This is a genomic window from Escherichia sp. 20412-1, from assembly GCF_003027595.1.
GTDB lineage: Bacteria > Pseudomonadota > Gammaproteobacteria > Enterobacterales > Enterobacteriaceae > Escherichia > Escherichia marmotae.
The window spans coordinates 1-57,671 of sequence record NZ_PYQM01000020.1 but is presented as its reverse complement, the minus strand read 5'-3'; the positions used below and the strand labels follow the sequence as shown (position 1 = coordinate 57,671).

General features: G+C 50.2%; 55 protein-coding genes, 1 pseudogene and 1 CRISPR repeat array (1 of these 57 running past the window's edge). Of the genes and pseudogenes, 29 read left to right on the top strand and 27 right to left on the bottom strand.

The annotated features are described in order from the left end of the window. Window positions 1-647 carry the final stretch of an EAL domain-containing protein gene (locus tag C7B16_RS14685; RefSeq protein ID WP_016248521.1) on the top strand. It extends 1,702 nt beyond the left edge of the window, so only the last 647 of its 2,349 coding nucleotides appear in the window; its start codon lies off the left edge, out of view; its stop codon occupies window positions 645-647. Window positions 648-654: 7 nt separating this feature from the next. Beyond that, window positions 655-1,983 (top strand): GGDEF domain-containing protein, encoded by a 1,329-nt coding sequence (locus C7B16_RS14680; protein ID WP_001516061.1) that lies wholly within the window; start codon window positions 655-657, stop codon window positions 1,981-1,983. 46 nt (window positions 1,984-2,029) lie between these two features. Here C7B16_RS14680 and rimO read toward each other — a convergent pair whose 3' ends face one another. The 3 genes from rimO to C7B16_RS14665 all read right to left on the bottom strand — a co-directional run bounded on the left by rimO (window position 2,030) and on the right by C7B16_RS14665 (window position 6,055). Beyond that, complete coding sequence (gene rimO, locus C7B16_RS14675) at window positions 2,030-3,355, bottom strand: 30S ribosomal protein S12 methylthiotransferase RimO (RefSeq protein WP_107179856.1); 1,326 nt, start codon at window positions 3,353-3,355, stop codon at window positions 2,030-2,032. 127 nt (window positions 3,356-3,482) lie between these two features. Beyond that, window positions 3,483-4,718: an oligosaccharide MFS transporter gene (locus C7B16_RS14670; RefSeq protein ID WP_001516062.1), complete on the bottom strand. Its 1,236-nt coding sequence runs from the start codon at window positions 4,716-4,718 to the stop codon at window positions 3,483-3,485. 254 nt (window positions 4,719-4,972) lie between these two features. Continuing rightward, window positions 4,973-6,055 (bottom strand): LacI family DNA-binding transcriptional regulator, encoded by a 1,083-nt coding sequence (locus C7B16_RS14665; RefSeq protein WP_000849774.1) that lies wholly within the window; start codon window positions 6,053-6,055, stop codon window positions 4,973-4,975. 233 nt (window positions 6,056-6,288) lie between these two features. Between C7B16_RS14665 and C7B16_RS14660 the strand changes: the two genes are divergently transcribed. From C7B16_RS14660 to C7B16_RS14650, 3 genes are all read left to right on the top strand, one after another. Next, window positions 6,289-8,343 (top strand): beta-galactosidase, encoded by a 2,055-nt coding sequence (locus C7B16_RS14660; RefSeq protein ID WP_085448917.1) that lies wholly within the window; start codon window positions 6,289-6,291, stop codon window positions 8,341-8,343. A 104-nt stretch (window positions 8,344-8,447) separates the two neighbouring features. Next, a complete protein-coding gene (bssR, locus tag C7B16_RS14655; protein WP_000497146.1) occupies window positions 8,448-8,831 on the top strand; it encodes a biofilm formation regulator BssR in 384 nt (127 codons plus the stop codon). A 110-nt stretch (window positions 8,832-8,941) separates the two neighbouring features. After that, window positions 8,942-10,060: a PQQ-dependent sugar dehydrogenase gene (locus C7B16_RS14650; protein WP_107179855.1), complete on the top strand. Its 1,119-nt coding sequence runs from the start codon at window positions 8,942-8,944 to the stop codon at window positions 10,058-10,060. On the opposite strand, the gene gstB is transcribed toward C7B16_RS14650, so the two are convergent. Next, window positions 10,057-10,683, bottom strand: a complete 627-nt coding sequence (gene gstB / locus C7B16_RS14645) for a glutathione S-transferase GstB (protein WP_010379678.1) — start codon at window positions 10,681-10,683, stop codon at window positions 10,057-10,059. The two genes, C7B16_RS14650 and gstB, sit on opposite strands and share 4 nt — an antisense overlap. 245 nt (window positions 10,684-10,928) lie before the next feature. Between gstB and dacC the strand changes: the two genes are divergently transcribed. Continuing rightward, on the top strand, window positions 10,929-12,131 hold the full coding sequence (gene dacC / locus C7B16_RS14640; protein ID WP_001516066.1) for a serine-type D-Ala-D-Ala carboxypeptidase: 1,203 nt from the start codon (window positions 10,929-10,931) through the stop codon (window positions 12,129-12,131). 47 nt (window positions 12,132-12,178) lie between these two features. Here dacC and deoR read toward each other — a convergent pair whose 3' ends face one another. Together deoR and ybjG are read right to left on the bottom strand one after the other, a co-directional pair. Beyond that, window positions 12,179-12,937, bottom strand: a complete 759-nt coding sequence (gene deoR / locus C7B16_RS14635; protein WP_000450142.1) for a DNA-binding transcriptional repressor DeoR — start codon at window positions 12,935-12,937, stop codon at window positions 12,179-12,181. A 57-nt stretch (window positions 12,938-12,994) separates the two neighbouring features. Next, the gene (ybjG, locus tag C7B16_RS14630) at window positions 12,995-13,591 is read right to left on the bottom strand and encodes an undecaprenyl-diphosphate phosphatase (protein WP_000892326.1); all 597 of its coding nucleotides are present in this window, start codon (window positions 13,589-13,591) and stop codon (window positions 12,995-12,997) included. Window positions 13,592-13,876: 285 nt separating this feature from the next. Between ybjG and mdfA the strand changes: the two genes are divergently transcribed. After that, entirely contained in the window at window positions 13,877-15,109 is a 1,233-nt protein-coding gene (gene mdfA, locus C7B16_RS14625) for a multidrug efflux MFS transporter MdfA (protein ID WP_107179854.1), read from the top strand. Between the two features lie 40 nt (window positions 15,110-15,149). Here the strand turns inward: mdfA and ybjH are convergent, their stop codons facing one another. The 3 genes from ybjH to C7B16_RS14610 form a co-directional block, all read right to left on the bottom strand. Then, window positions 15,150-15,434 carry a protein YbjH gene (gene ybjH, locus C7B16_RS14620; protein WP_107179860.1) on the bottom strand — a complete coding sequence of 95 codons (285 nt, stop codon included), beginning with the start codon at window positions 15,432-15,434 and terminating at the stop codon, window positions 15,150-15,152. A gap of 84 nt (window positions 15,435-15,518) precedes the next feature. Then, window positions 15,519-16,334: a Cof-type HAD-IIB family hydrolase gene (locus tag C7B16_RS14615; RefSeq protein WP_001516070.1), complete on the bottom strand. Its 816-nt coding sequence runs from the start codon at window positions 16,332-16,334 to the stop codon at window positions 15,519-15,521. After that, on the bottom strand, window positions 16,334-17,542 hold the full coding sequence (locus C7B16_RS14610; RefSeq protein WP_010379705.1) for an MFS transporter: 1,209 nt from the start codon (window positions 17,540-17,542) through the stop codon (window positions 16,334-16,336). Before C7B16_RS14610 ends, C7B16_RS14615 begins: the two co-directional genes overlap by 1 nt. 84 nt (window positions 17,543-17,626) lie before the next feature. Here C7B16_RS14610 and rcdA point away from each other — a divergent pair, with 84 nt between their 5' ends. Beyond that, window positions 17,627-18,202, top strand: a complete 576-nt coding sequence (gene rcdA, locus C7B16_RS14605; RefSeq protein WP_016261844.1) for a DNA-binding transcriptional regulator RcdA — start codon at window positions 17,627-17,629, stop codon at window positions 18,200-18,202. Between the two features lie 135 nt (window positions 18,203-18,337). On the opposite strand, the gene C7B16_RS14600 is transcribed toward rcdA, so the two are convergent. Further along, window positions 18,338-20,023: an aspartate:alanine antiporter gene (locus C7B16_RS14600; protein WP_001024862.1), complete on the bottom strand. Its 1,686-nt coding sequence runs from the start codon at window positions 20,021-20,023 to the stop codon at window positions 18,338-18,340. 268 nt (window positions 20,024-20,291) lie between these two features. On the opposite strand from C7B16_RS14600, the gene C7B16_RS14595 reads away from it, so the two are divergent. Next, on the top strand, window positions 20,292-20,669 hold the full coding sequence (locus C7B16_RS14595; protein ID WP_000681115.1) for an inner membrane protein YbjM: 378 nt from the start codon (window positions 20,292-20,294) through the stop codon (window positions 20,667-20,669). A gap of 32 nt (window positions 20,670-20,701) precedes the next feature. Here the strand turns inward: C7B16_RS14595 and grxA are convergent, their stop codons facing one another. Further along, window positions 20,702-20,959, bottom strand: a complete 258-nt coding sequence (grxA, locus tag C7B16_RS14590; protein WP_001195226.1) for a glutaredoxin 1 — start codon at window positions 20,957-20,959, stop codon at window positions 20,702-20,704. A 159-nt stretch (window positions 20,960-21,118) separates the two neighbouring features. Between grxA and C7B16_RS14585 the strand changes: the two genes are divergently transcribed. From C7B16_RS14585 to rlmC, 10 genes are all read left to right on the top strand, one after another. Further along, window positions 21,119-21,406: a YbjC family protein gene (locus tag C7B16_RS14585; protein ID WP_001259126.1), complete on the top strand. Its 288-nt coding sequence runs from the start codon at window positions 21,119-21,121 to the stop codon at window positions 21,404-21,406. Further along, a complete protein-coding gene (gene nfsA, locus C7B16_RS14580; RefSeq protein ID WP_000189116.1) occupies window positions 21,390-22,112 on the top strand; it encodes a nitroreductase NfsA in 723 nt (240 codons plus the stop codon). The genes C7B16_RS14585 and nfsA overlap by 17 nt, the downstream gene beginning before the upstream one ends. A 60-nt stretch (window positions 22,113-22,172) precedes the next feature. Then, window positions 22,173-23,075: a 30S ribosomal protein S6--L-glutamate ligase gene (gene rimK / locus C7B16_RS14575; protein WP_000684354.1), complete on the top strand. Its 903-nt coding sequence runs from the start codon at window positions 22,173-22,175 to the stop codon at window positions 23,073-23,075. A gap of 87 nt (window positions 23,076-23,162) precedes the next feature. Next, the gene (locus tag C7B16_RS14570; protein WP_001516074.1) at window positions 23,163-23,639 is read left to right on the top strand and encodes a YbjN domain-containing protein; all 477 of its coding nucleotides are present in this window, start codon (window positions 23,163-23,165) and stop codon (window positions 23,637-23,639) included. A gap of 350 nt (window positions 23,640-23,989) precedes the next feature. Then, window positions 23,990-25,102, top strand: a complete 1,113-nt coding sequence (gene potF, locus C7B16_RS14560; RefSeq protein WP_107179853.1) for a spermidine/putrescine ABC transporter substrate-binding protein PotF — start codon at window positions 23,990-23,992, stop codon at window positions 25,100-25,102. Window positions 25,103-25,196: 94 nt separating this feature from the next. After that, window positions 25,197-26,330 (top strand): putrescine ABC transporter ATP-binding subunit PotG, encoded by a 1,134-nt coding sequence (gene potG, locus C7B16_RS14555; protein WP_000995979.1) that lies wholly within the window; start codon window positions 25,197-25,199, stop codon window positions 26,328-26,330. A gap of 9 nt (window positions 26,331-26,339) precedes the next feature. Continuing rightward, window positions 26,340-27,284: a putrescine ABC transporter permease PotH gene (potH, locus tag C7B16_RS14550; RefSeq protein ID WP_001516075.1), complete on the top strand. Its 945-nt coding sequence runs from the start codon at window positions 26,340-26,342 to the stop codon at window positions 27,282-27,284. Then, on the top strand, window positions 27,281-28,126 hold the full coding sequence (potI, locus tag C7B16_RS14545; RefSeq protein WP_107179852.1) for a putrescine ABC transporter permease PotI: 846 nt from the start codon (window positions 27,281-27,283) through the stop codon (window positions 28,124-28,126). The genes potH and potI overlap by 4 nt, the downstream gene beginning before the upstream one ends. Before the next feature lie 59 nt (window positions 28,127-28,185). After that, entirely contained in the window at window positions 28,186-28,674 is a 489-nt protein-coding gene (locus tag C7B16_RS14540) for a YbjO family protein (RefSeq protein WP_000389253.1), read from the top strand. A 40-nt stretch (window positions 28,675-28,714) separates the two neighbouring features. Next, window positions 28,715-29,842 (top strand): 23S rRNA (uracil(747)-C(5))-methyltransferase RlmC, encoded by a 1,128-nt coding sequence (gene rlmC, locus C7B16_RS14535; protein WP_001149757.1) that lies wholly within the window; start codon window positions 28,715-28,717, stop codon window positions 29,840-29,842. Window positions 29,843-30,016: 174 nt separating this feature from the next. On the opposite strand, the gene artJ is transcribed toward rlmC, so the two are convergent. The 6 genes from artJ to C7B16_RS14505 all read right to left on the bottom strand — a co-directional run bounded on the left by artJ (window position 30,017) and on the right by C7B16_RS14505 (window position 34,653). Beyond that, on the bottom strand, window positions 30,017-30,748 hold the full coding sequence (gene artJ / locus C7B16_RS14530; RefSeq protein WP_001516078.1) for an arginine ABC transporter substrate-binding protein ArtJ: 732 nt from the start codon (window positions 30,746-30,748) through the stop codon (window positions 30,017-30,019). Window positions 30,749-31,051: 303 nt separating this feature from the next. Further along, window positions 31,052-31,720, bottom strand: a complete 669-nt coding sequence (gene artM / locus C7B16_RS14525; RefSeq protein WP_000895404.1) for an arginine ABC transporter permease ArtM — start codon at window positions 31,718-31,720, stop codon at window positions 31,052-31,054. Next, window positions 31,720-32,436, bottom strand: a complete 717-nt coding sequence (gene artQ, locus C7B16_RS14520; protein ID WP_001001690.1) for an arginine ABC transporter permease ArtQ — start codon at window positions 32,434-32,436, stop codon at window positions 31,720-31,722. The genes artM and artQ overlap by 1 nt, the downstream gene beginning before the upstream one ends. A gap of 6 nt (window positions 32,437-32,442) precedes the next feature. Next, entirely contained in the window at window positions 32,443-33,174 is a 732-nt protein-coding gene (gene artI / locus C7B16_RS14515) for an arginine ABC transporter substrate-binding protein ArtI (RefSeq protein ID WP_000756581.1), read from the bottom strand. A gap of 17 nt (window positions 33,175-33,191) precedes the next feature. Then, a complete protein-coding gene (artP, locus tag C7B16_RS14510; RefSeq protein WP_000027205.1) occupies window positions 33,192-33,920 on the bottom strand; it encodes an arginine ABC transporter ATP-binding protein ArtP in 729 nt (242 codons plus the stop codon). A gap of 217 nt (window positions 33,921-34,137) precedes the next feature. After that, a complete protein-coding gene (locus C7B16_RS14505) occupies window positions 34,138-34,653 on the bottom strand; it encodes a lipoprotein (protein WP_107179851.1) in 516 nt (171 codons plus the stop codon). A 125-nt stretch (window positions 34,654-34,778) separates the two neighbouring features. On the opposite strand from C7B16_RS14505, the gene C7B16_RS14500 reads away from it, so the two are divergent. Both C7B16_RS14500 and amiD read left to right on the top strand, forming a co-directional pair. After that, on the top strand, window positions 34,779-35,102 hold the full coding sequence (locus C7B16_RS14500; protein ID WP_001160731.1) for a heavy metal-binding domain-containing protein: 324 nt from the start codon (window positions 34,779-34,781) through the stop codon (window positions 35,100-35,102). Beyond that, window positions 35,099-35,929 carry an N-acetylmuramoyl-L-alanine amidase AmiD gene (gene amiD / locus C7B16_RS14495; RefSeq protein WP_107179850.1) on the top strand — a complete coding sequence of 277 codons (831 nt, stop codon included), beginning with the start codon at window positions 35,099-35,101 and terminating at the stop codon, window positions 35,927-35,929. The genes C7B16_RS14500 and amiD overlap by 4 nt, the downstream gene beginning before the upstream one ends. Here amiD and C7B16_RS14490 read toward each other — a convergent pair. The 8 genes from C7B16_RS14490 to aqpZ all read right to left on the bottom strand — a co-directional run bounded on the left by C7B16_RS14490 (window position 35,926) and on the right by aqpZ (window position 45,880). Next, window positions 35,926-36,939: an NAD-dependent epimerase/dehydratase family protein gene (locus C7B16_RS14490; RefSeq protein ID WP_000866894.1), complete on the bottom strand. Its 1,014-nt coding sequence runs from the start codon at window positions 36,937-36,939 to the stop codon at window positions 35,926-35,928. The two genes, amiD and C7B16_RS14490, sit on opposite strands and share 4 nt — an antisense overlap. 100 nt (window positions 36,940-37,039) lie before the next feature. Continuing rightward, on the bottom strand, window positions 37,040-38,470 hold the full coding sequence (locus C7B16_RS14485; RefSeq protein WP_001136516.1) for an SDR family oxidoreductase: 1,431 nt from the start codon (window positions 38,468-38,470) through the stop codon (window positions 37,040-37,042). 10 nt (window positions 38,471-38,480) lie between these two features. After that, on the bottom strand, window positions 38,481-39,482 hold the full coding sequence (ltaE, locus tag C7B16_RS14480; protein WP_000566404.1) for a low-specificity L-threonine aldolase: 1,002 nt from the start codon (window positions 39,480-39,482) through the stop codon (window positions 38,481-38,483). A gap of 36 nt (window positions 39,483-39,518) precedes the next feature. Next, window positions 39,519-41,237 carry a ubiquinone-dependent pyruvate dehydrogenase gene (gene poxB / locus C7B16_RS14475; RefSeq protein ID WP_000815343.1) on the bottom strand — a complete coding sequence of 573 codons (1,719 nt, stop codon included), beginning with the start codon at window positions 41,235-41,237 and terminating at the stop codon, window positions 39,519-39,521. Window positions 41,238-41,369: 132 nt separating this feature from the next. After that, entirely contained in the window at window positions 41,370-42,338 is a 969-nt protein-coding gene (gene hcr, locus C7B16_RS14470; RefSeq protein ID WP_001516083.1) for an NADH oxidoreductase, read from the bottom strand. An 11-nt stretch (window positions 42,339-42,349) separates the two neighbouring features. Continuing rightward, window positions 42,350-44,002, bottom strand: coding sequence for a hydroxylamine reductase (hcp, locus tag C7B16_RS14465; RefSeq protein ID WP_000458827.1), 1,653 nt, complete (start codon window positions 44,000-44,002; stop codon window positions 42,350-42,352). A gap of 142 nt (window positions 44,003-44,144) precedes the next feature. Continuing rightward, window positions 44,145-45,044, bottom strand: a complete 900-nt coding sequence (gene lysO, locus C7B16_RS14460; RefSeq protein ID WP_000491126.1) for an L-lysine exporter LysO — start codon at window positions 45,042-45,044, stop codon at window positions 44,145-44,147. A gap of 140 nt (window positions 45,045-45,184) precedes the next feature. After that, window positions 45,185-45,880 (bottom strand): aquaporin Z, encoded by a 696-nt coding sequence (gene aqpZ / locus C7B16_RS14455; RefSeq protein ID WP_001516085.1) that lies wholly within the window; start codon window positions 45,878-45,880, stop codon window positions 45,185-45,187. A 424-nt stretch (window positions 45,881-46,304) separates the two neighbouring features. On the opposite strand from aqpZ, the gene C7B16_RS14450 reads away from it, so the two are divergent. Beyond that, window positions 46,305-47,963 (top strand): ATP-dependent endonuclease, encoded by a 1,659-nt coding sequence (locus C7B16_RS14450; RefSeq protein ID WP_000599821.1) that lies wholly within the window; start codon window positions 46,305-46,307, stop codon window positions 47,961-47,963. On the opposite strand, the gene C7B16_RS14445 is transcribed toward C7B16_RS14450, so the two are convergent. Then, window positions 47,960-48,910 (bottom strand): VirK/YbjX family protein, encoded by a 951-nt coding sequence (locus C7B16_RS14445; protein WP_143192605.1) that lies wholly within the window; start codon window positions 48,908-48,910, stop codon window positions 47,960-47,962. The genes C7B16_RS14450 and C7B16_RS14445 overlap by 4 nt on opposite strands. 158 nt (window positions 48,911-49,068) lie before the next feature. On the opposite strand from C7B16_RS14445, the gene macA reads away from it, so the two are divergent. Continuing rightward, entirely contained in the window at window positions 49,069-50,184 is a 1,116-nt protein-coding gene (gene macA / locus C7B16_RS14440; protein WP_000747340.1) for a macrolide transporter subunit MacA, read from the top strand. Further along, window positions 50,181-52,127 (top strand): macrolide ABC transporter ATP-binding protein/permease MacB, encoded by a 1,947-nt coding sequence (gene macB / locus C7B16_RS14435; RefSeq protein ID WP_107179849.1) that lies wholly within the window; start codon window positions 50,181-50,183, stop codon window positions 52,125-52,127. Before macA ends, macB begins: the two co-directional genes overlap by 4 nt. A gap of 72 nt (window positions 52,128-52,199) precedes the next feature. Here the strand turns inward: macB and cspD are convergent, their stop codons facing one another. Then, window positions 52,200-52,424: a cold shock-like protein CspD gene (cspD, locus tag C7B16_RS14430; protein ID WP_000410785.1), complete on the bottom strand. Its 225-nt coding sequence runs from the start codon at window positions 52,422-52,424 to the stop codon at window positions 52,200-52,202. Between the two features lie 149 nt (window positions 52,425-52,573). Between cspD and C7B16_RS25030 the strand changes: the two genes are divergently transcribed. The 5 genes and pseudogenes from C7B16_RS25030 to C7B16_RS14410 all read left to right on the top strand — a co-directional run. Next, on the top strand, window positions 52,574-52,648 hold the full coding sequence (locus C7B16_RS25030) for a hypothetical protein (protein ID WP_212741843.1): 75 nt from the start codon (window positions 52,574-52,576) through the stop codon (window positions 52,646-52,648). Window positions 52,649-52,746: 98 nt separating this feature from the next. Next, entirely contained in the window at window positions 52,747-53,067 is a 321-nt protein-coding gene (clpS, locus tag C7B16_RS14425) for an ATP-dependent Clp protease adapter ClpS (RefSeq protein ID WP_000520777.1), read from the top strand. A 30-nt stretch (window positions 53,068-53,097) separates the two neighbouring features. After that, window positions 53,098-55,374 (top strand): ATP-dependent Clp protease ATP-binding subunit ClpA, encoded by a 2,277-nt coding sequence (clpA, locus tag C7B16_RS14420; protein WP_000934071.1) that lies wholly within the window; start codon window positions 53,098-53,100, stop codon window positions 55,372-55,374. A gap of 213 nt (window positions 55,375-55,587) precedes the next feature. Further along, a CRISPR array of direct repeats spans window positions 55,588-56,156; the repeat unit is 28 nt; unit sequence GTTCACTGCCGTACAGGCAGCTTAGAAA. Window positions 56,157-56,327: 171 nt separating this feature from the next. After that, the gene (gene cas1f, locus C7B16_RS14415; RefSeq protein WP_107179848.1) at window positions 56,328-57,311 is read left to right on the top strand and encodes a type I-F CRISPR-associated endonuclease Cas1f; all 984 of its coding nucleotides are present in this window, start codon (window positions 56,328-56,330) and stop codon (window positions 57,309-57,311) included. Then, window positions 57,308-57,547 (top strand): annotated as a pseudogene (locus tag C7B16_RS14410) (hypothetical protein); the annotation flags it as partial. The gene cas1f and the pseudogene C7B16_RS14410, both read left to right, overlap by 4 nt. Window positions 57,548-57,671 lie beyond the last annotated feature (124 nt).

Sequence of the window (57,671 nt, the reverse complement as noted above, 5' to 3'; positions counted from 1 at the left end):
TTTCAGCAGAGCGGGGGATAATCTCGCCGCTGAAGTTTATTGCTATCGCCGAAGATATCGGTTTTATCAATGAACTGGGTTATCAAATTATTAAAACGGCGATGGGGGAATTCAGACATTTTAGCCAGCGTGCGGAACTGCAGGAAGGTTTCTTACTGCATATTAATGTTTCGCCCTGGCAGTTAAACGAGCCACACTTTCATGCGCGTTTTACAGCTATTATGGAAGAACATGAGCTGAAAGCGAATAGCATCTGTATTGAGATCACTGAAACAGTGATTGAACGTATTAATGAACATTTTTATCTCAATATTGAACAACTGCGTCAACAAGGAGTACGGATATCGATTGATGACTTTGGTACAGGTTTGTCAAACCTGAAGCGTTTTTATGAAATTAATCCTGACAGCATAAAAGTAGACTCGCAATTTACCGGCGATATTTTCGGCACTGCGGGAAAAATTGTACGCATTATCTTCGACCTGGCCCGCTATAACCGGATCCCGGTAATTGCAGAAGGTGTTGAGAGCGAAGAGGTTGCGCGTGAATTAATCAAATTAGGGTGTATTCAGGCCCAGGGGTATCTATATCAGAAGCCGTTGCCATTCTCTGCCTGGGACAAAAGTGGAAAGTTAGTAAAAGAGTAGTTTAGGTATGTCCAGAATCAATAAATTCGTACTTACAGTCAGTCTGCTGATTTTTATCATGATTTCAGCAGTTGCCTGCGGGATCTATACCCAGATGGTAAAAGAACGGGTGTATGGCCTGAAACAGTCCGTTATTGATACTGCTTTTGCGGTGGCAAATATTGCCGAATATCGGCGCAGTGTGTCAATTGATCTCATTAACACGCTTAATCCGACTGAAGAACAACTGTTGGTTGGCTTGCGCACAGCTTACGCTGACTCGGTTTCACCTTCTTATTTGTATGATGTTGGTCCTTATCTGATTTCCAGCGACGAGTGTATTCAGGTTAAGGAGTATGAAAAAAATTATTGTGCAGATATTATGCAGGTTGTTAAGTATCGGCATGTCAAAAATACGGGGTTTATCTCTTTTGACGGTAAAACCTTCGTCTATTATCTCTATCCGGTTACTCACAACCGCAGTCTGATATTTTTGCTTGGGCTGGAACGATTTTCGTTACTCTCAAAGTCGCTGGCAATGGATAGCGAGAACCTGATGTTCTCTTTATTCAAAGGTGGCAAGCCAGTTGTTGGGGATGAATATAACGCGAAAAATGCCATCTTTACTGTTTCGGAAGCGATGGAACACTTCACTTATTTACCAACGGGGTTGTATGTCTTTGCTTATAAGAAGGATGTCTATTTTCAGGTTTGTACTTTAATTATTTTCTTTGCCGCATTAGTGGCAGCGATATCGGGGATAAGTTGCATGTATCTGGTACGCAGAGTCATTAATCGTGGCATCGTTGAGAAAGAAGCTATCATTAATAACCATTTTGACCGCGTGCTGGATGGTGGGCTTTTCTTCTCGGCGGCGGATGTCAAAAAACTCTACAGCATGTATAACTCAGCGTTTCTTGACGACCTGACGAAAGCAATGGGCAGAAAATCTTTTGATGAAGATTTAAAAGCCCTGCCGGAAAAAGGTGGCTATTTGTGCCTGTTTGACGTCGATAAATTCAAAAACATTAACGATACCTTCGGGCATTTGCTGGGCGATGAAGTGTTGATGAAGGTAGTGAAAATTCTCAAATCACAGATTCCGGTAGATAAAGGCAAAGTCTACCGCTTTGGCGGCGACGAATTTGCGGTGATTTATACCGGTGGTACTCTGGAAGAGTTGCTATCAATACTAAAAGAAATCGTCCATTTCCAGGTGGGGAGCATTAACTTAAGCACCAGTATCGGCGTGGCGCATTCAAATGAATGTACTACCGTTGAACGGCTGAAAATGCTGGCAGATGAGCGGCTGTATAAAAGTAAGAAAAACGGCAGGGCGCAGATTAGCTGGCAATAATGCTTATTAGCAGGCCGGGCGGGTAATTTGCCCGGCCTGACATTAATTAAACCCGACTACCCCACAAATCGTACTCATCGGCGTGTTCGACTTTCACACGCACAATATCACCCGGCTTAACGTTGGTTTCACCATTGAGATAAACCGCGCCGTCGATTTCCGGTGCATCTGCCATGCTGCGGCCAATCGCGCCTTCTTCGTCCACTTTGTCGATGATCACCAGAATTTCACGACCCACCTTCTCCTGCAGACGCTCGGCGGAAATCTGCTGTTGCAGTTGCATGAAGCGGTTCCAGCGTTCTTCTTTCACTTCTTCCGGAACCTGGTCAGGCAGGGCATTGGCATCAGCACCTTCAACCGGGCTGTATTTAAAGCAACCAACGCGATCCAGACGAGCTTCTTTCAGGAAATCGAGCAGCATCTGGAAATCTTCTTCCGTCTCGCCAGGGAAGCCGACAATAAAGGTTGAGCGCAGTGTCAGTTCCGGGCAAATTTCGCGCCACTGTTTAATGCGCGCCAGTTGGCGATCTACAGAACCCGGACGCTTCATCAGTTTGAGAATACGCGGGCTGGCGTGCTGTAACGGAATATCCAGATATGGCAGAATTTTGCCTTCTGCCATCAACGGGATGACGTCATCCACATGCGGGTAAGGGTAAACGTAGTGCAGGCGCGTCCAGATCCCCAGTTTTGATAGCTGTTCGCACAGGCTGACCATGCTGGTTTTTACCGGTTCACCGTTGTGGAAGCCAGTGCGGTGTTTTACATCAACACCATACGCGGAAGTATCCTGGGAGATCACCAGAATCTCTTTAACACCCGCATCAACCAGACGTTTCGCTTCACTTAACACTTCGCCAATCGGGCGGCTCACCAGATCGCCGCGCATAGACGGAATAATGCAGAAGGTGCAACGATGGTTACAGCCTTCGGAAATCTTCAGATAAGCATAATGACGCGGTGTCAGCTTAACACCTTGCTCCGGCACCAGGCTCAGGAATGGGTTGTGTTTCGGTTTTGGCACGTAGTGATGAACGTGTTCCAGAACCTGCTCGTAGCTATGAGGGCCGGTGATTTCCAGCACTTTTGGATGGACTTCGCGGATTTGATCTTCTTTCGCCCCCAGACAACCGGTCACAATTACCTTGCCGTTTTCATTCAACGCTTCGCCAATGGCTTCCAGTGATTCTTGCACCGCACTGTCAATAAAGCCGCAGGTGTTGACGATCACCATATCTGCGTCGTCATAGCTCGGTACTACATCATAACCTTCAGTGCGCAGTTCGGTCAGAATGCGCTCTGAATCGACGAGGTTTTTCGGACAGCCGAGGGAAACAAAGCCGATTTTCGGCTGGGGAGTTACTTTGCTCATAGCTTAAAAAATATTCAGTTACAGGAAAGGTCAGGGCAGGGATTCTACAGAGTTCTGGATAAAATTTGTATCGCAATCTGGTCAACCGGTGAGGAAAGCGCCCCAAATAAAGGGGCGCAAATGAGGATCATGCTACAGAATTTTCAGTTAGCGTCTCCGTAGGCTGGCTGCTGGATTTGTCCCGCAGCGTAAAGACCGAAATAAGCGTGAAGCAACCGGCAATAGCCCCCAGGATTAGATAGGTTTCAGCAAAGCCAATGGTGTCATACAGATAGCCTGCAATGGGTGAATAGATTGCTGTGGCGATGGATGCCACAAAAAGCACTAGCAGGTAGACCGTTGAAGAGAGTTTATGATCAAAGTTAGCCGCGATAAATTTAAACACAGACACCAGGATCAGTGGTTTTTCGATGGCGTGCATCATTTTAACGGCTGCAATCCACACCGGTCCCAGTTGGATTGCAGAACCGGCAATGCGTAACGACATAATGGTTCCGGCAATCACTAACGCCCATTTTGCACCAGTGCGGTTAACAAACCACGGCATCAGGCAGAGAAATAAGGTTTCTCCGCAGACCTGAACAGAAGCCAGAATTCCGTACCAGCGATTGCCTTCTTCTGGTGTCGGAAATTGCAGCGAAAAATACTGTGCGAACTGTTGATCGTAGGTGTCATAAATTTGTGTTACGAACAGAGTGAACATCAATAAAAACCAGAACTGACTATTTTTTGCCAGCTCAAGGGCATGGATGGCTTTCAGCGAATTGGTTTTTTCAATTTCGGCCTCGGTAAGTTCGATTTTGGTAAACATAAAGCAGATTGCGGCGATCACAATGGCGCAGCTTGCCAGCCAGAAAGAGAGATTAGGGTTGGTATCAATATATTTACCAACAATCCACGCGGCGGCGGCCCATCCCAGAGAGCCCCACATCCTTACGCGACCATATTCAAAATGATAACGACGCGAAACTTTATCTATCCAGGAATCCAGAACGCCACAGCCAGAATTAAAAATGATCCCCAGGTAAACGCCACCCAAAACAGCGCCCAGCCAGAAGTTATGAACCAGAAGCGGGGCATACACATAAATAAAGAATGGGCCTACGGGAAGTAATAATGCGACGAGGATCCAGATGAGTTGTTTCTTAAGACCAAATTTATCGGAGATGAAACCGAAGAACGGCTGCATTAATAACGCAATGAAAGCATTAACGGAATAAAGTAATCCTGTGCGTGTGGCGGTAATTTCCAGATGCTGTGTCGTCCATATGACAAAAAATGCCATCGTTGCCGACCAGGCGAAGAGGTACAGAAAATCGAAAATACTGAGCAAAATATAATTACGTTTACCGGGCAATAACATAGCCATATCCTCAATCACTGGCGTTGGGTCATTTACCGTTGGCACAGGCATTAGCTGTGCTTACTGGTTATTGTTTTGGTATGCATCTCCGGAAATGTCATACGTTAACAATTTCATTTTTACTCTGGCCCTGACATTGATGATTAGGCAATGTGTTAAACGAATGTTTGAGATTTACATCACATTTATTGCTGATAATAAAAAAGATTTAGCGAAATGGATCACTAAATCTTCTTTATGAGAACGTATTACTTTTATGCCTTGCGTGTTAGCTCATCTGCCAGCGTGCGAAGGTGTTCGGCAATATTCATCAGATCAGCCTGTGGTGAGTGCAGAGGGCCAGCAGAATTACGCACGACCAGACGGCTGGGAAGGATGGTTGAAGAGCGGAGCATAGCTTGTGCATCGTCCGGCTGTAAAATTTGTTGAACGGCAATTTTCCCTTGCAAATCAAAGTCGATTGCGACGGTCGTCAGTGAAGGTTCAAAAAACGCACTCTCATAGGTGTCGTCATAGCCAATGACAGAAATATCCTGCGGGATTTTACGTTTTTGTTGATGTAAGGCGCTTAACGCACCCAACGCCATCTGATCGTTCGCGATCAGAAGAGCGGTCGCCTGTGGCGTTTCACGTAGCATCTGTAATGTCGCCAGATAGCCGCTTTGAGCGTCCCAGCTACCGTAATGTATGGCCAGCGGTGTCAGTTGGAGTGAGGCGAGGGTATCGCGCCAGGTATTGAGTCGTAACCGCGCCGGTACTGAATTTTCAGGGCCAGAGATCAAGCAAAATTGACGATGCCCCAAGTCGTAAAGATATTTTACGCTGGCGCGTGCACCTTCTGCGGGATTAAAGGTGACGTTAAACACCGGGCTATAAGGGTCCACGTCGAGAAACAGACACAATACATCACTGTTTTCAGCAACCAGAGTTTCAGCCAATGCCGTTTCCAGGGGGGCGTTGATAATAATCTTTGTTACCCGTTGTGCTTTTAAGTCATTAACTGCAGCCTGAATACCTTTAATATCAACATCATCAATCATCGATATCAGCACCTGATATCCCTGCTCCCCGGCATATTTTTTTACCGCCGCCGCAATTTGTGAAGGGGCATGTAGGGCGAGTGAGGTGGTGACCAGCCCCACCGTTTTGCTCTCTTTCCCTACCAACTGTTGAGCTACGCGATTTGGAACGTACTTAAGTTCGGCAATGGCTTGTTCAATTTTTTGACGTGTTTTGGCAGACACGTTCGCTGAATTGTTAAGCACCCGCGACACTGTCTGATAAGAAACATTGGCATGACGAGCAACATCGGCAAGGGTTGCAGCTTTGGTTTTCATATTCGCCCCGGCTAAAAGATTTGTCACAGTATACCGCAGTGAATGTCATACGTATCACGCTCACGTATTTCAGCGCATGTCTGCCAAACCGTGGAGCCTGTTTGAATGGAAAAACGCGTAGTTGCTCACATTTCTACCGGACACTTCTTGCATAACGAAGCAATTAATTACTAGATGACAGCATTGTGAACGAATAACATTTTTTGTCTGTTTAAAACAATTCAGGAGTCAGCATGGACAAGCATCCACCGATCATCCCCACAGCCCCGTGGTTACTTCATGGTGCCGATTACAATCCGGAACAATGGTTACATGTCCCTGGGATCCTGGAGAAAGATATTGCCATGATGCAACAGGCTGGTTGTAACACCATGTCGGTGGGCATCTTTAGCTGGTCAATGCTGGAACCCACAGAGGGGGAATATCGCTTTGACTGGCTGGATGAGGTGTTGGATAAACTTCATGCTGGCGGGATCTCTGTCTTCCTGGCAACCCCGAGCGGAGCCAAACCCGCCTGGCTTGCAGCACGTTATCCAGAGGTTCTGAGAGTTAGCGCGTCACGCGAGAAAATGCTTCACGGCGGTCGCCATAATCACTGCCTTTCTTCGCCAGTGTATAAAGAAAAAGTGACGCAAATTAACCGTAAGCTGGCGCAGCGATACGCGAATCATCCGGCGGTTCTGGGATGGCATATCAGTAATGAGTATGGCGGTGAGTGTCATTGTAACGGATGCCAACAGGCGTTTCGCCATTGGTTGCAGACTCGTTACACCACTCTTGAGGCACTTAATCAGGCATGGTGGACAGGCTTCTGGAGCCATACATACAGTGACTGGTCACAAATTGAGTCACCTTCTCCATTAGGTGAGATGTCTAACCACGGCCTGAATCTTGACTGGCGACGCTTTGTCACATCGCAGGTAAAAGAATTCTATCAAATGGAAGTCGCGCCGCTAAAAGCAGAACGGCCTGAGTTACCCGCGACGACCAATTTTATGTGGTATTTCAATGATTACAACTACTGGTCATTAGCTGAGGTTGTCGATTTTGTAAGTTGGGATAGCTATCCCATGTGGCACAAACAGGAAGATGAACGCGCCGTAGCTTGTAAAACAGCGATGTATCACGATCTGATGCGTACCTTGAAAAATAAACCGTTCATTCTGATGGAATCCACCCCCAGCCAGACAAGTTGGCAGCCAACCAGCAAATTGAAAAAGCCGGGAATGAACATTCTTTCTTCTTTACAGGCCGTCGCTCATGGCGCAGATGGCGTGCACTATTTTCAGTGGCGTAAGAGTCGCGGAGCCGTGGAGAAGTTTCATGGTGCGGTGGTTGATCACGTCGGTCATCTGGAGACGCGTACCGGGCGCGAAGTTATACAGCTAGGGCAACGACTGGCACATCTTAAGCAATTGGTCGGGACGAAAACTCAGGCTAAAGTTGCCATTATTTTCGACTGGGAAAACCGCTGGGCGGTTAATGATGCTGCCGGGCCGCGCAATTGCGGTATCCATTACGAACAAACGGTAGTGGATCATTACCGACCTTTCTGGGAGCAGGGAGTGGCGGTCGATATTATCAACGCTGATTGTGATCTTACGTGTTATCAATTAGTTATCGCTCCAATGCTCTATATGGTTCGCGATGGATTTGCTGATCGTGCCCGTGCCTATGTCGAAGCTGGTGGCAATTTTGTCACCACTTACTGGTCCGGGATTGTCAATGAAACTGATTTATGTCACCTGGGCGGTTTTCCTGGCCCGTTGCGTGACCTGATGGGCGTGTGGGCTGAAGAGATCGATAGCCTTAATGATTATCAGCATAACGAAGTTATCTGCGAGCCGAATGCCTATGGATTGCAAGGTAAATGGCAGGCAAGGGAATTATGTGCGGTTATTCACGCCGAAGGCGCACAGGTTCTGGCGCGCTATGGTGAGGATTTTTATGCAGGTACACCTGCGTTAACGGTAAATCACGTCGGACAGGGACGTGCTTTCTATGTGGCTTCGCGTAATGATGCGTCATTTCATCAAGCGTTTGCTGCGATGTTGATCAACTCACTTAATCTTCCAAAAGCCCTTGCGACTGAACTTCCTGTTGGCGTTATTGCAACGCGTCGGACAGACGGCAATCAGGAATGGGTTTTTGTACAAAATTACACTGCTCATGTACAAAATGTGGTGCTTCCTGGTGCATGGCGAGTGGCGGAAACAGGCAAGGCTTGTTCACAAGAATTAGAACTGGCACCCTGGGGATGCGAGGTACTGGAAAGAGAAATAATGTAAATTATTATTAATAAGATGTGAAGTATTGATCCTTGACAGCACTTTGTTCAAAAAGTAGCCATACTATTTAATTGCACTAAGGCTGCAAAGAGGAGGATCGAAGTATGTTCGTTGACAGACAGCGAAGCGATCTGCTTAATCGGTTGAACGATGCTCGAGTTGACCTCGCCGCATATGTGCGACTGAGGAAGGCCAAAGGATACATGTCCGTCAGCGAAAGCAATCATCTACGAGATAACTTTTTTAAACTGAATCGCGAACTGCACGATAAATCGCTGCGGTTGAATCTTCACCTGGATCAGGAAGAGTGGAATGCTCTTCATCATGCTGAAGAAGCATTAGCGACAGCCGCAGTATGTTTGATGAGTGGGTATCATGATTGCCCAACTTTTATTACCGTCAACGCCGATAAGCTTGAAAATTGTCTGATGAGCTTAACGCTGAGTATCCAGAGCCTGGAGAAGCACGCCATGCTTGAGCAGGCCTGAAAGCTAAGGGGGAGAAGGCGTCTCCCCCTTCATATTTAAGTTTATGTAAAAATAAATTTGTCACGCCCCTGACTGACTACGCTTTAAGCCAGAGTCAATCCGGAGGTGTTATGTATCGACAATCCTTTTACTTTGTGCCCCTTCTCTGTATTCCTTCCGCTCTTTGGGCGGCACCCGAAACGGTAAATGTCGAAGTACTGCAGGATAAACTCGACCATCCGTGGGCGCTGGCCTTCTTACCGGATAATCACGGCATGTTAATCACCCTGCGCGGCGGCGAGTTACGCCACTGGCAAGCAGGAAAAGGATTATCTGCGCCGCTTGCCGGTGTGCCGGAAGTCTGGGCGCACGGGCAGGGCGGTTTGCTGGATGTGGCATTAGCGCCTGATTTTGCCCAGTCGCGCCGTATCTGGTTAAGTTTTTCTGAAGTCGGTGATGATGGTAAAGCCGGAACTGCCGTAGGTTATGGCCGCTTAACTGATGACCTCGCAAAAGTGACGGACTTCCGCACCGTTTTTCGCCAGACGCCAAAACTTTCTACCGGTAATCATTTTGGCGGGCGGCTGGTATTTGATGGTAAAGGCTATCTGTATATTGGTCTGGGTGAAAACAATCAGCGCCCGACGGCGCAGGATCTGGATAAATTGCAGGGTAAATTAGTGCGCCTGACCGACCAGGGCGAGATCCCGGATGATAATCCCTTTGTGGAGGAGTCTGGTGTGCGAGCCGGGATCTGCTCTTATGGCATTCGTAACCCGCAAGGGATGGCGATGAATCCGTGGAGTAATACGCTGTGGTTGAATGAACACGGTCCGCGCGGCGGCGATGAAATTAATATCCCGGAAAAAGGTAAAAACTACGGTTGGCCGCTGGCAACCTGGGGGATGAATTACTCAGGTTTTAAAATACCGGAAGCGAAAGGGGAAATTGTCGCCGGGACTGAACAACCCATTTTTTACTGGAAGGATTCACCGGCGGTGAGCGGCATGGCCTTCTATAACAGCGACAAATTCCCCCAGTGGCGGCAAAAATTATTTATTGGCGCGCTGAAAGATAAAAATGTCATCGTGATGAGCGTTAAAGGCAACAAGGTGACAGAAGATGGTCGCATATTAACGGACAGGAGGCAGCGAATTCGTGATGTTCGCAGCGAACCCGACGGTTATTTATACGTTCTGACCGACGAGTCCAATGGAGAATTACTCAAAGTTAGCCCACGCAATAATTAGCTAACAGGGATCATCACAACTTTACGCACCGCGGGGCGTTCGGTGAGTTGCTGATACCAGCGTTGCAGATTCGGACGTGGTGTCCAGGTCAGGCCAACGTTAAACAAATTGTAGATAAACGGCGCGATGGCAATGTCGCCCACACCAAATGCATCGCCGGAGAACCATTTCACTTTCGCCAGCTCTGCATCGAGAAGGGCAAACAGGGCGTCGCATTCCTTGCAACTGGCGTCAATGGCGGCCTGATCGCGCTCTTCCGGTGGCGTTCTGACCAATCCCATCAGGATCCCTCGATGGGCATTACTGAGCGTCTGGTTTGCCCAGTCCATCCACTTTTCGGCTTCTGCGCGGCGTGCCGGTGAGTCGATCCATAAACGGTTTTGCCCGTACTGTGCTGCAAGGTAGCGGACAATGGCGTTTGATTCCCAAAGAATTAAATTACTTTCGTCGTCACGCAACAGCGGCACCAGCCCGTTAGGATTCATCGCCAGAAAATCGGCGTCATGGTTTACCCCAAACTCACGACCCGCCAAAATTTGCTCATAAGGTAGTTCCAGTTCTTCGAGCGTCAGCAACACTTTTTTAACGTTGGTTGAATTATTCCGACCCCACAGCGTAATCATAGTCACCCCTTTTATACAGGCAGCCACAGGCTGAACAGGATTCCGATGGTGAAGTAAAGTTAACTTTTAAGCAACAGTGAGTAAAAAAATGACACCAGAAGCAGCGAAGCGGCAGGATATTGCATAAACTTTAAAAACTTTACCAATTTACGGTTTCTTTAAGCTTGTGTGTGCGTTATTAATCACCGAACTTATCATACGGCGATATAACGTATTTTTTTTGAATGGATACTCGGGTGGCATTTATGACGCAATACTCCTCTTTCCTTCGTGGTCTTGCAGCGGGTTCTGCATTTTTATTCCTTTTTGCCCCAACGGCATTTGCGGCGGAACAGACCGTTGAAGCGCCGAGCGTGGATGCGCGTGCATGGATTTTAATGGATTATGCCAGCGGCAAAGTGCTGGCAGAAGGCAATGCGGATGAGAAACTGGACCCCGCAAGCCTGACTAAAATCATGACCAGCTATGTGGTTGGGCAGGCGCTTAAGGCCGATAAGATCAAACTCACCGATATGGTGACGGTCGGCAAAGATGCCTGGGCAACGGGCAATCCAGCGCTGCGCGGTTCATCGGTCATGTTTCTTAAACCGGGCGATCAGGTTTCTGTGGCGGATTTGAATAAAGGTGTGATCATTCAGTCCGGTAATGATGCCTGTATTGCACTGGCAGATTATGTTGCGGGCAGCCAGGAGTCATTTATTGGTTTGATGAATGGTTATGCGAAGAAACTGGGCCTGACCAACACCACCTTCCAGACGGTACACGGCCTGGATGCACCGGGGCAGTTTAGTACCGCGCGCGATATGGCATTGCTGGGTAAAGCGTTAATTCACGATGTACCGGAAGAGTATGCCATTCATAAAGAGAAAGAGTTTACCTTTAACAAAATTCGCCAACCTAACCGTAATCGCCTGTTGTGGAGCAGTAACGTTAATGTTGATGGTATGAAGACCGGAACCACGGCAGGTGCGGGATACAATCTGGTCGCTTCGGCTACCCAGGGTGATATGCGTTTGATCTCTGTGGTGCTGGGGGCGAAAACTGACCGTATCCGTTTTAATGAGTCTGAGAAATTACTGACCTGGGGTTTCCGCTTCTTTGAAACCGTGACACCAATTAAACCTGATGCCACCTTTGTGACTCAGCGGGTTTGGTTTGGTGATAAGAGCGAAGTGAATCTCGGTGCCGGTGAAGGGGGATCGGTGACCATCCCTCGTGGGCAACTGAAAAACCTGAAAGCCAGTTACACGTTAACGGAACCGCAGCTTACCGCACCGCTGAAAAAAGGTCAGGTCGTCGGCACTATTGATTTCCAGCTTAACGGCAAGTCGATTGAACAGCGTCCGCTGATCGTGATGGAAAATGTGGAAGAGGGCGGATTCTTTGGTCGGATGTGGGACTTCGTAATGATGAAATTCCATCAGTGGTTCGGCGGCTGGTTCTCTTAATCTTCTGATGACCGGATGACGCGTTAACGTCATCCGGTTATGCATCATCAATACATCAACTTAATATGCTGCGTCTGTGCGTACTTCACATACTCATCTTCCGGGCAACGATCGCTTACCACAATATCAAATCGTTTCAGGTCACTCATGCGTGCCGGGCGTACCTTGCCAAACTTACTGTGGTCGACAACCAGCACATGCTTTTGCGCCATCGACATGGCCCAGTGTTTTACCGGCAACTCTTCAAGATTAAAACAGGTAGCACCTTTACTGATATGCACTCCGGCTGCGGAATAAAAAGCGATATCTGGACAGAAATTATTCAACGTCAACTGAAAATCGACGGGTTTAAAAATGGCGTTACTGGCATGAAATTCACCGCCGCAAAGAAACACCCGGCAATGGGGTTTCTCTTTCAGTGCCAGAAAGGTATTTAGTGAATAACAAACGGCGGTGAAAGGGATTTCATTATCTATCGCTTCAATAATCCACGGCGTGGTAGTGCCACAGTCAAAAAAGAGGGTCTGATCGGGTTCTACCAGCGTCGCAGCCAGTTTTGCCGCCCGGCGTTTTTCTTCCACCAGACGGGATTTTTGATCGCTTAACAGGTAATGGCTGGCACTGCGCGGTTCCAGAACGATATAACCGCCGAGTAATACGACGGGGGCGCTGTTGTTATTCAAATCGCGGCGAATCGTCATCTCTGAAACCCCGAGCAGGGTGGCGGCGTCCTTCAGATGTAACTTATCGCTGCGTTTTAATTCTTGCAGTAATTGCCCGATACGCTCTTCGCGACGTGTTTCCATAATCCCTCTGAATTGTTATTGAAGCGAGCCGCCTGATATTACACTTTTTATCCGAAATCAGCCACGCACCCAGCCTTTACGTATTGGTAAGGCGAAACAGATGCGATACCACAATTGCAGCCGCTGGTAGAGCCTGGATCCCACAGCTTGCCAGATAATCTGGGCGCTAAGGCAACCAATCATTCCCGCCAACAATCCACCAAGCATGTCCAGCGGCCAGTGAACACCGAGATAAACGCGCGACCAGGCAATAACTACCGCCAGTACCATGAGGATTGCTCCTGACCACAAACGATGCCAGCATAAAAATGCCAGCGCAAAGGTAAATATCACCGTGCCATGATCGCTCGGGAAAGAGTCATCTGCTGCATGATGCAGGAAGTTATAGCCGACATTCTCGACAAATGGACGGTCATGCGGAAACAGATGGCCCATCGTCCAGGAAACAAACAGACTGACCGCTAGCGCGATGGCGATTTTTATCACCAGTTGTCGTTGCGCCGTAAATCCCCATAGCCAAAGCACCGTAGCCAACAATGGCACCACGGTAATTAAATCTTTGGCAATAAAAATTGCTAACGAAATCATCCATGCGGATGAGTCTGGCGTCGCATTAATAAGAGAGAATAATGAATAATTCAGATTTTCCAGCATAACTTTCAGACTCAAAAGGTGATTAGTGGGCAGCCATCAGGCAAGTCGATGAGAATAAATCGCTTGTTAAACAGGGTAAAGCGGCATCGTCTTATTTACCTCAACCGGATTGGCTTACAGCAGAGAATGGTAACGCGAAGAAATTAAATAAAGCTTAAAGAAAGGGGGGCTATACTCGGAATAACGTAAGAATGTGCTTAACCGTGGTTTCAGCTACAAAATTTGCTTTCTCGTTTGCCACGCTTTTATTAAAATTTGCGCGATTATTATTGGCGAAGAAATTGCATGCAAAATAAATTAGCAACAGGTGCCAGACTTGGGCGTCAGGCATTACTTTTCCCCCTCTGTCTGGTGCTCTACGAATTCTCGACCTATATCGGCAACGATATGATTCAACCCGGTATGCTCGCCGTGGTGGAGCAGTATCAGGCGGGTATTGACTGGGTTCCTACTTCGATGACCGCTTACCTGGCGGGAGGGATGTTTTTACAGTGGCTGTTAGGACCACTGTCGGATCGTATTGGTCGCCGTCCGGTAATGTTAGCTGGCGTGGTGTGGTTCATAATCACCTGCCTGGCGATATTACTGGCGCAAAACATTGAACAATTCACGCTGTTGCGCTTTCTACAGGGGATAAGCCTCTGTTTCATTGGCGCTGTGGGTTACGCCGCGATTCAGGAATCTTTTGAAGAGGCGGTTTGTATCAAGATCACCGCGCTGATGGCGAATGTGGCGCTGATTGCTCCGTTACTCGGGCCATTGGTGGGTGCCGCGTGGATTCATGTGTTGCCCTGGGAAGGGATGTTTGTGTTGTTTGCTGCATTGGCGGCGATCTCCTTCTTCGGTCTGCAACGTGCGATGCCAGAAACGGCTACGCGCATTGGCGAGAAACTGTCGCTGAAAGAGCTTGGTCGAGACTATAAGCTGGTACTGAAGAACAGCCGCTTTGTTGCAGGAGCGCTGGCGCTGGGATTTGTCAGTCTGCCGTTACTGGCGTGGATTGCCCAGTCACCGATTATCATCATCACCGGTGAACAGTTGAGTAGCTATGAATATGGTTTGCTGCAAGTGCCCATTTTCGGCGCGTTAATTGCGGGTAATTTGCTGCTGGCACGTCTGACCTCGCGCCGTACCGTACGTTCGCTGATTATTATGGGGGGCTGGCCGATTATGATTGGTCTGCTGGTCGCCGCAGCGACCACGGTCATCTCATCGCACGCGTATTTATGGATGACCGCCGGGTTAAGTATTTATGCTTTTGGTATTGGTCTGGCGAATGCAGGGCTGGTGCGTTTAACGTTGTTCGCCAGTGATATGAGTAAAGGGACGGTATCGGCGGCGATGGGGATGTTGCAAATGCTGATCTTTACCGTAGGTATTGAGATCAGTAAACATGCCTGGCTGAATGGCGGTAATGGATTGTTTAATCTGTTTAATCTTGCCAACGGAGTTTTGTGGCTGCTGCTGATGTTTATCTTTTTAAAAGATAAACAAACAGGAAATTCTAACGACGGATAAGAAAATGCCTGGTTGTTTTATACAATCAGGCATTCAGGGATTAGTGGTGATGGTCGTCGATCTGATGTTCGATTACCATCCCTTCGCCTACGCTGGCAAGGTGACGGACATATGGATGTGCACGGTAAGCCGGAGCTGGCGTAGGGGCTACGTATACGGTTTGCGGCACGCTGGCAACGCTGACGGCTTGCGGAACGCTGACTGAATCAGGGACCACCACCACTTTGTATCCACTCGGCACATCAACGGTGACACTTTGCGCCATTGCCACACCAGTAAAACCCAACAGAAACGCGCCCAGCAGTACACATTTTTTCATCATCATTTCGCCTGAAATAATCCAGAAGGGTAATTTCCGCGGATTATGCATCCTTCATTCAGGCATTGTGTTGCCGGGCGTGCTGCCGTTTTATTGATTAAATGGCGCTTCGTGTTTAAGAACTTTATCGATAATGTCCAGTACGCCTTCATGGTTATTGGAGCCTGCACGGTATTTCGCCGCCGCTACGACTGCGTTGCCAGCATTTTCCATTGCAAAGCTAAAGCCCGCCTGACGCAGCATCTCAATATCATTACCGCCATCGCCAAAAACCACCACTTCGCTGTCGTCTATGCCCCATAATTTCTGGAGTTGACGCAGGCCATTGGCTTTATGTACGCCGGGGATAATCAAATCGATACTACCGTTGCCGGTATGGACTGGCACCATAATATCGCCAATAGAATCATGTAACTCTTTTTGCACTTGCGGAATCAGTTCGTCAGAGAGATTTAACCCAAACTTGAAGAAGATATCGTCGATATTGTCAAAGTTATCGACATATTCCAGGCGATGATAGTACATCTCCGCCACGGCCTTCATTTCGGCGTCATACTTTTTCAGGGTATAGGCGCTATTTTTTCCACAGGCAATAATTTCCACCTCCGGGCGCGTCAGTAAATGCTCCACAATAGTGGAAAATGCGTCCTTCGACAGTTCGCCATTAAAAACATCTTTGCCTTCGTTCACCACCCAGCCGCCGTTTTCCGCCACAAAGGCAATTTCATTGGCAATTTCGGGAAAGAACGAAATTAACTGATAATATTGATTTCCACTGGCGACCACAAAGCGAATACCTTGTGCTTTCATCTGCTGATACTGGGCCATAAACCGCTCACGGTTATAGGTTTTTTGATCGCTTAAGAAAGTACCGTCCATATCTACCGCAATTAATTTAATGCCCATCAACTATTCTCCATCGCAGTTTGCGTTTTTGTATCGGGTTTGGCGACGGCTTTAGCGACAATAGCCGCAAGAATAACCAGCGCCAGCACAACCAGCATTGCACTACGTAATCCATAATGTTCTCCGAGATAGCCCAGCAGTGGCGGCCCGACGAGGAATGCCAGATAACCCGTCGTTGCCACTACGCTGACACGGGTCGGCGCATCGGGGCCGGTATCGCTGGCGGCAGAAATGGTTAGTGGGAAGCCCAGAGAAGCGCCCAATCCCCAAAGCACAACAGATACCCCAGCGACCCATGCGCTATCGACAAAAATAATCAGTCCGATACCCAACGCACCCATCAAGGCACTGGCACGTACTACGGCAACGCGGCTGTAACGGTCGATGAACCAGCCACCGGTGAAGCGTCCAACGGTCATCCCCAATGTGAAACCGGCATAAATCAGTGAGCCTGACGTTGGACTAAAACCGTGGCCATCAACCATTAATAAGGGTAACCAATCGTTGGCAGAGCCTTCTGCAAAAGCCATTGCCAGTACTACGACACCAATCAACAGCAACTGGATGTCACGGTAAAAAGGCACACCTTTTTCGTCATGCTGCGAGCCATCGGCAGCGTTTTTGCCCGTACCGCCAGGGATTGCCTTAATAGCAATATAAATAGGTGCGATGCCCGCCAGTGCCGCCAACAAAATATGTACAGTTGCCGGAACACCAAAGGCTGTCAACGCCATCCCGACACCAGCGCCTGCCAGCGTGCCCAGGCTATAAAAGCCGTGCATCATAGGCAAAACCGTTTTATTCATTTCTCGCTCAACGGCTGCGCCTTCAACGTTTATCGCCACTTCAGCGGAACCAAAACTGGCTCCAAAGACACCAAGACCAACGGCAAAGAGGACGGGGGATGTCAGCCAGAGCGCCAGACTTAATATCATCATCCCGATCAAAGCGCAGGACATAGTGACCAGAATGACATTACGCGTCCCAAAGCGTTTCACTAACCACGCCGAGCAGAGGATACCGCTCATCGAACCTATCGACAGGCCAAAGAGTACACCGCCCATTTCAGCGATAGAGACAGAGAGAATATCCCGAATTGCTGGCGTGCGGGTGGCCCAGGAAGCCATTAGCAGTCCTGGCAAAAAGAAGAACATAAACAACGCCCAGGTACGGCGTTTCAAGGCATTACGTGAAGAATTTACTGTCATAGATCACGTCAAAAAAAGAAGAGGGAAGACAACCTTAGCAAGGTTGTGTACATTTGTACACAATTGCAGAGAGAGGGTAAAAATATGCGCCGCGCTAATGATCCCCAACGGCGAGAAAAAATCATTCAGGCCACGCTGGAGGCAGTGAAACTTTACGGGATACATGCCGTTACGCACCGTAAAATCGCCACCCTCGCCGGAGTGCCGTTAGGATCAATGACCTACTATTTTTCAGGAATTGATGAGTTGTTGCTGGAAGCGTTTAGCCGTTTTACGCAGACGATGTCGCGGCAATATCAGGCTTTTTTTGATGATGTCAATGACGCCCCCAGCGCCTGCCAGGCCATAACAGACATGATCTACAGCTCGCAGGTCGCAACGCCGGATAACATGGAACTGATGTACCAGCTCTACGCATTGGCCAGCCGAAAACCGCTATTAAAAACGGTGATGCAAAACTGGATGCAGCGTAGTCAGCAAACGCTTGAACAATGGTTTGAAGCGGAAACTGCCCGGGCGCTGGATGCTTTTATTGAAGGGATGAGTCTGCATTTTGTCACCGACCGTAAGCCGCTATCGCATGAGGAGATTTTGAGGATGGTGGAGCGAGTGGCAGGGCTGGAGATAAATTTCAGGCAACAAAAAACCCATCAACCTTGAACCTAAATGGCGGGGTTGATGGGCTCCACAAAATGGGGACATCAAAGAAAAGCAGTGGCACTAATTAAGACTGATACCCTGAAGAAAAGTTCTGCGGTTGTACAAAAAAATTTCATTTTTAGGGCAACTTCAGTTTTATCCGAGTCCGGGCCATACCATCACAATGATTGTCCCTGCCAGTGTCAGCAGTACGTTAGCTATTGCATAAGTGCCCGCATAGCCCAGCGCCGGGATGTTACTGCGGGCTGTATCACTGATGATCTCCATTGCCGGTGCGCAGGTTCGTGCGCCCATCATTGCGCCGAATAACAGTGCGCGGTTCATACGCAATACGTAAGCACCGAACAGGAAGCAGATAACAACGGGCACCAGACTGACAATCAATCCGGCAATCAACATCTGACCGCCAATCGCGCCCAGGCCGTTATTGATGCCGCTACCGGCGCTTAAACCAACACCCGCCATAAACACCATCAAACCAAACTCTTTCACCATACTTAACGCACCCTGCGGAATATAGCCGAAGGTCGGGTGGTTAGCGCGCATAAAGCCCAGCATAATGCCAGCGAATAACAATCCGGCAGCGTTACCCATGCCAAAACTGAAAGTGCTGAACTGGAAGGTAATCATCCCGATCATCAGGCCTATAACAAAGAATGCGCAGAATGCCAGCAAGTCGGTGACCTGGCTGTGAATCGAAATAAAGCCGATACGGTCAGCGATGGTCTTCACACGGCGGGCATCGCCGCTCACCTGCAAAACGTCACCTTTGTTAAGCACTACGTTATCGTCAATTGGCATCTCGATCTGACTGCGGATCACGCGGTTAAGGAAGCAACCGTGATCGGTCAACTTCAATTGCGCCAGACGTTTACCGACGGCGTTATGGTTTTTGACGACCACCTCTTCAGTGACAATACGCATGTCGAGAAGGTCACGATCAAAAACTTCTTTACCGTTACGGAAGCTGGGATCGAGTCGGGCGTGGGCATCGGGATATCCTACCAACGCTATTTCATCGCCCATTTGCAACACGGCGTCACCATCCGGATTTGCCAGAATCCCGTTACGACGGATACGTTCAATGTAGCAACCGGTCTGTCGATAAATACCCAATTCACGCAAGTTCTTGCCGTCGGCCCAGGCGACCAGTTCCGGTCCGACTCGGTAAGCGCGAATCACCGGCAGATAGACTTTGCGGCTGGCGTCGGTGTCCAGACCTCGCTCACGAGCGATTTGCTGGGCGCTGGTCTGTAAGTCCTGATGCTGTAACTTGGGCAGGTAACGCGCTCCGACAATCAGGCTCACCAGACCGATCAAATAGGTTAATGCATACCCAAGGCTTAAATTATCCAGTGCCGCGGAGAGCTGCCCGCTTTCTATACCAGAGTGGCGTAACGTATCGCCCGCACCGACCAGAACCGGCGTCGATGTCATGGAGCCAGCCAACATACCGGCCGTCAGGCCAATGTCCCAGCCAAACAGCTTACCCAAACCTAAGGCGATCAACAGCGCACTACCGACCATTACCAGCGCTAACATTAGGTAATTTTTCCCATCGCGGAAAAAAATGGAAAAAAAGTTGGGTCCGGCTTCGACCCCGACGCAGAAAATAAACAGCATAAAGCCAAGATTAAGCGCGTCGGTGTTAATACTGAAATGTTGTTGACCTAATAATAGCGATACGACTAAAACGCCAATGGAATTACCCAGTTGGATTGAACCAAGTCGTAATTTTCCGAGACATAGCCCAAGCGCGAGGACCACGAATAATAACAGAATGTAATTCCCATTTAACAATTCGGCGACGTTTATATTCACGGAGACTAACTTCTTGTTTACGAGTAAGCTGTTGAAAGAAATGGTAATTTAAGATAATGTTTTTACCTGAATTCAGGGCGCAGATTCATTCAGCGCACTTAATCAATAGTAAAGTAACAATATATTTTACTAGTGTAATCACATTAGATACCAACGGCTATAAGAATTGTGTTGGCCTATATTAGCATGGAATGCGAAGCGGCTTTATCTTACTGAGCGCCACACTGGCGAAAAATGTGTTCGATAGAGGCAGTGTCAGGAGGAAGATGTGAAACATAAACAACGTTGGGCGGGGGCAGTCTGCTGTTTTGTCCTCTTCATTGTGGTGTGCCTTTTCCTGGCGACGCATATGAAGGGCGCTTTTCGGGCTGCCGGGCATCCTGAAATCGGCTTATTGTTTTTCATTCTTCCTGGAGCTGTCGCCAGTTTTTTTTCGCAGCGTAGAGAAGTCCTTAAACCCCTGTTTGGCGCAATGCTGGCAGCACCGTGTTCTATGTTAATTATGCGCCTGTTTTTTTCACCAACACGCTCATTCTGGCAAGAGCTGGCATGGTTATTGAGTGCTGTCTTCTGGTGTGCGCTGGGGGCGTTGTGTTTCTTGTTTATCAGTAGCTTGTTCAAGCCACAACACAGAAAAAATCAATAAAGCCCTCAAACAGAGAGGGCTTATCCGGCAAATCAGGCGTCAAGATTCTCTTTTACCCAGGCTGCAAAATCGGTATAGCCACCGATGTGTTGCTGATCGACAAAAATCTGCGGCACGGTTTCAACGGGCTTCCCGGCCTTCTGTTGTAAATCTTCTTTAGTGATCCCTTCAGCACGAATATCCACATACTGATAGTGAAAATCATCGCGCTCGTTGCTTAATTTTTCTGCCAGATCTTTTGCACGAACGCAGTAAGGGCAACCCGGACGGCCGAAAATAACGGTTTGCATTTTCTCTCTCCATTTATCTGTCATGCGTGCATGATCACGCCAAATCTTATTCGCTGAAAGTAGGTTTAACCTGTTGCATTGATTGCTTAAAGCTATAACTGTTAAGCACAATGTGATGAAAGGTTTTAAACTGGCCGCTCACTTTGCAGAGGGAAGCCTATGCGCACGATCGGTAAATTGCCTGACAGTGTGTTGATACTGGAATTTCTCGGAATGATGTTACTGGCTGTGTCGCTGCTGTCGGTAAGCGACTACCTTTCGCTTCCGATGCCGTTTTCTACACCAGAAGCGCAAATTCTGATGATTTTTCTCGGTGTTTTGCTCATGCTTCCCGCTGCGGTGGTGGTTATTCTTCAGGTTGCAAAACGGCTTGCCCCGCAACTGATGAATCGTCCACCAGAATCTTCATGTTCAGAAAGAGAAAAAGATAATGACGCCAACCATTGAACTCATTTGTGGTCATCGCTCCATTCGCCATTTCACTGATGAACCTATCTCCGCTGAACAGCGCGAGGCGATTATCAACAGCGCCCGGGCGACTTCCAGTTCCAGTTTTTTGCAGTGCAGCAGCATTATTCGCATTACTGATAAAGCTCTGCGTAATGAACTGGTAACGCTGACCGGTGGGCAAAAACACGTTGCGCAAGCGGCGGAGTTCTGGGTGTTCTGTGCCGACTTTAACCGCCATTTACAGATTTGCCCGGATGCTCAACTCGGCCTGGCGGAACAGTTGTTACTCGGTGTCGTTGATACGGCGATGATGGCGCAAAACGCCTTAACCGCAGCGGAATCGCTGGGATTGGGCGGTGTATATATCGGTGGCCTGCGCAATAACATTGAAGCAGTGACGGAACTGCTGAAATTGCCGAAGCATGTATTGCCGCTGTTTGGCTTGTGCCTGGGCTGGCCTGCGGATAACCCGGATCTCAAGCCGCGTTTACCGTCCTCTATTTTGGTGCATGAAAACAGCTACCAACCGCTGGATAAAGACATTCTGGCACAGTATGACGAGCAACTGGCGGAATATTATCTCACCCGTGGTAGCAATAATCGCCGTGATACCTGGAGCGATCATATTCGCCGGACGATTATCAAAGAAAGTCGTCCTTTTATTCTCGATTATTTACATAAACAAGGTTGGGCGACGCGCTAAAACCGTAACGCCGATGTATTATACGCGGGCTTTTGACCAGGTCTGACAGAGAGGTGCAGGGTGAAAATTGCCATATTGTCCCGGGATGGAACGCTCTATTCGTGTAAGCGACTGCGTGAAGCGGCGTTGCAGCGCGGTCACCTGGTTGAAATTCTCGATCCGCTTTCTTGTTACATGAACATTAATCCTGCGGCGTCGTCCATTCATTATAAAGGTCGCAAGCTTCCCCATTTTGATGCGGTGATCCCGCGCATTGGCACCGCCATTACCTTTTATGGAACGGCGGCGCTGCGCCAGTTTGAAATGCTGGGCAGTTATCCGCTAAATGAATCGGTTGCTATTGCCCGTGCGCGTGACAAATTGCGTTCAATGCAATTGCTGGCACGTCAGGGTATTGACCTGCCTGTCACGGGGATAGCGCATTCGCCGGACGATACCAGCGACTTAATCGAGATGGTCGGTGGTGCGCCGCTGGTGGTCAAGCTGGTTGAAGGTACGCAGGGAATTGGTGTGGTGCTGGCGGAGACGCGTCAGGCGGCAGAAAGCGTGATTGATGCATTTCGCGGCCTGAATGCCCATATTCTGGTGCAGGAATATATCAAAGAGGCGCAAGGGCGCGATATTCGCTGTCTGGTCGTCGGTGATGAAGTGGTTGCGGCGATTGAACGGCGGGCGAAAGAAGGCGATTTTCGTTCCAATTTGCATCGTGGTGGCGCGGCAAGCGTCGCAAGTATCACGCCGCAGGAGCGCGAAATCGCCATTAAAGCCGCGCGAACGATGGCGCTGGATGTTGCCGGTGTGGATATTCTGCGTGCAAATCGCGGACCGTTGGTGATGGAGGTAAATGCATCGCCAGGTCTGGAAGGGATAGAAAAAACCACCGGTATAGACATCGCGGGTAAAATGATCCGCTGGATTGAACGCCATGCTACGGCGGAATATTGCTTAAAAACCGGTGGTTAGTCGCAATAACGTGACTGATCATGGTTTTGCCTGCGCTTTTTGCGTAAGCTGTGCCGGTCTTTTTATCGGAAGAGGTTGTACAAAATTATGACATCGCTGGTCGTTCCTGGTCTGGATACGTTGCGTCAATGGCTCGATGACCTGGGGATGAGTTTTTTTGAATGTGATAACTGTCAGGCTCTGCATCTGCCACATATGCAGAATTTCGACGGTGTCTTTGATGCCAAAATCGATCTGATAGATAACACAATCCTGTTTTCTGCTATGGCGGAAGTCAGACCTTCAGCCGTGTTACCGCTGGCGGCGGATTTATCAGCCATCAATGCCAGTTCGCTGACCGTGAAAGCATTTCTTGATATGCAGGATGATAATCTGCCAAAGCTGGTGGTTTGCCAGTCTTTATCCGTTATGCAGGGCGTAACCTATGAACAGTTTGCATGGTTTGTACGTCAGAGCGAAGAGCAGATTTCGATGGTTATCCTTGAAGCCAATGCCCATCAACTGCTGTTACCGACTGATGATGAAGGGCAAAACAACGTTAGCGAAAACTATTTCCTTCACTGATAATTCCTTTTGAGCACGCAGTCGCTGCCGCAGTGGCTGCGCGTTGTAATATTTTCTGCTGATTTTAACCTTTCATTAAAGATTATTTCACTTCTGTTGTGCCGGATTTGCTTTATCACATAGAGCAAATACGCATAAAAATTTGTTAAATGCCGTTTTTTTATTACAGCTATAGTTTCAAACCCTGGCTAAAGTTATTCTTGCAGTGCTTTTATATAGCGAGCAATGCTGGCCGGGAGAGAGTCCTCTTTTCTTACACCGCGCTGATAAAAAATATGCACATTTATTGCATATCTTTCAGTGTGACAACTTTTGTTCGTTTGTTAACGAACTTTCAGAAGGAAAGAGATATGACCGGCTTAAATAAAAAATGGCTATCGGGTCTGGTTGCGGGTGCTCTGATGGCTGTCTCTGTCGGCACGCTCGCGGCTGAACAAAAAACACTCCACATTTATAACTGGTCTGATTATATCGCCCCGGATACGGTGGCAAATTTTGAAAAAGAGACCGGTATCAAAGTCGTCTACGATGTTTTTGATTCCAACGAAGTGCTGGAAGGCAAATTAATGGCGGGGAGCACCGGCTTTGATCTTGTCGTTCCATCAGCCAGCTTTCTTGAACGCCAGTTGACTGCCGGTGTGTTCCAGCCGCTGGATAAAAGCAAATTGCCAGAATGGAAGAATCTCGATCCAGAATTGTTGAAACTGGTGGCAAAACACGATCCCGGCAATAAATTTGCCATGCCATATATGTGGGCGACGACTGGCATTGGCTATAACGTCGATAAAGTTAAAGCGGTACTGGGTGAAAATGCGCCTGTCGATAGCTGGGACTTGATCCTCAAACCTGAAAATCTGGAAAAACTGAAAAGCTGCGGCGTCTCTTTCCTCGATGCGCCGGAAGAAGTTTTTGCTACCGTGCTGAATTATCTCGGCAAAGATCCGAACAGTACCAAAGCAGATGATTACACCGGACCGGCTACCGACTTACTGTTGAAACTGCGCCCGAATATTCGCTATTTCCACTCCTCTCAGTACATAAACGATCTGGCAAACGGTGATATCTGCGTCGCTATCGGCTGGGCGGGTGATGTCTGGCAGGCGTCAAACCGTGCGAAGGAAGCGAAGAATGGCGTAAATGTCTCTTTCTCGATTCCGAAAGAAGGGGCGATGGCATTCTTTGATGTATTCGCCATGCCTGCCGACGCCAAAAATAAAGACGAAGCGTATCAGTTCCTGAATTACCTGCTACGCCCGGATGTAGTAGCGCATATCTCCGACCATGTGTTCTATGCCAACGCCAACAAAGAAGCGACGCCGCTGGTAAGCGCGGAAGTGCGTGATAACCCGGGGATTTATCCTCCGGCAGACGTTCGCGGCAAAATGTTCACACTGCAAGTGCAGGACCCGAAAATTGACCGAGTGCGCACCCGCGTCTGGACTAAAGTGAAGAGCGGAAAATAATCCGCAGCCGTAGATGCCGGACGGGCGCGCCAGTCCCTCCGGCAATTTGCACCATCATGGTGCGCTTGCACACCTTAAATGCCGGAGAGCAGCCGTGAATGACGCTATCCCTCGCCCACAGGCGAAAAGTCGGAAGTCGCTGACACCACTATTAGAAATCCGCAATTTGACCAAATCTTACGATGGTCAACATGCGGTCGATGATGTCAGTCTGACCATTTATAAAGGCGAAATCTTTGCACTGCTGGGCGCATCTGGCTGTGGCAAGTCCACACTGCTGCGTATGCTGGCAGGTTTCGAACAGCCTTCTGCCGGGCAGATTATGCTTGATGGCGTTGATTTGTCACAGGTGCCGCCTTATCTGCGCCCCATCAATATGATGTTCCAGTCCTATGCGCTGTTTCCGCATATGTCCGTGGAACAGAACATCGCCTTTGGCCTGAAACAGGACAAGTTACCAAAAGCGGAAATTGCCAGCCGGGTCAACGAGATGCTCGGGTTGGTGCATATGCAGGAGTTCGCCAAACGCAAACCGCATCAACTTTCCGGCGGTCAACGCCAGCGTGTGGCGCTGGCCCGAAGCCTTGCCAAGCGCCCAAAACTTCTGCTGCTTGATGAACCGATGGGCGCGCTGGATAAAAAACTACGTGACCGGATGCAGCTTGAAGTGGTGGATATTCTCGAGCGTGTCGGCGTGACCTGTGTGATGGTTACCCACGATCAGGAAGAGGCGATGACCATGGCGGGGCGTATTGCCATTATGAATCGCGGTAAATTTGTCCAGATTGGCGAGCCGGAAGAAATTTATGAGCACCCGACCACCCGCTACAGCGCCGAGTTTATTGGTTCAGTTAACGTCTTTGAAGGGCTGCTAAAAGAGCGCCAGGAAGACGGACTATTGCTCTATTCGCCGGGGCTGGTGCATCCGTTGAAAGTCGATCCGCAGGCGTCAGTGGTCGATAACGTGCCGGTGCATGTGGCGCTGCGTCCGGAAAAAATCATGCTCTGTGACGAACCGCCTACTGATGGCTGCAATTTTGCGGTGGGAGAGGTGACACATATTGCCTATCTCGGTGATTTGTCTGTTTATCATGTTCGCCTGAAAAGTGGGCAGATGATCAGCGCTCAGTTACAAAACGCCCATCGTCATCGTAAAGGGCTGCCGACCTGGGGCGATGAAGTCCGTTTATGTTGGGAAGTGGACAGTTGTGTGGTGCTGACGGTTTAAGGAGCAAAGATGAGTACACTTGAACCTCCTGTCCAGCCGGGCGGGTTGAAACTGTGGCTTACGCAGTGGCAGATGAAGCACGGGCGTAAACTGGTGATTGCGCTGCCGTATATCTGGTTGATTTTGCTGTTTCTGCTGCCATTTCTTATCGTCTTTAAAATAAGTCTGGCAGAGATGGCGCGCGCCATTCCCCCTTACACCGAACTGATGGAATGGGCGGATGGGCAACTGTCGATCACCCTCAACCTTGGTAATTTCCTGCAGCTAACCGACGATCCGCTCTATTTCGATGCTTATCTCCAGTCGTTACAGGTAGCGGCGATTTCGACCGTTTGTTGCTTATTGCTCGGCTACCCGCTGGCGTGGGCGGTGGCGCACAGTAAGCCTTCAACCCGTAATATCTTATTGCTGCTGGTGATCCTGCCGTCGTGGACTTCGTTTTTGATCCGCGTTTACGCCTGGATGGGGATCCTGAAAAACAACGGTGTATTGAATAATTTCCTGCTGTGGCTGGGCGTTATCGATCAACCGCTGACCATTCTGCATACCAATCTGGCAGTTTATATCGGCATTGTTTACGCCTATGTGCCGTTTATGGTGTTGCCGATCTACACCGCGTTAACCCGCATCGATTATTCGCTGGTAGAGGCGGCACTGGATCTCGGCGCGCGACCGCTGAAAACGTTCTTCACCGTCATTGTGCCACTGACCAAAGGCGGGATTATCGCCGGATCGATGTTGGTTTTCATTCCGGCGGTTGGTGAGTTTGTGATCCCGGAACTGCTCGGCGGCCCGGACAGTATTATGATCGGACGCGTCCTGTGGCAGGAGTTCTTCAATAACCGCGACTGGCCGGTGGCCTCAGCGGTGGCGATCATCATGTTATTGCTGCTGATTGTGCCAATTATGTGGTTCCACAAATATCAGCAAAAAAGCGTGGGGGAGCACGGATGAATAATTTACCGGTCGTTCGTTCTCCCTGGCGGATTGTGATTTTGCTGCTGGGTTTCACCTTTCTCTATGCGCCGATGCTGATGCTGGTTATCTATTCGTTTAACAGTTCGAAACTGGTGACGGTGTGGGCCGGTTGGTCAACGCGCTGGTACGGCGAATTATTGCGTGACGATGCGATGATGAGTGCGGTCGGGTTAAGTCTGACTATTGCCGCCTGTGCGGCGACCGCGGCGGCGATCCTCGGGACTATTGCGGCGGTCGTGCTGGTACGGTTTGGACGGTTTCGTGGCTCAAATGGCTTTGCCTTTATGATCACCGCGCCGCTTGTCATGCCGGATGTGATAACTGGTCTGTCGTTGTTGTTATTGTTCGTTGCCCTTGCTCATGCCATTGACTGGCCAGCCGATCGCGGCATGTTGACTATCTGGCTGGCGCACGTAACTTTCTGTACGGCGTATGTGGCGGTCGTTATTTCTTCACGTTTGCGGGAACTGGATCGCTCGATAGAAGAAGCGGCGATGGATCTCGGTGCGATGCCGCTGAAAGTATTTTTCGTGATTACGCTGCCGATGATCATGCCGGCAATCATTTCTGGTTGGTTGCTTGCTTTTACTCTGTCGCTCGATGACCTGGTGATTGCCAGTTTTGTTTCCGGACCCGGTGCCACCACATTGCCTATGTTGGTTTTTTCCAGCGTGCGGATGGGGGTGAATCCGGAGATTAACGCCCTGGCGACGTTGATCCTCGGGGCGGTAGGAATTATCGGATTTATCGCCTGGTATTTAATGGCGCGTGCAGAAAAGCAGCGGATACGCGATATCCAGCGTGCAAGACGTGGCTGAAGACACTAAAATTTGCCAACCTGGCTACATAATGCCGCGCATGTCGCGGCATTGTTTTCATGGAAGACGAAACGTTGGGATTTTTTAAGAAAACATCTTCATCACATGCTCGCCTGAATGTGCCTGCGCTGGTGCAGGTGGCGGCGCTCGCCATTATTATGATCCGTGGTCTCGACGTGCTGATGATTTTCAATACGCTGGGCGTTCACGGTATTGGCGAATTCATTCATCGTAGCGTACAAACCTGGAGTTTAACGCTGGTCTTTTTAAGCAGCCTGGCGCTGGTTTTTATTGAAATCTGGTGTGCGTTTTCGCTGGTGAAAGGCTGTAGCTGGGCGCGCTGGCTGTATCTGCTGACACAAATTACGGCTGCCAGTTATCTGTGGGCGGCTTCACTCGGTTATGGTTATCCTGAGCTGTTCAGCATTCCCGGTGAATCAAAACGCGAAATCCTCCATAGCCTGATGCTGCAGAAGCTGCCGGATATGCTCATCCTGTTGTTGCTATTCGTTCCCGCTACCAGTCGGCGGTTCTTCCAGTTGCAATAATGTGTATAATCGTCGCCCCTGATGATGTGAAGGTCAATGTATGCAGTGCGCACTTTACGACGCGGGTCGCTGTCGTTCCTGTCAGTGGATAACGCAGCCGATTCCAGAGCAACTCTCCGCTAAAACCGCCGATCTTAAAAATCTGCTGACCGATTTTCCGGTTGCGGAGTGGTGCGCGCCGGTGTCTGGCCCCGAACAAGGGTTTCGTAATAAAGCCAAAATGGTGGTGAGTGGCAGCGTTGAAAAGCCACTGCTCGGAATGCTACACCGCGACGGCACGCCGGAAGATCTTTGCGACTGTCCGCTTTATCCTGCCTCATTTGCGCCCGTTTTTGCGGCGCTAAAACCGTTTATTGCCCGCGCCGGGCTGACGCCGTACAACGTGGCGCGTAAGCGTGGTGAACTGAAATACATTCTGCTGACTGAAAGCCAGACTGATGGCGGCATGATGCTGCGTTTTGTGCTGCGCTCGGAAACCAAGCTGGCGCAACTGCGTAAGGCGCTACCGTGGCTACAGGCACAACTGCCGCAGCTCAACGTCATTACCGTCAATATTCAGCCAGTACATATGGCGATTATGGAAGGGGAGACGGAGATCTACCTGACCGAACAACAGGCGCTGGCAGAGCGTTTTAATAACGTACCGTTGTGGATCCGTCCGCAAAGTTTCTTCCAGACCAATCCGGCAGTTGCCAGCCAGCTTTATGCGACCGCGCGTGACTGGGTACAGCAACTACCGGTAAACCATATGTGGGATCTGTTTTGCGGTGTTGGCGGTTTTGGTTTGCATTGTGCGACGCCAGAAATGCAGTTAACGGGGATTGAAATTGCACCAGAAGCGATTGCTTGTGCGAAACAGTCTGCTGCTGAGCTGGGCTTAACGCGTTTGCAATTTCAGGCGCTGGACTCCACTCAGTTTGCCACCGCGCAAGGCGAAGTGCCGGAACTGGTGCTGGTTAATCCACCGCGCCGCGGCATTGGAAAGCCACTGTGTGACTATCTCTCAACGATGGCACCGCGTTTTATTATTTACTCCAGTTGTAACGCTCAAACGATGGCGAAAGATATTCGCGAACTGCCTGGTTATCGCATTGAGCGGGTACAGCTTTTCGATATGTTCCCGCACACCGCGCATTATGAAGTGCTGACGCTGTTGGTGAAGCAATAAAAAAGCCGCGGCTGCGGCTTCAGATTGTTGACCAGATGCGCTTTGTTCATGCCGGATGCGGGGTGAACACCTTATGCAACCTACAAAATCTTGCGAAATCAATATATTGTAGAGTCAATGTAGGCCAGATAAACGTAGCGCATCAGGCCATCTTACTTTTGTCATCAGTCTCAATTACTGCGGGAACCATTGATCACTGATTTTCTGATACGTACCGTCGGCTTTAACGGCTGCCAGTGCGTTATTCAGTTTCTCCAGCAGAGCTTTGTTATCCGGACGAACAGCGATGCCAAGGCCGGTGCCGAAGTACTGCGGATCGGTCACTTTCTCAGTCGCAACGCCCAGTTGTGGATTGGTTTTCAGCCATTCATTAACTACCGCTGTGTCACCAAATACACCATCGATACGGCCATTTTTCAGGTCGATAAATGCATTCTGATAGCTGTCATAAGAGACGGTTTTCACTTCCGGATGCTGATCCTGAATATATTTCTGGTGGGTGGTGCCGTTTTCCATACCAATACGTTTACCTTTCAAATCGGCAAAAGTCTTATAGGTATCTTTTTTGGCAATCACGACGGCAGAGTTTTCGTAGTATGGCGTGGTAAAGGCCACCTGTTTGCTGCGCTCTGGTGTGATGTCCATCCCGGAAATCACGGCGTCATATTTCCTGAATTTTAGTGACGGGATCAGACTGTCGAAAGCGTGATTAGTAAAAGTACATTCTGCCTGCATTTGTTTGCATAACGCTTTTGCCAGATCGATATCAAAGCCGACGATCTCATTATTAGCACCTATAGATTCAAAGGGGGGATAGGTAGCTGATACGCCAAAATTGATTTTCTCTGCGGCAGAAGCGCCGAAAGTAAAGGAAGCAAGTAATGCGGCAAGAACTAACTTTTTCATGATGGAACTCCCGTCTGTCAATCTTATGTTTATTGGCCGTGTCTGCGGCATGGGTTAACAATGCCATTAAGTGAATTTATATGCAATAAATATGATTAAATAATTCAGAATGGATAAAAAAAGACGGACAACTTAGTAGGTTGCCCGTCTTCATTATAAGGGTTTATGCAATATGTGGGTTCTGTGCTGGTGTCTGATGCGATGCTTGCGGGTCTTATCAGACCTACAAATTATCCTGCGAATGTAGGCCGGATAAGGCGTTCACGCCGCATCCGGCATTAGCACGTTATCAATGCAGCCACATTAATTCCGGCGCTCGAACGCCAGCGCTTTACGCTCGATCAGGCGCATCATCAACGTCAGCAGGCCGTTAACGATCAGGTAAATAATCCCCGCCGCGCCAAACACCATCACATCGTAGGTGCGTCCGTACAGCAACTGGCTGTATCCCATCACTTCCATCAGCGTAATGGTGTAAGCCAGCGAGGTACTTTTAAACACCAGCACCACTTCGTTGGAATAAGAAGAGAGCGAGCGTTTAAATGCATACGGCAGCAGGATCGCCAGCGTATCTTTTTTACTCATCCCCAGGGCGCTACAGGATTGCCACTGACCTTCCGGGATCGCACGAATTGCTCCGTAAAACAGTTGCGTGGTATACGCGGCACTATTCAGCGATAACGCAATCAGTGCACACAACCACGGTTCCGACAGCAAATGCCACAGCGCCGGATACTCCTGCAACGTCGGGAACTGGCCCGGTCCGTAGTAAATCAGGAAGATCTGCACCAGCAGCGGCGTACCGGTAAACAGCGTGATGTAACCCCGCACCAGCCACACCAGCACCGGTGTTTTCAGCGTCAGGACGATGGTAAAAATTAACGCCAGAATCAGCGCCACAATCAGCGAGGCGACCGTCAGCGTCAGGCTGGTATGCAGCCCTTTCATCAGTTCAGGTAAATACTCAAGCATCAGCCAGGTCTCCGCTCAAAACGTGTCGCGCGCAGATCAATGCGTTTGAGAATGTACTGGCTCAACAGGGTAATCACCAGGTAAATCGCCGCCGCCACAATGTACCAGGTAAATGGTTCCTGGGTACGGGTGGCGATGCTTTTGGTTTGCAGCATTAAATCATTCACACTAATCAAACTGACCAGCGCGGTATCTTTCAGCAGTACCAACCACTGGTTGCCGAGACCAGGCAGCGCATGACGCCACATCTGCGGCATCACCAGACGGAAAAATATAGCCGATTTCGACAGCCCCAGCGCCTGACCAGACTCCCACTGACCCACCGGCACCGCTTTCAGTGCACCGCGCAGGGTTTGCGAGGCATAGGCAGCATACAGCAGGGACAGGGCGATCACCCCGCAGAGGAACGGGCTAACGTCGAAGTTCTCTATGTCCATCTGCACCGGGATCTGTACGAACCCAAGGTTGATGGTGAAGCCATCCGAAAGTGTCAGTAGTAGCTGCGAAGAACCAAAATAGATAAACAGCACTACCAGAATTTCTGGCAGGCCGCGCAGAATCGTTACCAGCGCCGAACCTGCCCACGCGACAGGACGCCATTTTGCTGACTCCCACACCGCGAAGAACATCGCCAGCGCCAGACCGACAATCAATGCACAAACGGCAAGGCCGACGGTCATCCCGGCGGCGCTTGCTAAAGGAAAAAATTCATTCATCAGGAATTACTTCTGGAACCATTTGTTGTAGATGGTTTCGTAAGTGCCATCTTTCTTCACTTTTTCCAGCGCAGCGTTGAATTTCTGCTGCAGTTCAGTGTTGCCCTGACGTACCGCAATACCGAGGCCAGTACCGAAGTAATCTTTATCGGTCACTTTGTCGCCAACTGGTGCCAGTTTGGGATTATTGTTCAGCCATTCGGTTACCACTGCGGTGTCACCGAATACGCCGTCAATACGGCCATTTTGTAGATCCAGTTTCGCGTTCTGGTAGCTGTCATATGGAACAGTGGTGATTTCCGGATGTTTATCCATAATGAATTTCTGGTGCGTCGTCCCGTTCTGCACGCCGACTTTTTTGCCTTTCAGTTGATCAACGCTGGTGTATTTGCCTTGCTGACCAACAAACAGTGCAGAGTTGTCATAGTACGGGGTGGTGAACAGTACCTGTTTTTCACGCTCAGGAGTGATATCCATACCCGCCATAACGGCGTCCACACGACGGAATTTCAGACTCGGGATCAGGCTGTCAAACGCCTGGTTAGAGAAAGTACAGGTCGCATCGATCTCTTTGCACAACGCCTGCGCCAGGTCAACGTCAAACCCGACGATCTGGTTATTCGCATCCATCGATTCAAACGGAGGATAGGATGCTTCGGTAGCAAAACGAATGGTTTCAGCGGCTGTAGCGGAAAGACTAAAACCTGCAATTAACGCGGCAATCAGAACTTTTTTCATTGTCGTTATCCCGAATCTTAGTGAGAGAGATAGTTTTTAAATGCTTCGGTTTGCGGCTCGGTAAAACAGCTCGCGTCGCCTTGCTCTACGATGTGACCGTTTTCCATATACACCACACGGCTGGCGGTTTTACGCGCGACTTCAACTTCGTGGGTGACGATCACCTGGGTAATGTTGGTTTCCGCCAGTTCACGAATGATACTGACGATTTGCGCTGTAATTTCCGGGTCCAGTGCGGCGGTCGGCTCATCAAACAGCAACACCTGCGGTTCCATCATCAGCGCTCGGGCGATAGCAACACGTTGTTGCTGGCCACCAGAAAGGTGCAGTGGATAACGATCGCTATAAGGTTTGAGACGCAGACGTTCCAGCAGTTTTTCTGCACGAGCCAGCGCCTGATCTTTACTCAAGCCGAGTACGCGGCAGGGTGCTTCGATCAAGTTTTGCTGCACGGTGAGATGCGGCCACAGATTGTATTGCTGAAACACCATGCCAACGTTACGACGCAGGTCGCGAATCGCTTTGTCAGACGGTGTTTTGGTGAAATCGAAATGATTGCCTGCAATGTTGAGCGTACCGGAGCGCGGCATCTCAAGCAGATTGAGTACACGCAGCAGCGAGCTTTTCCCCGCGCCGCTGGGGCCAAGTAACACCAGCGTTTCGCCCTGCGGGCAATCCAGCGTGATATCGAACAGCGCCTGATGTGCGCCGTAGAAGCAATTAATGCCGTTTAATTGAATACTCATTGACACTCGTATACTGGCAGTCTGATAGCTATTGAGGTCGAAGATAGTACCTTTGACAGAATAATTATGCAATATTTCTGCTTTAAAAGTTAAAAGCAAAGCACATTATTCACTAAACATAGCACAAAATAACGAGGGTGATGGGCGGCGAGCATAAATGTCGGCATTCCTCGCAGAATGCCGGACAATTTATGGGGGTTATAATCTGATCAAGGGATTAACGGTTCTCAACGGACTGACGTAATGTTCCCGCTTTGGCGTGAACGCTGCCACCTAAATAGCGCACATCATCGATAACCCAACATTGCCCCTCCTGAATCATCAATACTTCATCCTGCCAGCTCTGATCGCCTTGTTTCAGATCTACGCGCAGCGGAATATTGCGCGCATCGCGATTCGGGATGGTCGATGCGCTGGCGACTCGGGCGCTATCAGGCAAGGTAGTACGGCTGGAGAACGGATCGCTGCTTAACAATTCGCGATGGTTGTTATCGCGGTTAGCATCGCTGAGCAGTGCCGCCAGTTTATCGCTCAAATACGGGCGCAGAGCGGTAATGTCGTTACTGCGATGCTGAATACGGTAGTCATAGAATTGCTGAGCCACGCTGTCAGGGCCGCCCTGGACGCAAGAACCTGTGCGAGTGCCATTGTCTTTATAGGCTGGCGTAACGGTGGTACAAGCACTGAGTAACAGTGTGCAAGGGATAAGCATGGTCAATTTGCTGTAGCGCATAATGATTTCCTTATAAGCGAACACCTTGAAAGCGTTCTACGATAATAATGATATCCTTTCAATAATAGCGTATCAGTCCGATAATGCTTTTGAGATCGAAGGCTTAGCAAACAAGGAGATCGGTCATGCAATTTTCCACAACCCCAACACTTGAAGGTCAGACCATCGTTGAATATTGCGGTGTGGTGACGGGCGAAGCGATTTTAGGTGCCAATATTTTTCGCGATTTCTTTGCGGGCATCCGCGATATCGTCGGCGGACGCTCCGGGGCTTACGAAAAAGAACTGCGTAAAGCACGGGAGATTGCGTTTGAAGAGTTAGGCGATCAGGCACGGGCGCTGGGCGCTGACGCAGTGGTCGGCATTGATATCGACTATGAAACGGTCGGGCAAAACGGCAGTATGCTGATGGTCAGCGTCAGCGGAACAGCGGTGAAAACGCGTCGATGAGAAGAATCTTCTGGCTGGTTGCTGCGGTTCTGTTACTGGCAGGGTGCGCAGGAGAAAAAGGAATTGTTGAGAAGGAGGGATACCAGCTCGATACCCGACGTCAGGCACAGGCAGCGTATCCTCGTATCAAAGTGTTGGTGATCCATTACACTGCAGATGACTTCGATTCTTCGCTGGCGACACTGACCGATAAGCAGGTCAGCTCGCATTATCTGGTGCCTGCCGTGCCGCCGCGTTACAACGGCAAACCACGTATCTGGCAACTGGTGCCGGAACAGGAACTGGCCTGGCATGCGGGGATCAGCGCCTGGCGCGGAGCAACACGAATTAACGACACCTCTATTGGTATTGAGTTGGAAAATCGTGGCTGGCAAAAATCGGCGGGGGTGAAATATTTTGCGCCGTTTGAACCGGCGCAGATTCAGGCGCTCATTCCACTGGCGAAAGAGATTATCGCCCGCTATCACATCAAACCAGAGAATGTGGTGGCACATGCGGATATAGCCCCACAGCGCAAGGACGATCCTGGCCCGTTATTTCCGTGGCAGCAACTGGCGCAGCAGGGGATTGGTGCCTGGCCGGATGCATCGCGCGTTAGCTTTTATCTGGCCGGACGCGCACCACACACGCCGGTAGAAACAGCATCGTTACTGGAGCTTTTGGCGCGCTACGGCTATGACGTAAAACCTGAAATGACGCCGCGCGAGCAGCAGCGAGTCATTATAGCGTTTCAGATGCACTTCCGCCCGACGTTATATAACGGCGAAGCGGATGCAGAAACTCAGGCGATTGCCGAAGCCCTACTGGAGAAATACGGCCAGGACTAGCGCGGCAGTTTTCCGTGGTCGCGCAGCCAGGCAGCAGTTTGCTCGATACCTTCATCCAGCGAGATGACCGGCTGATACCCCAGCTCCTCCTGTGCTCGCGTAATATCCAGCGTAAAGTCAAAATTCAACTTGGAGACGCCGTAATGGGTTAGCGGCGGCTCTTTTGCTGACTTGCGTCCTAAACGCTCCATACTGCGGGCAATCATATCCAGCATCGGGTAAGGCACCGAACGGATACGGCAATCAATATTCAGCTCGTCGATCAATTTCTGCACGATACTGCGCAGAGTGCGATGTTCGCCGTTGGTAATGTTATACGCACGACCAGAAGGCAGTTTATCGCACGCTTCCTGGCTCGCCAGCCACATAGCGTGCACCGCATTTTCATAGTAAGTCATATCGACCAGTGCGCTGCCGCCGTGGGGTAACAGGATGCTGCCGTAGTGGTGCATCATATGCGCCAGACGGGGAATAAAGACTTTATCGTGCGGCCCAAACAGGCTTTGTGGGCGCAGAATGGTAAAGCGCGTTTGTGGATTTGTCTGCGAAAGCATATTGATGACCTCTTCACTGGCGGCTTTGCTGCGGGCAAATTCGTTGGCGAAGCGGTGCGGACGAAAATCTTCTTTGATGTCGCGGTGGTGGTGGTAATCGAAGTACAGTGACGGTGAAGAGATATGAATAAAATTACGTACGCCCCAGGCGACAGCCCATTCGCCCAGGCGGCGAGTGGCGCGAACGTTTGCCAGATCGAAAGCCTGCTGCGTTCCCCACGGCGAGGTAAAGCTGGAACAGTGCCACAGCGTATCAATGCCTGCGAGCATTACTTTTGCCTGCGATGAGACCAGTTCAGTCAGATCTGCCTGGACAAACTCTGCGCCTATTTTCTCCAGCAATTTACCCATCGCTTCATTGCGACCGGTCGCTCTTACGCTGATGCCTTTTCGGCATAAAAATTCAACCGCGTTTCGACCTAAGCCGCTGGTGGCGCCGGTAACCAGTACCTTCATATCATTCCACTGTTGTTGATAAAAACGACGTGCGCATTCTTCCGTGATTTCATCCTTGATGCAATGGGAAACATGAAAGAATAACGCAGGTTTTTTTCGATTAATCTGTGCTTTGTTCTGCCAGTCTGGCGATTCGTTTTGCCATCCCGCGAAAAATAAACAGATGTGCGGGGATCATGAACAGCCAGTAAAACAGCCCTGGCATCCCGTGCGGGTGCCAGAAAGCGCGGACATCAATAGTGCGATAGTCGCCTTTATCTTCGAGAGTAAAACAAAGTCGCCCAAGTCCTGGCGCTTTCATACCAAACAATAAGGTAAGTTGTTTTTCAGGCTCGACGACAATCACTTTCCAGCTATCCACCGCATCGCCGGTTTGCAAATATTCTCGCTCGGGGCGACCTTTCGCCAGTTTGTGACCTATTGCGCGGTCCATCAACGCCCGGGTCTGCCACAAAATATTGCCAAAGAAGTAACGTTCTTTACCGCCGATTTGATTCACTACCCGCCATAAAGCCTGAAGGCTGGCGGAGGTTTTAACGGTATAACCCGCCTGTTTGGCGAAATAACCGTATTCTGGTCGCCAGCGGGCAAAGGCCTGAGTGTCATATCCCCAGTCGCTGGAGTTGGCGAGCTTTTCTTCCTCTCTCAACGTGCGACGCACAGCGTCATCAAAAGCGATCAGCGGTTGTGGAATGAGCGCGCGTAAGGCGGTGTCATCCGCCAGCAGATCGTGTTTCAGTCCCTGAATCAACGCACTTGCGGTGGTGGACGGTACGGAGGTAATCACATTGAGAAACCACACCGAAATCCAGCGGGTGGGGAAAGGGATGGGGATTAACCCGCGGTGTTTGCCGCTCACGCTCATAAAATGTTCAAACTGCTGTTGATAGCTGAGCACCTGTGGTCCGGCGGCTTCGAATACCCGATGTTCGCAGGCCGGATGGTCTAACAGCGCCACCAGATAGTGCAGCAGGTTTTCCAGCGCGATGGGTGTGGTACGTGAACGAACCCAGCGCGGTGGTGTTAGCACTGGCAGGTTGTAAACCATATCGCGCATGACTTCGAACGCCGCTGACCCGGCTCCGACGATAATTCCGGCACGCAATTCAGTAACAGGCACATCGGCTTCACGCAAAATATCCGCCGTGGCCTGACGGGCGCGCAGATGATCCGATTGCTCATGGGGCGGAGCCTGCAATGAACTAAGAAAGATGACTTGCTTAACCGGCACTTCACGCAGCGCATCACGGACGTTGAGAGCAACCTGGCGTTCCTGAGCGATAAAATCACCGCCTTCGCCCATGCTGTGCACCAGAAAATAGACGGTATCAACATCTTTTAACAAGGCCGTAAGGTTGTCCGGCCAGCTAAGATCGACTTTATGGCAACTGACATTAGCCAGTTGTAGCTTTGTAAGCCTGTCGACATGACGTGCCGCCGCCAGGATCTGATGCCCTTGCTGGTTGAGTGTGCGCACCAGATGCTGACCAATGTAGCCACTGGCACCGAGAACTAAAATGCGTTGCGGCACGTCTCGCTCCTTAACGCGTCAGGAAAGCGCGCCAGTGGGCGGCGACTTCAGCCAGTTGTTCACGCGAGACGTCGAGATGTGTTACCAGGCGAACAATCGGTGAGGCGTTAATCAGCACGTTTCTCGCTTTCATGTATTCACCCAACGCAGCAGCATTTTCTTCCCCGACGCGAACAAACAGCATATTGGTGTCCTGGCGCATCACATCAGCGCCCGCCTCACGCAGTTGCTCTGCCATCCAGGCGGCATTGTCGTGGTCTTCCTGTAAACGCGCGACGTTATTTTTCAGCGCATACATCCCGGCGGCCGCCAGGATCCCGGACTGACGCATCCCGCCACCGGTCATTTTCCGCCAGCGGATGGCTCGTTTAATGTAATCACGATTGCCTACCAGTAGCGAACCTACCGGCGTACCAAGACCTTTCGACAGACATATGGTGAACGAATCACAATATTGCGTGATCGCTTTCAGTTCGCAGCCATAAGCCACCACGGCGTTAAAGATGCGAGCGCCATCAACGTGCAGCGCCAGATTGCGCTCGCGGGTAAATTCCCATGCCTGTTTCAGGTATTCACGCGGTAGTACTTTGCCGTTGTGGGTGTTTTCCAGACTAAGCAACTTTGTGCGGGCGAAGTGGATATCGTCAGGTTTGATTTTCATCGCCACTTTATCCAATGGCAGCGTGCCGTCGGTAGCCGCATCGATGGGTTGCGGCTGAATGCTGCCCAGCACCGCAGCACCACCGGCTTCAAACAAATAGTTATGTGCTGCCTGACCGACAATATACTCTTCGCCGCGTTCGCAGTGACTGAGCAGAGCGACCAGGTTGGCCTGGGTGCCGGTAGGCAGAAAAATGGCGGCTTCTTTACCGGAAAGCTCTGCCGCGTAGTCCTGCAGAGCATTAACGGTAGGGTCGTCTCCATAAACGTCGTCCCCAACCGGGGCGGCCATCATCGCTTCTAGCATGGCGCGGCTCGGTCGGGTAACGGTATCACTGCGTAAATCAATCATGGCATGTCCTTATTATGACGGGAAATGCCACCCTTTTTACCTTAGCCAGTTTGTTTTCGCCAGTTCGATCACTTCATCACCGCGTCCGCTAATGATCGCCCGCAACATATACAGGCTAAAACCTTTGGCCTGTTCGAGTTTAATCTGCGGTGGGATAGCTAACTCTTCTTTCGCGACGACCACATCCACCAGTACAGGACCGTCGATGGAGAAGGCGCGTTGCAGGGCTTCGTCGATTTCAGCGGCTTTCTCTACGCGGATGCCCGTAATACCGCACGCTTCGGCAATGCGGGCAAAGTTGGTGTCGTGCAGTTCAGTGCCATCTGTCAGGTAACCACCAGCTTTCATCTCCATCGCCACAAAGCCCAGCACGCTGTTGTTAAAGACGATGATTTTCACCGGTAGTTTCATCTGTACCACCGAGAGGAAATCGCCCATTAACATACTAAAACCGCCATCACCGCACATGGCGACTACCTGACGTTCTGGCTCGGTTGCCTGCGCGCCCAGCGCCTGTGGCATGGCGTTAGCCATCGAACCGTGGTTAAACGAACCTAACAAGCGACGCTTACCGTTCATTTTCAGATAACGCGCAGCCCATACCGTTGGTGTGCCGACGTCACAGGTAAAGATGGCATCATCGGCAGCAAAATGGCTAATTTGCTGAGCCAGATATTGCGGGTGAATCGCTTTCTCGCTCGGTTTGGCTAAATCGTCCAGCCCTTTACGGGCATCGCGGTAATCTTCCAGCGCTTTATCCAGGAACTTGCGATCGGTTTTTTCTTCCAGCAATGGCAGAAGTGCTCGCAGGGTTGATTTGATATCGCCCACCAGCGCCATATCCACCTTGCTGTGTGCGCCAATGCTGGCAGGATTGACATCGATCTGAATAATTTTGGCATCGGTCGGGTAGAACGCGCGGTAGGGGAATTGGGTGCCGAGCAGCACTAAAGTGTCGGCATTCATCATGGTATGAAAACCCGATGAGAAACCGATTAAGCCGGTCATTCCGACATCATACGGATTATCGTATTCGACATGTTCTTTACCACGCAGAGCATGGATGATTGGCGCTTTAATTTTCCCGGCAAACTCTACTAACTCTTTATGCGCGCCCGCGCAGCCGCTGCCGCACATCAGTGCAATATTTCTGGAGTAACGCAGTAGTTGCGCCAGCTTGCGTAACTCTTCTTCTTCCGGCGTCACTATTGGCAGTGGCGCGTGATACCAGTGGGTGGTTGCCCCTTCTGGCGCAGGTTTTAACGCCACATCGCCCGGTAAAACGACCACCGAAACGCCACGGTTAAGCACCGCTTTGCGCATGGCGATCGCCAGTACTTGCGGGATCTGCTCCGGGCTGGAAACCAGCTCGCAATAGTGACTACATTCGCGGAATAACTCTTGCGGGTGGGTCTCCTGAAAATAACCGCTACCAATTTCGCTGGAAGGAATATGGGCGGCAATCGCCAGTACCGGAACGTGATTACGATGACAGTCGAACAGGCCGTTGATTAAGTGCAGGTTGCCTGGCCCACACGATCCGGCGCAGACCGCCAGTTCTCCTGAAAGCTGGGCTTCAGCGCCAGCGGCAAAGGCCGCGACCTCTTCATGGCGGGTGGACATCCACTCGATAGTGCCCATACGATTAAGGCTGTCGCTGAGGCCGTTAAGCGAGTCGCCTGTCACTCCCCAGATACGTTTCACCCCAGCCGATTCGAGCGTTTTAGCGATATAAGCTGCAACCGTTTGTTTCATGGTTTTCCGTCTCCTGAATGTGATAACGGTTACAAGTTTAGTTCATCTGACGGAGAGGGAAGGGATGGGAGAAAAAGGAGGCACTAACAGTTAAATTGCCCGATGACAGGAATATCATCGGGCATAATGCGATTACGCGAGAACCATATCTCCCTGCGGATGGCAGGAACAGGCCAGCACGTAACCCTCAGCGATTTCGGCGTCAGTCAGCGTCATGGTGCTGCTCACCGTGTATTCGCCAGAAATTACTTTTGTTTTACAGCAGCCGCAAACACCCGCACGACAGGCGGCGACGACCGGAACTTTATTGCTTTCCAGCGCCTCCAGCAGCGTGGTGCCAACCGGGGCATAAAATTCTTGTGCCGGTTGTAATTTGGTGAATTTCAGACCACTGGTCGCAGCGTCCGCCACCGGCGTGAAGAACTTCTCTTTAAAGAAGCGTGTTACGCCAAGTGCTTTCACTTCCTGTTCCACCCAATCCATATACGGAGCCGGGCCACAGGTCATCACGGTACGCGAAGCCAGGTCAGGAACGCTTTCCAGCAGTTCGCGAGTCAGGCGACCAGCGATAAAGCCCTCGCTGACGTTATTTTCTGCCACCAGCGTCACCGGATAGTTGCGCCATTCGTCGGCAAAAATGACATCCTGCGGTGTGCGCACGTTGTAGATCACCTGTACATCGGCCTGCGGACGATTTTTCGCCAGCCAGCGACGCATCGACATAATTGGTGTGACACCGCAGCCTGCTGCCAGTAACAGGAATTTCTCTTCTGTTTTATCGTCGCAGGTAAATTCCCCCATCGCATCCGAAAGCCAGAGATAGTCACCGCGTTTCACCTCGCGAGTCAGCCACTGGGAGCCGACACCGTCATCAATCCGCCGCACGGTCAGGGTGATGTATTCACTCACGCCTGGCGTGGAGGAAATGGTATACGCACGCAGCGTTTCTGCTGAGTTACGCACGCTGACCAGCGCATATTGCCCGGCGCGATACGGATAGTAATCGTGGCAAATCAGGGAAAGCGTCCACACATCCGGTGTTTCTTGCTTAATGTGATGAACCTGCATCCGCCACGGGCATTGATTCGTTGGCATCGTCATCGATAAACTCCTTACGCGCTCAACAGTTGCTTCATGTCTTCTTCAACAGTGGTGATAGAACGCAGGCCGAATTTCTCATTCAGCACCGCCAGCAGGTCTGGGGTCAGGAAGCCTGGTGCAGTCGGGCCGGTGACGATATTTTTCACGCCCAGAGAAAGCAGCGTCAGCAGAATAACAATTGCCTTCTGTTCAAACCAGGAGAGTACCAGCGAGAGTGGCAGATCGTTGACACCGCAACCCAGTTTTTCTGCCAGGGTGACAGCCAGAATAATCGCTGAGTATGCATCGTTACACTGGCCGGCATCCACCAGACGCGGCAGACCTTCGATATTGCCAAACTCAAGTTTGTTAAAGCGATATTTACCGCAGGCGAGCGTCAGGATCAGGCAGTCATCCGGCACGCTGGTAGCGAAATCGGTGAAATAGTGACGTTCGCCACGGGCACCGTCACAGCCGCCAAGCAGGAAGATATGACGCAGTTTTTCACGGCTCACCAGATCAATCAGCGTATCGGCTGCGCCAAGCAGCGTCTGACGACCAAAACCTACGGTGATCAGATGCGGAATCTCGCTGTACGGGAAGCCCGCCATTTGTTGCGCCTGGGCGATGACCGCAGAGAAATCCTCACCATCCAGATGACGCACGCCCGGCCAGCCAACAATGCTGCGGGTCCAGATACGATCGTCATAAGCGCCGACGGTTGGGTCGATGATGCAGTTAGAGGTCATCACGATAGGGCCAGGGAAGCGAGCGAACTCAACTTGTTGATTCTGCCAGCCACTGCCGTAGTTACCGACCAGATGCTTGAATTTACGCAGCTCCGGGTAGCCGTGAGCAGGCAACATTTCGCCGTGGGTGTAGACGTTAACGCCCGTGCCTTCGGTTTGTTCCAGCAGGTTATAGAGATCTTTGAGATCGTGACCGGAAATCAGAATGCATTTACCCGCTGTAGCTTTGACGTTGACCTGAGTCGGTGTCGGATGACCGTATTTACCGGTTTCGCCTGCATCCAGAATGCTCATCACTTTGAAATTCATCTGGCCGATTTCCATGGAACACTCGAGAAGTGCGTTCATATCGGAAGGCCAGGTTCCCAGCCATGCCATGATTTTATGGTACTGGGCGTAAATATCGTTGTCGTACTGACCGAGAACGTGAGCGTGTTCCATATAGGCCGCCGCACCTTTCAGACCATACAGGCAGAGCAGACGCAGGCCGAGAATATTTTCGCCAATCGTTGCTTTATCTTTATTTGGCGTAAATTCCGCCGCCTGACGTTGCAGTTCACCGAGATCATCGCTCACCAGTTGCAAGTCAGCCATCGGGTTATCGACGCGGGCGTTTGCATCTACTGCCAGGCATTGTGCTTTCAGCGCCTCACGCAGGGCAATCGCTTCACGGGCGTAGCCGACAATACGAGGAGAATCGAAGTTAACGTTAGTCAGCGTTGAGAAAAATGCACGCGGCGCGAAGCTGTCTACGTCGTGGTTGATGATGCCGTATTCACGTGCTTTTACCGCCCAGGCAGAAAGCCCTTGCAGCGCCGCAATCAGTAAGTCCTGAAGGTCAGAGGTTTCCGCCGTTTTACCACACATCCCCTGCGCGTATGAGCAGCCGTTTCCTGCCGGAGTACGGATAGTTTGTTCACATTGCACACAAAACATGATCACACCTTTAAAGTTATATTTAATATACATGTTTAAGGTTAAGACGCTTAACGCGGGGATAAAAGGGATTTTTGTTGCAACTTTAAGGGAGATTGATTTAGCGCAATTTTGGCGGCAGGGTTCTACCGCCAGAGAGGTATTACGCGGAGAAAAGGGCGATCAGAATGGGCACCAGCAGGCTAAGAATAAAACCGTGAACAATCGCCGCCGGGACCATCTCCAGACCACCTGTACGCTGAAGAACGGGCAGGGTGAAATCCATCGATGTGGCACCGCACAAACCCAGCGCCGTTGAGCGACTGCGACGGATAAGGCCGGGGATTAGCATGATGGCGATCAGCTCTCGTGCCAGATCATTAAAAAACGCTGCGCTACCGATTACCGGGCCAAAAGATTCGGTCAACAATATACCGGAAAGAGAATACCAGCCGAAACCGGAGGCCATTGCCAGCGCGGTGTTGATAGGGAGATCAAGAATAAAGGCGTTAATTAAACCGCCAATTAATGAACTGGCAACCACTACCACAGCGACAATCATTCCCCGGCGATTAAGGACAATCTGCTTTAAGGTCATGCCATTATTGCGTAGCTGAATACCGACGAGGAAAAGTAACAGAATTAACGTGTATTCGCTGGCTTCAGTGGCGTGTTGTAAGAAACCTAATCCGCTAAGGCCAATGGCAAAACCAATCACTACTACGCCGCACAGTTTTAGCGACTCCAGTGCCATCGCAATACGTGACGGTAATTTCTCTTGCTGGTGGTGATTACGCCATGGCAAACCACGCTCCAGCCACAGCAAGGCGACAATATTGCATAGCAAAATAACGGTAATACTGACGGCGGAATAATGCAGGATCGCCAGCAAATTACTGGCGAGATTATCAAGGAACGCCAGGCTAATACCCATAAAAAAGAGAATGAGATAGACCATCCAGCTTAATAACTGATTAATGCGTTTTAACGCAGCTTTTTGGCGAAGCGGAATGAGGTAACCCACAATGAGTGGCACCAGAATGATTAACAGCCCAGAAAACATGAAAACTCAGCCCTTGCAAAGAAGAAATCGAAATGCGCGATGACACACTACTGAAAGCGGAAGGATGAGTAAAGTTGCAATTAAAAGGAAACGTTATGCAAATGAGAAGGCCTGACATTGCGTCAGGCCTTCTGTGTTAATTAATCGCGTTTTTCCAGCAGTGTCCGGTAAATCAGACCACCAATAATACCGCCGACAATGGGCACTACCCAGAAGAACCACAGTTGTTCTAACGCCCAGCCACCCTGGAAGATAGCAACCGCAGTGCTGCGCGCCGGGTTAACGGAGGTGTTAGTGACCGGAATACTGATTAAGTGAATCAGCGTTAATGCCAGACCAATGGCAATCGGCGCAAAACCCGCCGGCGCGAATTTGTCGGTCGCACCGTGGATCACCAGCAAGAAACCAGCGCTCAATACCAGTTCAACAACCAATGCAGAAAGCATGGAATAGCCGCCAGGTGAATGCTCACCATAACCGTTAGACGCAAAACCGCTGGCTGCCGCGTCAAATCCGGCTTTACCGCTGGCGATTAAATACAGCAGTGCCGCCGCAACAATACCGCCAACAACCTGGGCAATGACGTAGCCAACGACTTCTTTTGCCGGGAAACGACCGCCAGCCCATAAACCAATAGTGACTGCCGGGTTAAAATGACCACCAGAAATATGACCAACAGCGAAGGCCATGGTCAGTACTGTCAGACCAAACGCCAGCGCGACACCAGCAAAGCCAATACCTAATTCCGGAAATGTTGCCGCCAGCACAGCGCTACCGCAGCCACCAAATACAAGCCAGAAAGTACCAAAACATTCTGCTGCTAATTTTCTGAACATATCCACCTCAATTAAAAATTGACCCTGTGAAAAATATGGTCGTTTTATAGGGTCGTCGTAAAAAAGTGACGACAGAAATAATGCGTGGGTATTTTAAAAACGAAGCTGAGTCATTCGCCAGATAAATAAATCCAGTAATTTTGATTTAGAACAAATGAGGGTTCCCCCATATAGTCATTTGCCTGATTGACAGTGTAGTGCAAACCACGAAATTAAACCTTTGGGGGTAATAAAAATAATACACAAGATTAATCATTTGATTTTATTGTTTTTTGGGGGAAATCAGTGAGAGGGCGTCTGACACAATTATTCGCTCATTTTTCAGACATTTGCCATGCTTAAGTGTGATGTCATCACGTATTCCTGGGGGCTTTCCCGTTATACTGCCGGAGTAAAGGATAAGTAACATATTTCTGGAGGGGATATGATTCTTGAGCGCGTTGAAATTGTGGGCTTTCGTGGTATCAACCGACTATCGTTGATGCTGGAACAAAACAACGTCCTGATTGGGGAGAACGCGTGGGGTAAATCCAGTTTGCTGGATGCGCTAACCCTACTGCTATCGCCAGAATCAGATCTCTACCATTTTGAACGCGACGATTTCTGGTTTCCGCCGGGCGATATCAATGGCCGGGAACACCATCTGCATATCATTCTGACCTTTCGTGAATCGCTGCCAGGGCGGCATCGTGTTCGCCGTTATCGCCCACTTGAAACATGCTGGACGCCGTGCGTCGATGGTTATCACCGCATTTTTTATCGTCTGGAAGGGGAGTGTGCGGAAGATGGCAGCGTGATGACGCTGCGCAGTTTTCTTGATAAAGACGGGCATCCGATTGAGGTTGATGATATTAACGATCAGGCGCGTCATCTGGTGCGGTTGATGCCTGTTCTGCGCTTGCGTGATGCCCGCTTTATGCGCCGTATTCGCAACGGAACTGTACCAAATGTGCCCAATGTGGAAGTTACCGCGCGCCAGTTGGATTTTCTTGCCCGTGAATTATCCTCACATCCACAAAATCTTACTGACGGGCAGATTCGTCAGGGGCTTTCGGCAATGGTGCAACTGCTTGAGCATTATTTTTCGGAGCAGGGAGCCGGGCAGGCGAGATACCGCTTAATGCGGCGGCGGGCCAGCAATGAGCAACGGAGCTGGCGTTATCTGGATATCATCAACCGGATGATTGACCGGCCTGGAGGTCGTTCGTATCGGGTTATTTTGCTTGGGCTATTTGCGACTTTGCTACAGGCAAAAGGCACATTGCGGCTGGATAAAGACGCGCGTCCGTTATTGTTGATAGAAGATCCGGAAACGCGCCTGCATCCGATTATGCTTTCAGTCGCCTGGCATCTGTTGAACCTTCTGCCATTGCAGCGTATTGCTACCACCAACTCTGGCGAGCTGCTTTCGTTAACGCCGGTAGAGCATGTTTGCCGTCTGGTGCGTGAATCTTCTCGCGTTGCCGCATGGCGTCTGGGGCCGAGTGGCTTGAGTACCGAAGATAGCCGACGCATATCCTTTCACATTCGTTTTAACCGTCCGTCATCGCTGTTTGCCCGTTGTTGGTTGCTGGTGGAAGGGGAAACAGAAACCTGGGTTATTAACGAACTGGCGCGCCAGTGTGGGCATCATTTTGATGCTGAAGGGATCAAGGTCATTGAATTTGCCCAGTCAGGATTAAAACCGCTGGTTAAATTTGCCCGCCGGATGGGGATTGAGTGGCATGTGCTGGTCGATGGCGATGAAGCCGGGAAGAAGTATGCCGCTACGGTGCGCAGCCTGTTGAATAACGATCGGGAAGCTGAACGAGAGCATTTAACGGCATTACCGGCGCTGGATATGGAGCATTTTATGTATCGCCAGGGATTTTCCGATGTATTCCATCGCGTGGCGCAAATCCCGGAAAATGTACCGATGAATCTGCGCAAAATTATCTCGAAGGCGATCCATCGCTCTTCCAAACCCGATCTCGCCATTGAGGTTGCAATGGAGGCCGGACGCCGTGGTGTGGAGTCCGTACCGGCATTGCTGAAAAAAATGTTCTCGCGCGTGCTGTGGCTGGCGCGCGGTCGGGCAGATTAACCGCAAAACATCGTTGCCATCTGTGGCTGAATAGCGTCGAGCATCTCATAGCGGCGACGGTATTCAGCTCGTTTTTTACTGGCTATTTCAGCAACTTCTTTTCGTACTATCTGACCAGGAAGTCGGTAATGCCGTTCGGCATCGCATTCGCCGCCAACCGACTCCCAGAACGCGTTATAGTCCGCATGGATTTTTCCTTCTTTATCGCGATAGCGCAGGCTGCGATAAATATGCGTTTCATTGCTGACGGCAATAATCTGCTCAACCTGTAAGCGTTGGGCAAAGAGACAGACCGCTTCCATCACCAGACGTTTTGGAAACAGACCGTGGCAGGCTTTCGTCGCATTCTGGATTTCCTGGTGCGGAATTTCCCATTTCGCGCCTTGCAGTCCACCAATAAACAGCGTTCTTTTTCCCTGGTACTCACACAGAGTGAAGGTGATCTCTGCCAGAGGGATGCCCTCGCTGTTACGGAACAGGATCGTGCTGTCACCTTCTTTATCCATTGAGATCATCATGGTCAGTTCAAGCGTGAACTGCTCGCCGTTTTTTCCTTCCAGCTTCGCCAGTTGCAGCCCGGGGGTATTCAAATATAAGCTGAATTCTTCCGCCGACATGCAGGCACGCAGCAATGCATAATGGTAACGTAACGCCTCCAGTAATTGTTTGCGGTTAAGATTGGCGGCAAGGTAAGGGCGATGCAGACGAACAGGCAGTCGCGGCTGGCGTGTTAACAGCGTATTGAGGTTCGGCCAGTGGGATAGTTCGTTCATCCACTCAACGCTTAAACGCGGCATAATCAAAGAGCGCAGCAAAAATTTCTGGCGAAAGCTACGGCGATGCCAGAATTTACCTGGTCGCCACTGGCCACCAGCCAGACTAAGGAAAAGAGACATGCTGCTAAGAGATTCAGATGGCGTAAAAGCCCGTTCAGTAAGTTGTGACATATTCACAAAATCAATGATTATACATAGCGTCGATTTCACCATCGGAAATCTTAACCAAACATCAATAATGTGATTACTAACGGAAATTTTAGGGTTTTGTTGATATTTTGTTGATGTTAACAACGCCCGGATGCGCGTATGGAGTACTCAATATATTTATGAAAAAGCGAAGAAACATTAAGAAGCGTTACGTTATTGCGCTGGTGATAGTCATTGCCGGGTTGGTTGCATTGTGGAAAATTCTCAATGCGCCGGTGCCAACTTATCAGACATTGATAGTGCGCCCCGGTGATTTGCAGCAAAGCGTGCTGGCGACCGGAAAGCTCGACGCGTTGCGTAAAGTTGATGTTGGCGCGCAGGTTAGCGGTCAGTTGAAAACGCTGTCGGTGGCGATTGGCGATAAAGTGAAAAAAGATCAGCTTTTAGGCGTTATTGATCCAGAACAGGCTGAAAACCAGATCAAGGAAGTGGAAGCGACGCTGATGGAGCTGCGCGCACAACGTCAGCAGGCGGAAGCAGAACTGAAACTGGCTCGGGTGACATACTCTCGCCAGCAACGACTGGCGCAAACGCAGGCCGTTTCACAGCAGGATCTCGACACTGCTGCGACTGAAATGGCTGTTAAACAGGCGCAGATTGGCACCATTGATGCGCAAATCAAACGCAATCAGGCCTCTCTCGACACAGCTAAAACCAATCTCGATTACACCCGCATCGTTGCTCCGATGGCCGGGGAAGTCACGCAAATCACTACCCTGCAAGGGCAGACGGTGATTGCCGCACAACAAGCGCCGAACATTTTGACGCTGGCAGATATGAGTACCATGCTGGTAAAAGCGCAGGTTTCTGAAGCGGATGTTATCCACCTGAAGCCGGGGCAAAAAGCCTGGTTTACGGTGCTTGGCGATCCGCTGACGCGCTATGAAGGGCAGATTAAAGATGTGTTGCCAACACCGGAAAAGGTCAACGACGCTATTTTCTATTACGCCCGTTTTGAAGTACCAAACCCCGATGGTCTGTTGCGGCTGGATATGACTGCACAGGTGCACATTCAGCTCACTGATGTGAAAAACGTGCTGACAATCCCACTGTCGGCGTTAGGCGATCCGGTTGGCGATAACCGCTATAAGATCAAACTGCTACGTAATGGAGAAACGCGCGAGCGTGAAGTAACGATTGGCGCACGTAACGATACCGATGTTGAGATTGTCAAAGGGCTGGAAGTGGGCGAAGAAGTGGTGATTGGTGAGGCCAAACCAGGAGCTGCGCAATGACGCCTTTGCTCGAATTGAAGGATATTCGCCGTAGCTATCCCGCGGGAGATGAGCAGGTTGAGGTGCTGAAGGGGATCACTCTGGATATTTATGCCGGAGAGATGGTGGCGATTGTCGGCGCTTCGGGTTCCGGTAAATCGACCCTGATGAATATCCTCGGCTGCCTGGATAAAGCCACAAGCGGCACCTATCGCGTCGCCGGTCAGGATGTTGCCACGCTGGACGCCGATGCGCTGGCGCAGCTCCGTCGCGAGCATTTTGGCTTTATTTTTCAGCGTTACCACCTGCTTTCGCATTTAACCGCCGAGCAGAACGTTGAAGTTCCCGCCGTCTATGCTGGCCTTGAGCGTAAACAGCGACTGCTGCGCGCCCGGCAATTACTGCAACGACTGGGGCTGGAAGAGCGCGCAGAGTATTACCCTGCTCAGCTTTCCGGTGGTCAACAACAGCGAGTCAGTATCGCCCGCGCGTTGATGAACGGTGGGCAGGTGATCCTCGCTGATGAACCGACAGGCGCGCTGGACAGCCATTCCGGTGAAGAGGTGATGACTGTCCTGCATCAGTTGCGCGATCGCGGGCACACGGTGATTATCGTCACTCATGATCCGCAGGTTGCCGCCCAGGCAGAGCGGGTGATCGAAATTCACGACGGCGAAATCGTGCGTAATCCACCCGCTATTGAAAAAAATACTGCTGCAGCCAACAGCGAACCGGGTGTCAAAACGGCGTCTGGCTGGCGGCAGTTCGTCAGCGGTTTTAACGAGGCGCTGACGATGGCGTGGCGCGCGCTGGCAGCCAATAAAATGCGTACTTTACTGACCATGCTGGGGATTATTATCGGTATTGCGTCGGTGGTATCTATTGTCGTGGTGGGCGACGCGGCTAAACAAATGGTACTGGCGGATATTCGTTCTATTGGTACTAATACTATTGATGTCTATCCTGGGAAAGATTTTGGCGATGACGATCCGCAATATCAGCAGGCGCTGAAGTACGACGATTTAATCGCCATTCAAAAACAACCGTGGGTCGCTTCTGCCACACCCGCCGTCTCGCAAAACCTGCGCCTGCGTTATAACAATGTTGATGTTGCTGCCAGCGCCAACGGCGTAAGCGGGGACTATTTTAATGTTTATGGTATGAGTTTCAGCGAAGGGAACACCTTTAATCAGGAGCAACTGAATGGTCGCGCGCAGGTAGTTGTTCTCGACAGTAATACCCGCCGTCAGCTTTTTCCGCATAAAGCGGATGTGGTTGGCGAGGTGATTCTTGTCGGTAATATGCCAGCGAGGGTCATCGGCGTGGCGGAAGAGAAACAGTCGATGTTTGGCAGTAGTAAAGTGCTGCGCGTGTGGTTGCCTTACAGCACCATGTCCGGGCGGGTTATGGGGCAGTCGTGGCTTAACTCCATTACCGTAAGAGTGAAAGAAGGCTTTGACAGCGCTGAAGCTGAACAGCAACTCACCCGTTTGTTGTCACTGCGCCACGGCAAAAAGGATTTCTTCACCTGGAACATGGACGGTGTCTTGAAAACGGTCGAAAAGACCACACGTACTTTACAACTGTTTTTGACACTGGTGGCGGTGATTTCGCTGGTGGTGGGCGGCATTGGCGTCATGAATATTATGCTGGTATCGGTGACAGAGCGGACGCGGGAAATTGGTATCCGCATGGCCGTGGGCGCACGCGCCAGCGATGTGTTGCAACAATTTCTGATTGAAGCCGTGCTGGTTTGTCTGGTGGGTGGTGCGCTGGGGATAACGCTGTCACTGTTAATCGCTTTCACATTGCAGCCTTTTTTACCCGGTTGGGAAATTGGTTTTTCTCCGCTGGCGCTGCTACTGGCGTTTCTTTGTTCAACCGTTACCGGGATTTTATTTGGCTGGCTGCCTGCGCGAAATGCGGCAAAACTGGATCCAGTGGATGCTCTGGCACGGGAGTAATATTTGAGATAAAAATGCCAGCCGATCGGGCTGGCATTTTGCCTGTAGGATGTACACAATGAGACAGAAGAGCTATGCGACTGCAGCTTCTACTTCGACGGGCACAATGACACTGGCATGATTGCCTTTTGGCCCCTGGTGGACATCAAACTGAACGGATTGCCCAGCTTTTAGCGTTCTGTAACCATCCATCTGGATGGTGGAATAATGAGCGAAAATATCTTCGCCGCCGCCTTCAGGGCAGATGAAACCAAACCCTTTGGCATTGTTGAACCACTTAACAGTACCCTTTTCCATGCTTCGACATCCTTCGCAAATCTTATACAAGTAAGATGGAATAAACCGGGGTCAGAGAGGGAGCTGTTCAAAACCTCGCCAACTCTAGAAATACAATTTAGAGAAATAGGGCGAGCCGTCAAGCGTTTGACAGGGGGCTGGGGGTAGGTATGCATCAAAAATTTGAAGCAGTTAACGCTATTGACAGTAATGTGACTGATGTCGCTGATGCCAACGATAGATGATAATTATCTATTATGTGGAGTAGATTGGTCAGGCAAATAAGCTCTTGTCAGCGGCAGAGCGTTCTGCCGATAACCGTAACCGAAGATGATAACTGACAATGGGTAAAACGAACGACTGGCTGGACTTTGATCAACTGGCGGAAGAAAAAGTGCGTGACGCGCTAAAACCGCCATCTATGTATAAAGTGATATTAGTCAATGATGATTACACTCCGATGGAGTTTGTTATTGACGTGTTACAAAAATTCTTTTCTTATGATGTAGAACGTGCAACGCAATTGATGCTCGCTGTTCACTACCAGGGGAAGGCCATTTGCGGAATCTTTACCGCCGAGGTTGCAGAAACCAAAGTGGCGATGGTGAACAAGTACGCAAGGGAGAACGAGCATCCATTGCTGTGTACGCTGGAAAAAGCCTGAATGCAGGCATAAAAATTGGGGGAGGTGCCTATGCTCAATCAAGAACTGGAACTCAGTTTAAACATGGCTTTCGCCAGAGCGCGCGAGCACCGTCATGAGTTTATGACCGTCGAGCACTTGTTACTGGCATTGCTCAGTAACCCGTCGGCTCGGGAGGCGCTGGAAGCATGTTCCGTGGATCTGGTGGCGCTCCGTCAGGAACTGGAAGCCTTTATTGAACAAACCACACCCGTTCTGCCTGCCAGTGAAGAGGAGCGTGACACGCAGCCGACGCTGAGTTTTCAGCGTGTACTGCAACGTGCGGTCTTCCATGTTCAGTCCTCCGGTCGCAGTGAGGTTACCGGTGCGAATGTTCTGGTTGCTATCTTTAGCGAACAGGAGTCACAGGCTGCCTATCTGTTGCGCAAACATGAAGTCAGCCGTCTTGATGTGGTGAACTTTATTTCTCATGGCACGCGTAAAGACGAGCCATCTCAGTCTTCTGAACCAGGAAACCAGCCCGGCAGTGAAGAACAAGCTGGTGGGGAGGACCGTATGGAGAATTTCACGACGAACCTGAACCAGCTTGCGCGCGTGGGAGGAATCGACCCGCTGATTGGTCGTGAGAAGGAGCTGGAGCGCGCCATTCAGGTTCTCTGTCGCCGCCGTAAAAACAACCCACTGCTGGTTGGCGAGTCTGGCGTTGGTAAAACTGCGATTGCGGAAGGTCTCGCCTGGCGTATTGTCCAGGGCGATGTACCGGAAGTGATGGCTGACTGTACGATTTACTCTCTGGATATCGGTTCCCTGTTAGCGGGAACTAAATATCGCGGCGACTTTGAAAAACGTTTCAAAGCGTTGCTCAAACAGTTGGAGCAGGATACCAACAGCATCCTGTTTATCGATGAGATCCACACCATCATCGGCGCAGGCGCAGCTTCTGGCGGTCAGGTGGATGCGGCTAACCTGATTAAACCACTGCTCTCCAGCGGTAAAATTCGCGTTATAGGTTCGACGACGTATCAGGAGTTCAGCAACATTTTCGAGAAAGATCGTGCTCTGGCGCGTCGCTTCCAGAAAATCGATATTACTGAACCGTCGATCGAAGAAACCGTTCAAATCATCAACGGTCTGAAACCGAAGTATGAAGCGCACCACGACGTGCGTTATACCGCGAAAGCGGTGCGTGCGGCGGTAGAACTGGCGGTGAAATACATTAACGATCGTCATCTGCCGGACAAAGCGATTGACGTTATCGACGAAGCGGGCGCTCGCGCACGTCTGATGCCGGTAAGCAAGCGCAAGAAAACGGTCAATGTGGCGGATATTGAGTCCGTGGTGGCGCGTATCGCACGTATCCCAGAGAAGAGTGTTTCTCAGAGTGACCGCGATACTCTGAAAAACCTCAGTGATCGCCTGAAAATGCTGGTCTTCGGTCAGGATAAAGCCATTGAGGCGCTTACCGAAGCCATCAAGATGGCGCGTGCGGGTTTAGGCCACGAACATAAACCGGTCGGTTCGTTCCTGTTTGCTGGTCCAACCGGGGTCGGCAAAACTGAGGTCACGGTGCAGCTTTCCAAAGCCCTCGGCATTGAGCTTCTGCGCTTTGATATGTCCGAGTATATGGAACGTCACACTGTCAGCCGCCTGATTGGTGCGCCTCCGGGATACGTCGGTTTTGATCAGGGTGGTCTGCTGACCGATGCGGTCATCAAGCATCCGCACTCGGTGCTGCTGCTGGACGAAATCGAGAAAGCGCATCCGGACGTGTTCAATATCCTGTTGCAGGTGATGGACAACGGCACGCTGACCGATAACAACGGACGCAAGGCCGATTTCCGTAACGTGGTGCTGGTGATGACTACCAACGCCGGGGTACGTGAAACCGAGCGTAAATCGATTGGGCTTATCCACCAGGATAACAGCACCGATGCGATGGAAGAGATCAAAAAGATCTTTACGCCAGAGTTTCGTAACCGTCTCGACAATATTATCTGGTTCGATCATCTCTCAACCGACGTGATCCATCAGGTGGTTGATAAATTCATTGTCGAGTTGCAGGTTCAACTGGATCAGAAAGGTGTTTCTCTGGAAGTGAGCCAGGAAGCACGTAACTGGCTGGCTGAGAAAGGTTACGACCGGGCAATGGGCGCACGTCCGATGGCTCGCGTCATCCAGGACAACCTGAAGAAACCGCTCGCTAACGAACTGCTGTTTGGCTCGCTGGTGGATGGCGGTCAGGTCACTGTTGCGCTGGATAAAGAGAAAAATGAGCTGACCTACGGGTTCCAGAGTGCACAAAAGCACAAAGCGGAAGCAGCGCATTAATCAGATTGTTAAGTAGGTTGGTGAAGTCCGTAATCTCGTCAGGGGTTACGGACTTTTTGTTTATGGGGTGGGGGAGGTTCAGACCCTTTTTTTGATGATGATGGTAAGTTGTTGATAATTAGTGCTGCTGGACGGTAAGGATAAAAAAGGGTGGCAGCAGGAAAATGAGATGGTTTTGCTTTATTAACAACGGGCTAAACGTGTAGTATTTGAGTTCACTGCCGTACAGGCAGCTTAGAAAGTGAGCCACTAACTCAAAGCCCCCGTCAGTGAGTTCACTGCCGTACAGGCAGCTTAGAAAAGTTCGTTAAATGCTTCCTCCATTTTCATATAGTTCACTGCCGTACAGGCAGCTTAGAAATAACATCATTGCCCGCCAACCACCGGGACAATGTTCACTGCCGTACAGGCAGCTTAGAAAGTGTTAACGAGAAATACCCGCGCACAGTTCGGGTTCACTGCCGTACAGGCAGCTTAGAAATAAAGAACCGTCGGCAGAACGCGTTAACGGCATGTTCACTGCCGTACAGGCAGCTTAGAAACATATCGTTTACAGTGAATGCACTACCAACAAGTTCACTGCCGTACAGGCAGCTTAGAAAGCCAGACGTTCTGAAATCAGGCTCATACAGTTGTTCACTGCCGTACAGGCAGCTTAGAAAACGCGTCGCAATATGCGTCAACGTCGCCAGTAGTTCACTGCCGTACAGGCAGCTTAGAAATCCATTTCCGACGCTGTAACGTATATGAGCATGTTCACTGCCGTACAGGCAGTTTCACAAATACGATGATGGCAGAAATTTAGCTGCGTTATGGCGCTCTCAACTCCGAACCATTAGCTGTGACACACAATAACAATTGTGATAATTGCGACGAGAATCAATTTCTCACACAGAAATCAATGCTGTACTAATCCTAACTCCTTCAAATAAAAATAATCACAGGATGTGTTTATGTCTTCAAATTACCTTACTCCTTCTGATCTCAAAACCATTCTCCACTCCAGGCGTGCCAATATTTATTATCTGGAAAAATGCCGGGTGCAGGTGAATGGTGGGCGAGTGGAGTATGTCACCAGTGAAGGCAAGGAGTCGTATTACTGGAATATCCCCATTGCGAATACCACGGCGTTGATGTTGGGGATGGGAACGTCCGTTACCCAGGCGGCGATGCGTGAATTTGCCCATGCTGGAGTGATGGTTGGTTTTTGTGGTACGGATGGCACGCCGCTGTATTCGGCAAATGAAGTTGATGTTGATGTCTCCTGGCTCAGTCCGCAAAGCGAATATCGTCCTACTGAATATCTTCAGCAGTGGGTTTCTTTTTGGTTTGTTGAAGACAAACGCCTTGCCGCCGCGAAACGTTTTCAGTTAATTCGTCTGACACATATTGATAAGTACTGGACCAGCGCGAAAATGCAGCGTGAACACGCCTTTCAACCTGATGCCAGTGCGCTGCAGACTCTGCTAAATCGCACTCGTGAAGAAATAGACATGGCAGAAAGCCATACGCAGCTTATGCTCGTAGAGGCGAAATTGACCAAAGCACTCTACAAAATGGTGAGTCAAACCGTGGGCTACGGCGACTTTACTCGTGCAAAACGGGGTGGCGGAGTTGATATGGCCAACCGCTTCCTCGATCAGGGTAATTATCTGGCGTATGGCCTGGCGGCAGTGGCGGCGTGGGTAACCGGGATCCCGCACGGTTTAGCAGTAATGCACGGTAAAACCCGTCGCGGCGGCCTCGTTTTTGACCTTGCCGATCTGATTAAAGATGCCCTTGTTATGCCACAAGCATTTATCGCTGCAATGGCGGGAGAAGATGCTCAGGAGTTTCGTCAACGCTGCATCAATATCTTTCAACAAGCGGATGCGCTGGATGTCATGATCACCTCTCTGCAGGAAACGGCTCAGGCCCTGGCTAAGGCTGACCAATGAACGTCCTGATTATCTCGCGCTGCACAAAAAATGCTCGAGTGGAGAGCTGCCGTATTATTGATCAATTTGCCGAACGCACTGGTGACGCCGCATGGCAAACGGTGATTACTCTGGAAGGGGTTAATACACTTCGCCGTTTACTGCGCAAAACTGCCCGGCGAAATACCGCAGTGGCTTGTCACTGGCTGAAGAAGAATGGGCAAACGGAGTTGATGTGGATTGTCGGCAATATTCGTAATGCCGATCAGTTAAGGATCAGTTGACCGATCCAGTGGCTGTGTAAGAATCCGGAAACGCTCACTCGTTTCCGGATTTTTTTATGCACATTGGACAGGCCCTTGATCTGGTATCCCGTTACGA

Excerpts from the sequence above, each read along its gene's own strand:
- C7B16_RS14680 (WP_001516061.1), top strand. The coding sequence starts at position 655 with ATGTCCAGAATCAATAAATTCGTACTTACAGTCAGTCTGCTGATTTTT.
- rimO (WP_107179856.1), bottom strand. The coding sequence starts at position 3,355 with ATGAGCAAAGTAACTCCCCAGCCGAAAATCGGCTTTGTTTCCCTCGGC.
- C7B16_RS14670 (WP_001516062.1), bottom strand. The coding sequence starts at position 4,718 with ATGTTATTGCCCGGTAAACGTAATTATATTTTGCTCAGTATTTTCGAT.
- C7B16_RS14665 (WP_000849774.1), bottom strand. The coding sequence starts at position 6,055 with ATGAAAACCAAAGCTGCAACCCTTGCCGATGTTGCTCGTCATGCCAAT.
- C7B16_RS14660 (WP_085448917.1), top strand. The coding sequence starts at position 6,289 with ATGGACAAGCATCCACCGATCATCCCCACAGCCCCGTGGTTACTTCAT.
- bssR (WP_000497146.1), top strand. The coding sequence starts at position 8,448 with ATGTTCGTTGACAGACAGCGAAGCGATCTGCTTAATCGGTTGAACGAT.
- C7B16_RS14650 (WP_107179855.1), top strand. The coding sequence starts at position 8,942 with ATGTATCGACAATCCTTTTACTTTGTGCCCCTTCTCTGTATTCCTTCC.
- gstB (WP_010379678.1), bottom strand. The coding sequence starts at position 10,683 with ATGATTACGCTGTGGGGTCGGAATAATTCAACCAACGTTAAAAAAGTG.
- dacC (WP_001516066.1), top strand. The coding sequence starts at position 10,929 with ATGACGCAATACTCCTCTTTCCTTCGTGGTCTTGCAGCGGGTTCTGCA.
- deoR (WP_000450142.1), bottom strand. The coding sequence starts at position 12,937 with ATGGAAACACGTCGCGAAGAGCGTATCGGGCAATTACTGCAAGAATTA.
- ybjG (WP_000892326.1), bottom strand. The coding sequence starts at position 13,591 with ATGCTGGAAAATCTGAATTATTCATTATTCTCTCTTATTAATGCGACG.
- mdfA (WP_107179854.1), top strand. The coding sequence starts at position 13,877 with ATGCAAAATAAATTAGCAACAGGTGCCAGACTTGGGCGTCAGGCATTA.
- ybjH (WP_107179860.1), bottom strand. The coding sequence starts at position 15,434 with ATGATGATGAAAAAATGTGTACTGCTGGGCGCGTTTCTGTTGGGTTTT.
- C7B16_RS14615 (WP_001516070.1), bottom strand. The coding sequence starts at position 16,334 with ATGGGCATTAAATTAATTGCGGTAGATATGGACGGTACTTTCTTAAGC.
- C7B16_RS14610 (WP_010379705.1), bottom strand. The coding sequence starts at position 17,542 with ATGACAGTAAATTCTTCACGTAATGCCTTGAAACGCCGTACCTGGGCG.
- rcdA (WP_016261844.1), top strand. The coding sequence starts at position 17,627 with ATGCGCCGCGCTAATGATCCCCAACGGCGAGAAAAAATCATTCAGGCC.
- grxA (WP_001195226.1), bottom strand. The coding sequence starts at position 20,959 with ATGCAAACCGTTATTTTCGGCCGTCCGGGTTGCCCTTACTGCGTTCGT.
- C7B16_RS14585 (WP_001259126.1), top strand. The coding sequence starts at position 21,119 with ATGCGCACGATCGGTAAATTGCCTGACAGTGTGTTGATACTGGAATTT.
- nfsA (WP_000189116.1), top strand. The coding sequence starts at position 21,390 with ATGACGCCAACCATTGAACTCATTTGTGGTCATCGCTCCATTCGCCAT.
- C7B16_RS14570 (WP_001516074.1), top strand. The coding sequence starts at position 23,163 with ATGACATCGCTGGTCGTTCCTGGTCTGGATACGTTGCGTCAATGGCTC.
- potF (WP_107179853.1), top strand. The coding sequence starts at position 23,990 with ATGACCGGCTTAAATAAAAAATGGCTATCGGGTCTGGTTGCGGGTGCT.
- potH (WP_001516075.1), top strand. The coding sequence starts at position 26,340 with ATGAGTACACTTGAACCTCCTGTCCAGCCGGGCGGGTTGAAACTGTGG.
- potI (WP_107179852.1), top strand. The coding sequence starts at position 27,281 with ATGAATAATTTACCGGTCGTTCGTTCTCCCTGGCGGATTGTGATTTTG.
- C7B16_RS14540 (WP_000389253.1), top strand. The coding sequence starts at position 28,186 with ATGGAAGACGAAACGTTGGGATTTTTTAAGAAAACATCTTCATCACAT.
- rlmC (WP_001149757.1), top strand. The coding sequence starts at position 28,715 with ATGCAGTGCGCACTTTACGACGCGGGTCGCTGTCGTTCCTGTCAGTGG.
- artJ (WP_001516078.1), bottom strand. The coding sequence starts at position 30,748 with ATGAAAAAGTTAGTTCTTGCCGCATTACTTGCTTCCTTTACTTTCGGC.
- artM (WP_000895404.1), bottom strand. The coding sequence starts at position 31,720 with ATGCTTGAGTATTTACCTGAACTGATGAAAGGGCTGCATACCAGCCTG.
- artQ (WP_001001690.1), bottom strand. The coding sequence starts at position 32,436 with ATGAATGAATTTTTTCCTTTAGCAAGCGCCGCCGGGATGACCGTCGGC.
- artI (WP_000756581.1), bottom strand. The coding sequence starts at position 33,174 with ATGAAAAAAGTTCTGATTGCCGCGTTAATTGCAGGTTTTAGTCTTTCC.
- artP (WP_000027205.1), bottom strand. The coding sequence starts at position 33,920 with ATGAGTATTCAATTAAACGGCATTAATTGCTTCTACGGCGCACATCAG.
- C7B16_RS14505 (WP_107179851.1), bottom strand. The coding sequence starts at position 34,653 with ATGCGCTACAGCAAATTGACCATGCTTATCCCTTGCACACTGTTACTC.
- C7B16_RS14500 (WP_001160731.1), top strand. The coding sequence starts at position 34,779 with ATGCAATTTTCCACAACCCCAACACTTGAAGGTCAGACCATCGTTGAA.
- amiD (WP_107179850.1), top strand. The coding sequence starts at position 35,099 with ATGAGAAGAATCTTCTGGCTGGTTGCTGCGGTTCTGTTACTGGCAGGG.
- C7B16_RS14490 (WP_000866894.1), bottom strand. The coding sequence starts at position 36,939 with ATGAAGGTACTGGTTACCGGCGCCACCAGCGGCTTAGGTCGAAACGCG.
- ltaE (WP_000566404.1), bottom strand. The coding sequence starts at position 39,482 with ATGATTGATTTACGCAGTGATACCGTTACCCGACCGAGCCGCGCCATG.
- poxB (WP_000815343.1), bottom strand. The coding sequence starts at position 41,237 with ATGAAACAAACGGTTGCAGCTTATATCGCTAAAACGCTCGAATCGGCT.
- hcr (WP_001516083.1), bottom strand. The coding sequence starts at position 42,338 with ATGACGATGCCAACGAATCAATGCCCGTGGCGGATGCAGGTTCATCAC.
- hcp (WP_000458827.1), bottom strand. The coding sequence starts at position 44,002 with ATGTTTTGTGTGCAATGTGAACAAACTATCCGTACTCCGGCAGGAAAC.
- lysO (WP_000491126.1), bottom strand. The coding sequence starts at position 45,044 with ATGTTTTCTGGGCTGTTAATCATTCTGGTGCCACTCATTGTGGGTTAC.
- aqpZ (WP_001516085.1), bottom strand. The coding sequence starts at position 45,880 with ATGTTCAGAAAATTAGCAGCAGAATGTTTTGGTACTTTCTGGCTTGTA.
- C7B16_RS14450 (WP_000599821.1), top strand. The coding sequence starts at position 46,305 with ATGATTCTTGAGCGCGTTGAAATTGTGGGCTTTCGTGGTATCAACCGA.
- C7B16_RS14445 (WP_143192605.1), bottom strand. The coding sequence starts at position 48,910 with ATGTCACAACTTACTGAACGGGCTTTTACGCCATCTGAATCTCTTAGC.
- macA (WP_000747340.1), top strand. The coding sequence starts at position 49,069 with ATGAAAAAGCGAAGAAACATTAAGAAGCGTTACGTTATTGCGCTGGTG.
- macB (WP_107179849.1), top strand. The coding sequence starts at position 50,181 with ATGACGCCTTTGCTCGAATTGAAGGATATTCGCCGTAGCTATCCCGCG.
- cspD (WP_000410785.1), bottom strand. The coding sequence starts at position 52,424 with ATGGAAAAGGGTACTGTTAAGTGGTTCAACAATGCCAAAGGGTTTGGT.
- clpS (WP_000520777.1), top strand. The coding sequence starts at position 52,747 with ATGGGTAAAACGAACGACTGGCTGGACTTTGATCAACTGGCGGAAGAA.
- clpA (WP_000934071.1), top strand. The coding sequence starts at position 53,098 with ATGCTCAATCAAGAACTGGAACTCAGTTTAAACATGGCTTTCGCCAGA.
- cas1f (WP_107179848.1), top strand. The coding sequence starts at position 56,328 with ATGTCTTCAAATTACCTTACTCCTTCTGATCTCAAAACCATTCTCCAC.